Below are 57,257 nucleotides of genomic sequence, written 5' to 3' on the forward strand. Positions count from 1 at the left end.
CGCGGATGTTTCAATTGCCGCATGGGGGCGGTTCAATGTGACAATGGGGTTGAGCGAAACACAGGGAAAGGAGCCGCGGTGGCGGAGAAAAAACGTATGAAGCAGCGCAACGGGACTTCTGGCGACGCAACGCGCCGGGGCGCCGAGCGTTCCGGAGCCACGCGCGGCATGCAGTCTCGCGGGACGATGTCCGCGGGGCGTCAAGCCCATTCCGGTCAGAAGAACCGGGCTGGTCAGCGCGGAGCAGCCGCGAGGCGACAGGGCAATGAGGACCAGGCTCAGAACCGGGGTGGTTCCCGCAGCCATGCCGCTTACGCCCGCGATGCCCAGGCGTCGGCCTCTCCGCGCCGTGATGTCCATGCCGCCGAGGGCAACTATATCGAGGGGCGCCGTGCTGCCTTCGAGGCGCTGCGCACCGGCTTTCCCATCAAGCGCGCCCTCATCGCACAGGGTGTTGAGAACGACCCCGCCGTGCGCGACCTGCTCGCCGGTTTGGGTGAGGCGGGCGTGAGCGTCAAGAGCGTCGCCCGCGCCCAGCTCGATGCCATTTCCAGCCACGGTGCCCATCAGGGCATCGTTCTGGAGGTCGGCAAGTTCCCCTATGCGGACCTGGCGGACATCATCGCCGCTGCCGGTCCCGCCGACCGCCCCGCCCTGGTGGTCGTGCTCGACCACGTGACGGACGCCGGCAACTTCGGTGCCATCGTGCGCTCTGCGGAAGTCGTGGGCGCGGCGGGCGTCGTCATTCCCAACAAGCGCTCCGCCGAGGTCACGGTTGCCACGTACAAGACGTCCGCGGGTGCGGTCATGCACGTGCCCATCGCGCAGGTTCCCAACATCGCCCGTGCGCTCGAGGACCTCAAGTCCGCCGGTTTTTGGGTGGGCGGTGCCACCGAGCATGCCGAGGGCATTTGTTGGGACGCCCCCTTTGAGGGCCGCGTGGCGCTCGTCATGGGCTCTGAGGGGGACGGCATCTCGCGCCTCGTGCTCGACACGTGTGATTTCACCACCAAATTGCCGCAGCGCGGGGCAACCGAGAGCCTCAACGTCGCGCAGGCGGCAACGGCCCTCTGCTTTGAGTGGTTGCGCCGTAACCAGACGGCGCTCGATCGGGTGGGTGAGTAGGCCGTGACCAAGAAGAACCGTGCCAAATCCAAGGCCAAGCGCTTCGGCGAGGGCTCGGCAAAGCCCATGGTCGATGCCAGCACGTACGGCGTCGGCAATGCGTTTGCGGGGCTTACGCCCGCTCCGACGCCCGTTCCGCCGCGCGGCGCCCGCTCGGGGAAAAAGGAGCTGCTGGTAGTGGATGGCTACAACGTGATCCACGCCACGCCCAAATACGAGCACCTCATGTTCGACCGCGGCGACCATCCGTACTCCAGCGACGTGTACGAGCGCGCCCGCATGGCGCTCATCGGTGACGTCGCGGCGTTTGCGGGGCGGCAATACGAGGCGGTGGTCGTGTTCGATGCGGCCGGCAACGTCTCGCCCGATCGGCCGAACCTGCCCCAGGGCGGCGTGCGCGTGGAGTTTTCCCCCACGGGCGTCACGGCAGATACTGTTATTCAAGACCTGTGCACCAAAGCGCGCGAGGAGGGGAGGGCCTGCTCCGTCGTCACGAGCGATGCGATGATCCAGGCCACGGTCATGGGGCATGGCGTCACGCGCATTTCGGCTCGCATGCTGGTCGAGGAGATCGGCGACATGCAGCGCGACTTCGAGCGCGCGCGTGAGGAGAACGTCGATATCAAGCTCACGCTTGGCAGCAGGTTGAGCCCCGAGTCGCTCGCCAAGCTCAAATCCTTGCGTGGGCGCTAGACCTCGGCTATCCTAAACAGGCTTTGCGCGCGTGCGCCCAAAGTGCCAGCGTGGCTCAACGGTAGAGCAGCTGATTTGTAATCAGTGGGTTGCGGGTTCGATTCCTGTCGCTGGCTCCATAGAGCGTGAAGGCCCGGTTTCCTTTGAGGATCCGGGCCTTTTGCTATTGCGCGCTAGGAATCGAACCCGAATACGGGCGCGAAGCTGAGGAAACGCGGATGCGTTTTCCAGCGTAGCGCGCAAGGGGCGGAGCCCCGCAGCGGATGGAGCGAGCGAAAGCTCGCGGCGATTCCTGTCGCTGGCTCCATAGAGCTTGAAGACCCGGTTTCCCTGCGGATCCGGGCCTTTTGCAACTGCACGCCAGGACCCGGGTACGGGCGCGAAGCTGAAGAAACGGATCAGAAGGGCAGTGAGGAACGGCGCTCAAAAAGGACGCCCGAGAAAGGTTCCCCCAGCCGTCCCCAGAGCGATACTGCGGCCTTCTAAAGTGCATCCTCGCCAAATGCAAGGAGGCTGAGAAAATCCACGCTCATCACAGGTCGAACACATCCACAATATAGGGATTGACCAGCAAAGAGATACGCCCGGACGCGTGTATATAAAACCTTTTGTTGACACGATGCGCGGACACGTTTTACTATTCACTCGCTCGAACACGAGACGCCGCGAAATACGAGGCGATTGTGGGCGAGTTTGACAGACTGGGGATGTGGCACAGCGGCAACTGCGGCGGACTGTAAATCCGCTCCCTCTGGGTTCATAGGTTCGAGTCCTATCATCCCCACCAGTCAGGCCTGTATAGCTCAGTCGGTAGAGCACTTCGTTGGTAACGAAGAGGTCACCAGTTCAAGTCTGGTTGCAGGCTCCATCTCTGGCGGTGTAGCTCAGTTGGTCAGAGCGCACGGTTCATACCCGTGTTGTCACTGGTTCGAATCCAGTCACCGCTACCAGGTAACTAGGGCGGCTTCCAAGGAAACGAGGGGGCCGCTTAGGGTTAAGTAGGGCATTGCCCCATCCGGGGGCTACCTAAGAAGGAGGGCTTCATGGCCAAGGAAAAGTTTGAGCGCACTAAGCCGCATGTTAACATCGGCACCATCGGTCACGTCGACCACGGCAAGACGACCCTGACCGCCGCCATCACCAAGGTTCTCTCCGAGACCGATGGCTGCAAGGCCGACTTCACCGCCTTCGAGAACATCGACAAGGCCCCCGAGGAGCGCGAGCGCGGCATTACGATCTCCGTCTCCCACGTCGAGTACGAGACCGCTAAGCGTCACTACGCTCACGTTGACTGCCCCGGCCACGCCGACTACGTCAAGAACATGATCTCCGGTGCTGCCCAGATGGACGGCGCTATCCTCGTTATCGCCGCTACCGACGGCCCGATGGCTCAGACCCGTGAGCACATCCTGCTCGCCCGTCAGGTCGGCGTGCCCTACATCGTCGTGTTCCTGAACAAGTGCGACATGGTCGACGACGAGGAGCTCATTGACCTCGTCGAGATGGAGACCCGTGACCTCCTCTCCGAGTACGAGTTCCCGGGAGACGACCTGCCGATCATTCGCGGCTCCGCCCTTGGCGCTCTCAACGGCGAGGAGAAGTGGATGGACTCCATCCGCGAGCTTATGGCTGCCGTCGACGAGTACATCCCGACGCCTGAGCGCGACAACGAGAAGCCCTTCCTGATGGCCGTTGAGGACGTCATGACCATTTCCGGTCGTGGTACCGTTGCCACCGGTCGTGTCGAGCGCGGCGAGCTCAAGCTCAACGAGCCCGTCGAGATCGTCGGCATCAAGGAGACCAAGAACACTGTCGTTACTGGTATCGAGATGTTCCGTAAGTCCATGGACTTCTGCGAGGCTGGCGACAACGTCGGTCTGCTGCTCCGTGGCATCAAGCGTGAGGACATCGAGCGCGGCCAGGTTCTCTGCAAGCCCGGTTCGGTTACCCCGCACACCAAGTTCACCGGCGAGATCTACGTTCTGACCAAGGAGGAGGGCGGCCGTCATACCCCGTTCTTCGATGGTTATCGTCCTCAGTTCTACTTCCGTACCACCGACGTTACCGGTACCGTGAAGCTCCCCGAGGGCACCGAGATGGCTATGCCTGGTGACCACATCACCATCGAGGGTGACCTCATCCACCCGATCGCCATGGAGGAGGGCCTGCGCTTCGCTATCCGCGAGGGTGGCCACACCGTGGGTTCTGGTATCGTCTCCACCATCATCGAGTAACTTACACTCGCTGATTTAGGCGTACTGAAGGGACCCGGCGCCGCTCTTGGTGCCGGGTCCTTTCTTGTGACATGCTGATGCATGAATCCAGCGTTGCAAACGGCATTCCCGCATCTGCGCTGCTAGAGTTCTGCACAAGTAACAGATATCGGTACTTGAGTGAGATGTGAATCTCCTTTGCAGAACAGATACGGTAATACCGATTGGGATTGACAACAGTACCCACTCGATGGTATTGTTAACGACCGTGCCCGCAATTGGGCAGTACATGGAGGTTTAGATACATGCGTACTATGGTTACCCTTGCTTGCACCGAGTGCAAGCGTCGTAATTACACGACCACCAAGAACAAGGCGAACATGCCTGATCGCATGGAGATCAAGAAGTATTGCCCTTGGTGCAAGAAGCACACGCTGCACAAGGAGACTCGTTAGTCTCTTTCTCATACACGCCAGTAGTTCAATTGGTAGAGCAACGGTCTCCAAAACCGTCTGTTGAGGGTTCGAGTCCTTCCTGGCGTGCCAGTCTTTATTCCGTAAGCCTCTTCGGAGGCTTACGGTTTCTAATGTATAGGCGCATATACGCGCGGAGGTAAGCCATCATGGCCAACAAGAAGAGCACCAAGTCTCCTGAGAAGACGAAGAAGACCACCAAGAAGCCTGGCTTCATCGCTCGCGCTAAGGCGTATATGGCCTCTGTTCGCTCTGAGATGAAGCGCGTTGTGTGGCCAACTAAGAACGAGCTCGTTAACTACACGATTGCCGTATGCGTTTCGCTCGTCGTCGTCGGTGTCGCCATCGCTCTTCTCGATATTGTCATCAGCGAGGGCCTCGTGCTCTTCGCGAGCCTGAGGGGGTAAGTAGATGTCCAAGCGTTGGTACGTCGTTCACACCTACTCTGGGTACGAGAACCGCGTCAAGTCCGATCTCGAGCATCGCATCGAGACCATGGGCATGCAGGATCGTATCTTTGATATCCAGATCCCCACCGAGCGCGTCACCGAGCTCAAAGAGGGCGGCAAGCGCGACGAGAAGGATGTCAAGATCTTCCCCGGCTACGTGCTTGTTCGCATGGAGATGGACGACGACGCCTGGACGTGCGTCCGCAACACTCCCGGCGTAACCGGTTTCCTCGGTGGCAGCGGCAAGCCCGCTCCGCTTTCTCGTGATGAGTACAACAAGATGATGCGCAAGACCGACAAGGGCGGCGCTGCTCCCAAGCGTGCCGTGGTCGACATCGAGGTTGGCACCTCGGTCCGTGTTATCTCAGGTCCGCTCTCCGACTTCGACGGTAAGGTCTCCGAGGTTATGCCCGAGGCTGCCAAGGTCAAGGTCACGCTGATGATCTTCGGCCGCGAGACGCCTGTCGAGCTGAGCTTTGACCAGATTACGGTCATCGCTTAGCGCCCTATTCGTTTGTCCGCGCTTGAGCGCTTCGGTCCCGACCGCTCATCGGTGCCCGTGCTTCTAGCGAACGTGCGCTGACGATATTTGATTTCAGATACTTCACGTACAAGGAAGGTGTGACATGGCAGAGAAGAAGATCGCCACCGTCATCAAGCTTCAGATTCCGGCCGGCCAGGCCAACCCGGCTCCTCCGGTGGGCCCCGCCCTCGGTGCCGCCCAGGTCAACATCATGCAGTTCTGCCAAGCGTTCAACGCTGCCACGCAGGACAAGATGGGCGACGTCATCCCGGTCGTCATCACCGTTTTCGAGGACCGCACGTTCGACTTCGTGTGCAAGACCCCGCCGGCGGCTCACCTCATCAAGAAGGAGCTCAAGCTCAAGAGCGGTTCCGCTGTTCCTCAGCGCGATAAGGTCGGCCAGCTCACCGATGAGCAGCTCACCAAGATCGCCGAGATCAAGATGCCCGACCTCAACGCGAACGACATCGACGCCGCCAAGAAGATCGTTGCCGGCACCGCTCGCTCCATGGGTGTCACCATCGCCGAGTAACTTCTTCGGTTTCTTTTGGTAATTCATGTGCCATCCGGGCGCATGACTGATGTGGGAGGGGGTTCGTCCCCGATTGCACCACAGGAGGTATTGACATGGCTAACAAGCATGGCAAGAAGTTCCGTGAGGCTGCGGCCAAGATTGACCGCGCTGCCCTCTACACCCCGCTTGAGGCTGTGAAGCTCGTCAAGGAGCTCTCCAGCGCCAAGTTCGACGAGACCGTCGAGGCTCACTTCCGTCTGGGCATCGACACTCGTAAGGCCGATCAGAACATCCGCGGCTCCATCTCCCTGCCTCACGGCACCGGCAAGACTGTTCGCGTCGCCGTGTTCGCCGAGGGCGCCCAGGCTGAGCAGGCCGCCGAGGCTGGTGCCGACGTCATCGGTTCCGACGAGCTGATCGCGCAGATCCAGAAGGGCGAGATCAACTTCGACGCCGCCATCGCCACCCCGATGATGATGGCCAAGGTCGGTCGCATCGGTAAGATCCTCGGCCCCCGTGGCCTCATGCCGAACCCCAAGCTCGGCACCGTGACCATGGACGTTGCCAAGATGGTCTCCGAGCTCAAGGCTGGCCGCGTTGAGTATCGTGCCGACCGTTACGGCATCTGCCACGTGCCGCTGGGCAAGGTCTCCTTCGACGAGCAGAAGCTCGTGGAGAACTACGCTGCTCTCTACACCGAGATCCTCCGTGTGAAGCCTGCTTCCGCCAAGGGCAAGTATGTGAAGAGCATCTCCGTGTCCTCCACCATGGGCCCTGGCGTCAAGGTCGACTCCGCCGTCCAGCGCAACTTCATGGAGGCCTAAGCGTTAATTCGCTTACCCCTTTTGACTCGGAAAACCCGGTTCGCATGTGCGGACCGGGTTTTTTATAGCTCGGGTCCGATTTGATAGATCGGTGTAGCACCCTGGAATCGCGTGCGAGCATCGTTACCTGCCTCTCCATGTTTGTCGTCGTCTGACCCTACATATCTGTCGTTGCCAGGCTCTCCATGCATGTCGTTGCAATGCTCTATATATGTCGTTGTCTGGCTCTACATGTTTGTCGTTGTCAGATTCTCCATGCATACCGCTGTCTGGCTTTACATGCATATCATTGCCATGCTTTAAACGGTGGTGCTTCACTTGCGATGCACAATCAGATTCAAAGGGTTACCGTTCACGTCTCATTCGACATCTTTTACCGTATAAACCAAAGTACATCGACAGACATAGTACTCTTGGCTATACTATAGTCATCGAAGCAACCATGATTGCAAGGAGGTGACTTGTATGGCAACGCGTGATGCGGTGAGCGACTTGATACGGGGAAACATCGATGCGATCATCCTGTGCTCGCTTTCGGAAGGCGACAACTACGGGTATGAGATTCTCAAAGGAATCGCTCTGGCGAGTCGGGGCGAGTATGAGATGAAGGAACCCTCGCTCTATACAAGTCTCAAGCGATTGGAATCGCAGGGATTTGTCGAGAGTTATTGGGGCAGTGAGACCCAGGGCGCTCGCCGTAAGTACTATCGCATTACATCGGCTGGTGTTCAGGAGCTGAGTGAGGCGACTGAGCGCTGGATTCGAGTCCGCAAGATTATCGATCGCTTGCTTAACCAGGAAGGGAGCGCACGATGAACGAGCTGCGCATGTACGTGGAGCACTTGTTTGAGGGTAAAGTGCTCACGCCTGAGAACATCGAGCTTAAAGAGGAGATCTTCGGCAACCTCGTGGCGCGTTACGAGGACCTCCTCTCCGAGGGCGTGCCTGAAGCCGAGGCGCTTCGCCGCACCAAGGAGAGCATCACGAGTGTCGATGATGTACTTGAGGGCAGGGATGCGGAGGCAATGGCCGGCAACGCGGGGAACGGTGCTGAGGGGCCCGGAACGAACGTCTCCGAGGCGGAATCGGTCAAGGCGAGTGGTGGTGCATCTGTCCTGCGGGATCCTCATGCCGAGGACGGCTCTACGTGCACCTCAGGCTCGAGCGAGTGCGGTCATCATCAGGATGCCGCCGAGGCGGTGCGTCCCCTTGACGCCGATGAGCAGGTGGCGGGCAGCGTGCAAGATGCGGCCGATGCCGGCAAGGGACCCCATGCGCACCAAACCCCGGGCGTTCCCGTGCCGCCCACCTCGAATGGGGACGGTGCTCAGGATGTTGGCGGCGCGGCGAGAACGCGCAAGCTGTGGCCATGGGGCTGCGTCGGTGCCGTGGCGTTCGTCATCGCATTGGGAATTATCGGGGCGCTCATGTTTGGCGCTACGGGTCTGGTCGACACGTGGGACGATCTGGACGACTCGATTGAGGATGTCGACGTGGTACCAACCCCGGACAGCACCGATGCAAGTAAGGGCGAGTCGCAGTCTTCCAACGTGGATGAAAGTCGCTCGCATGCAAACGATGAGATACGCGTGGACGAGCAGGGGCAGGTTTGGATTGACGGCGAGCTTGGCGACGAGCTGGCCAGGGACGTGGTCAATGCGGGCTATGGCGATGTTGCCCCCTACGCCAACACCGACCTCAGCGATGCGAAGGCGGTGGAGGCGCTTGTCGGCGTGCTTCCCATGGGCGAATATGCGAGTGGGATTGACGTGACGAAGGGCGTCGACGTGCTGAGCTTGGCATATCGCGAGCTGCCAGAGGCGCTCGATGGCGACTCGGTTGACGCTGCCCTGGCCTACGATGTGACCGCGCTGTTCTGCGCCATGCCCTTCGTCAACGAGATTCAGATCACGGTAACGGAGCGCGATGATCCGCTGGACGAGAGCTACTACGTGTTTAGCCGCGACACCGTGCAGAATTGCTATGGGGTGCGCTTGGATGACGCGTTGATCAACGAGACGGGCTGGACGCAGCTCAAGGAGGATAGCCTCTATCGCCGTAAGTTCATCGCCCACATGCTGGATGCGGCTGAGCGTGAGTGGGATTAGGAGTTTGATACTCAAGGCGACGCCTCACGGGGCGCAGGCCGACTAGAGTGCTTTGCGCCCATGCCAAGCGCTCACGTCAAACGGTAAAGTACAGCAGATGCCAAACGGTAAAGTCCGGCAGATGCAAAACAGGGGCTCGCGGAGGGTGATCCGCGAGCCCCTGTTGCTTGTGAGGGAGTGCGTCGCAAGGGGCACGAACGCCAGGATGAGCTGCGCTCTGTTTGGCGGTTACACGAGTGCGGCGATGGCGCGCACGATGGCGTCGGCGGCGGCGCTCGTCTTGGAGGCGTCCTCGACCTGTAAAATGATCTTGCCCTTTATGCCGAGCTCGGAGATCTCGGAGAACAGCACACGAGGGCCATCGATGACGGGGGAGACGGAGGACGCGGCGGTGCGCGCGAGCTGAGTGAGCTCGTCGGCCAGGCCGTCCATGTCGGATGCACGGGCGCTGCCATCCTCACGCAGGCGTGGAACGGCAAAGGGAACACTTACGCGACTAGCAGGCAGCAAGTGCACCAGGGCCGTCTTGGAGATGATCGAATTGGGGATGATGACCGTCTGCCCCATGGCGTCGCGGATGGTCGTGTGGCGCCAGGTCACGTCCTGCACCACGCCCGCCTCGGCTCCCACCTCGATGTTGTCGCCGGGCTTGACGATGCCCATAAAGGTCACCTGCAGTCCGCCGATGAGGTTGGAGAGCGTGTCCTGGAAGCCGAGCGAGACGGCGATGCCGCCGACGCCAAGGGCGGCCACGAGGGCGTTTGCGTTCACGCCAAAGCAGGCATCGAGGATGATGCTCGCGCCGGTGGCCCAAATCACCCCGCGAACGATGTTGACGATGATGCTCGAGCTGGGGAGCGGGTTGTCATCGCGATTGAGGAAATGCTGCAGTGCGCGCGCCGCGATGCTGGAAACCACGTGCGTCGCAAAGGCGAGTGCGATGGCCCACAGAAGGCTCTGGACAAACGGGTGGGCAAAGAACTTGAATAAGCCGTCCAAAACGACCTCCCAAACCACGAGGGGATACGATGCTCCCTATACCCTACCCAAAGACGCCGCGTGGGATTCAGCGCGTGCAAGAGGGGCGGGCCCGCTCACCCGCCTGCGCGTTTTGCGAGCAGGCGGGTGAACCTCAAAAAGAGCTCGTCCGACGCCGCGATCTGCGCATCGTTGTAGTGCACCATGGTCATGTTCTCGAGCATGCGCTCGTAGTCCTTGTCCGGTCTGAGCCAGTTGCCGGGGTCCATGCAGTCGGCGATCTTCTCCAAAAACGCCATGCCCGCGCCGATGGCGTGTTCGCGTTGCGCGGGGCTCGCGTTGCCGGGAAGCGTGTCCATAAGTTTGCTGACGCGCAGGTATTCATCGGTGAGTCCGCGCTCTGGTATGGCGCGAAAGATGCGCTCGATCTCGGCGAGCTCACCGTCGGTGTAGAGGTGCGCGGCGATGCCCATGGCGATGCGGTCGTCCTCGGTGAGGGCGTTGAGCAGAAAGCCGAATTCATGGGTCTGCCGCTCGAAGGCATTGACGGCATCGAGCACGCGCATGGCGCGTTCGGGGTAGTCTGGGTCGGCGTGTCGGGTGCGGATGTGCCGGATGAGCTCACGTTGGTGCTCCAGCTGCGAGATCTGCTCTTCAAGTCGCTGGTCCAGTTCGTCCAGGAGGTCCTGTGCGCCCGGTCCGAGCGAGTCGCCCTGGACGCGCTCGGCGTCGAGCTCATCGAGCATGGGGCCGATCTGCTCGAGGGAAAAGCCGAGCGACGCGAGTTGCCGAATGCGCAGAAGCCGCAGCAGATGGGTGGCCTCGTAGGTGCGGTATCCGGATGAGGTCCGCTCGGGTTCGGGTAGCAGCCCGATGGCGTGATAGTGCCGCAGCGTGCGGACGCTCACGCCTGCCATATGGGCGAGTTCGCTGCTTCTCATGCGGTCTTCGCGTTCCTTTCTGTGCGACTTGATGGGGGCGAGCGCGTTGCTGCGATGTGGGAGGCCGTCCTGACGGCGTTGCCCGCTCGATATCGGTCCGGCAATGGTGGCTGGGCGCGCCGGCCAGGCGATGTTGCCTGGGAGTTGCGTGCTAGACAGCGCCTTCCTGTTCGGCTTGTACCCCGGCTGAGCTCGGATGATCACCAAGGTCGCGCAATGCGGGGGACGCGAGCGCAACAACGGTCACGGCAATCCAAAGCCCGGCGAGCACGAGACCCGTGGCGTCAATCTGAATGCTCGATATGAGCGTGGAGCCAAGGAAGGTCCCCATGGGCCCGATGATGAGGTAGAGCGCGTTGAGCGTTCCCAGGGCGGAGCCGCGGCGCTCCTGCGACACGCAGTTGAACGCGAAAAACCCGAGAAGCGCGGACATGGGCCCTGCGAATAGCCCCAGAATGGCGGCGCTGGCGAACAGCAGGGGCGCATCGGGGAGCAGTCCCATGCCGACGGCGCCAACGCACATGCCGAGGAGGGAGATGACGAACCAGGCGCGTCGAGAGAGCCGGCCCGAAAGCGCGGTGTATGCCAGGGAACCCACGAGCATGCCGACTCCCATGGCGGAGATGAACAGGCCGGTGAGTTGCGGGGTGCCGCTTTGCGTGAAGTACGCGGGAAGCACGATGCCCTGCCAGCTGGTCATGACCATGGAGACGCCAAAGGAGAGAAGCACCGAGGCGCGGAGCAGCGCGCTGCGGCCGAAAAGCTCGGAAAGGCCGTCGGTGAGAACGGAGCGGGCGGTCGTGATGAGGGTCCTCAGAGGAACCGCCCGAGCGGCGTCTGCCGTGGGGGAGATGGTTTTCGGGGCGTCGGCGGCGCTGGCCTCTGGCCGCGGGCTCGTCGCCTTGATGGCACCCACGCCGCGAGGCAGGGTGGCACTTGCGGCCGCTGCGGCGCAGGAGCAGGTGGCGGTGACCCATAGGGCGTCGACGTCGGGCATGATGCCGATAAGGAGCGCCGCCAGCGCCGGTCCGGCTATGGTCACGAGGGAGCCCAGGGACTGGCTGGCGCCCACAAATTGCTGCAAGTCGACGCCCTCGCGCTCGCAGACCTCGGGCAGCAGGGCGTCGCGCGCCGTCATGCCGGGAACATCGCCCACGGCGCCGAGCAGCCCCAGGGCGACGAACCAGCCAAACGACAAGCCCCATATGCCGTCGACAATGGGGATGAGCGCGACGCTCGCGGCCGAGATGAGGTCGGAGGCCACGCACACGACCTTGCGGTTTGCGCGGTCGAGCAGCGCGCCGCCCAAGATGCCGCATATGAATTGGGGAATCGCGCAGATGAGTGCGAGCGAGCCCGCCGCCAGCGCGTCGCCGGTGCGGGCGAGCAGCACGAGCGGCAAGACCACGCCCGCGATCGAGTTGCCAGTCAGCGAGAGCGCGTCGGAGATGAGGTAGCGCAGGACGGCTCCTTTGAGCATGGGTTCTCCTTGCTATGCAGGGCGGTACATCCCGCCGTTGCGAGCATTGAAAACCATGACGCAACGTCGGGGTCAAAGCGGCTCACAAATGCTTCACGTACCGCGTGATGCGCCATTCGGCGAAGCCCTCAGCTTCCTTTCAGGTTGGTCGGGTATCCTCAGCTACGAAGAGAAAGGCGGGACGAGAAGACCCGTTGGGACGCCATGTGGGGAGGCCGGTCATGCGCGTGTTGCTTGTGGAAGATACGCCTCGCCTGGCGGAGGCGGTCGCTGAGATCCTGCGCAAGAGCGGATATGGCGCGGACGTCGCGCAGACGGGGTTCGACGGTCTGGGCATGGCCACGTCCGGGGCGTATGACGTGGTCCTGCTCGACATCATGCTGCCGGATATGAGCGGCATGGACGTGCTGCGCGAACTGCGCGCTGCGGGCGAGACGGTGCCGGTGATCTTGCTCACGGCGCGCCAGGGCGTGGGCGACCGGGTGGCGGGACTCGATGCGGGCGCCGATGACTACCTGTCCAAGCCGTTTCACGCCAGCGAGCTGCTGGCGCGTATTCGCGCGGTCACGCGTCGGCCGGCGACGTATCGCGCGGGGAATGCGATCGAGGCCTGCGGCATGCGGCTCGACGGCGTCGAGCGCACCGTGGCGTGCAAGGGAAGCTCCGAGGCCCTTGAGCTCACCGAAAGGGAGTCGCAGCTGCTTGAGGCGCTTATGCGGCGCGCGGGCAGCGCGGTTGCCAGGAGTGCGCTGATGGCGCGCGTATGGGGCCCGACCGTTTGCGCCGACGAGAACCGGCTCGAGGTGCTAGTCCACGCCCTGCGCGACAAGCTCGAGGCATGCGGTGCCCCGGCGCGTATCGAGACGGTGCGCGGTGTGGGATATCGCCTGGTGGAGCGCTGACGTGACCGAGGTGACGGAGGGAGCATATCTGCGTCAAGAATATGCGACTTCGAGAGTGGCTTCATCGCAAAGGGCTATTGATTCGGCAAATCTGAGACGTTGTAAGGAGGAAGCGGGATGCGTGGGCAAAAGGCGGAGACGGCGGTTGAGTATAAGGACGTGAACCTGCGGCGCCTGCGGGGTCGCTTGTGGCGCCTTTCATCGGTTCTCACATGCGGCGTGCTCGTGATAACCCTTGCTGCTTCGTGGGTGGCGAGCGCTCTAACCGCTCGCGAAGTGAATAACGCGGAGCTTGCGAATATGCGCATGGAGGCACGTCAAGCAGAGGACCTGATCGCCGCCAAACTTGTCGCGGAGGATGAGGTGCTCGGGGCGCTTAAGTCCGCGTATGAACGAGAAGAGGCGGATACAAGTTCCTTTTCCAAGTATCGTTCGAGTGCATCGGCTCCGGATGGCAACGTGGAGATGGGAAGTCCAGTTAACACGTCGTTTTCGGTCATGGTGTTTGAGGATGGCTCGATGACGTTCGCCGTGCCGCCGAGAAACGTGCTCTCGGGGGATGATGGTGGCGATAGCGCGTGGAATGAATGGAATGTCGCAAAGCTCGTAAGGACCGCAATCGCCGATCGCGAGGCTGGATCGGACCGCATGGCTCCACAGCGCGTAGAGCTGGGAAATATGACATGGCGGTGGACTACCTGGATTTTCGTGACAAATCCCAACTACGATCCTGAACAACCTGGCGCACATGACGAAGTGGCGGTGTATCCGAACGGTGATTTGGCGGATTACGAGAAGGACGGATACGTTGCCGCCCGCGTGTTCACCTTCTCGGACATCACTCCCTCGGTGCGGCAACTGGAGCGCTTGGCGGTTGTGCTGGTCGTTGCGGGCGTGGTCGGCTGCGCCCTTCTCGTCATAACGTGTCGCAAGATCATCGACCGTGCGCTGGTGCCGGTGGCGGAGTCGCAGGCTCGCCAGCGCGAGTTCCTTATCAAGGCATCGCATGAGCTCAAGACTCCCATGGCGTCGTTGTCCTCAAATCTCGACGCGCTGGTTGCGAATGGCGACGAGACGGTGGCGAGTCAGGACCGATGGACGGCTAACATGCGCGCCGATATCGACGAGCTCGCCGCACGGACCTGTGCGCTGCTCGAATTGGTGACATCGCCGGACGCTCCATCAGATGTCCCGTCGGATGATTCGGTGGGCGACGCGGAGGGCTTTTGCTTGGAGGGGGCGGAACGTGCTGCAGGTGACTCGCCGGAGGAGTCGAAGTAGGGGGGAACGCGGGCCGGAAAGACGCCATTTGAGAAGGAATAGCTCGAATAACAATGACGGGCGCGACCTGAGAAAAAGGGTCGCGCCCGTCTCGTGCAGACTGAATTACGGTTCGAGATGCCGCTCGCGGAACGCGGTGATTTCGGCCTCCGTGATACCCAGGGTGCCCGTGAGGTAGCCCATAAAGCCCCCACGTGGTTCGAGTGCCTGCTCGACGGCTTCAAAATAGCAGCGTGAGGCGGGGGAGTCCAGCGTGAGCTCGATGGGGGCGTACAGGTTGGTGGCAAGGTAGTCGTTCAGGATGTCATCACGGCTCACGCCGAGCATCGTCTCGACGAGGGCCGAGCCCATCCCGCAGCGGTCGCGTCCCACGTAGCAATGCCACAGCGCGGATCCATCCTTGGCGTCGAGCACCGCGCGGACAAAGGAACGGTAGCCCTCGATACCCGTCTCGTCGATGAGCATGTGGGGGTACAACAGTGTCATGAACTCGATGGGGTCGCCCTCGGCCAGGGCTTCGAGACGGTACTCGAACTCGGTCTTGGTGTGCTCCTGCGTCACGCCCACCTGTTGGTCGGAGAAGATCTCGGCGTGGAGGAAGCGGGCCTGCGGGATGCGGTCCATGGGATCAGGCAACTCGGAGAGCTCGATAAGGTTGCGGAAGTCGACGACGAGCCGCAGGTCGTATTCATCGCGCAAACGCGCGATGTCGGCGTCGGAGCCAAAGCCCAGGGTGCCGGAGCGCAACAGGTGCCCATGCTTGACGCGTCGACCGTCCGCGCCGACCATGCCACCCAGATCGCGCGTGTTGGGCAGCTTTTCAAAGTCGATGCGGCCGTATCCGGGGCGCTCAGCGGGCGCCTCCGGCGGCAGGTCAACGCGAGAGGGGAGCTCGTCGCCCCAAAAGTTATGAGCCATATGAACCTCCGTGTCTCAAATCGGGCGAAAATGTAACGAGAATCTTCATTGTCCGAGTAGACGCCTGATTTGGAGATGGCCAACTGGAGTTTTGCCGTGAAAAAACACGGTCTACTCAGGGTGTCTCGTTATTCGTTACATTTTCGCCCGATTTGAGACACGACAAGCGCTGCCTGGCGTTGGACCATGCTGTGAGGTCGCAAGAAAACGTCCGTGCTCCCATGTTTCCGGGCGCGCGCAAGCTCTCGTCAAACACGCGCAAGCTCCTATCTGTCTTCATCGCGCGCATGGGCAGTCGCCCGTTCGCCACCATCGCCGCTGCGGGCACCCACTTGCGAGGACCGCGGGATCTGTGGGGACCTGCGCGGGTAGCTGTGTCGTCGTTGCCATTGCTGCGGGTGTCCGCTTGAGAGGGCCGCTGGATCCGCGTGGGCTTGCGCGGGTATCCGCGCCGCCACTGCGGGTGTCCACCCGCGCTTTGCTGGTGCCTACGTGTGCCCGGCCCCCATCGCGCTGGACCTACGGGTGCCCGACCTCCATTTCGCTGGTACAATGGTGAGCTGTTGAATCGTTGAACCTACGCGAGGGAGCATGCATGGATCGCACCAAGATCGCCCAGCTCTACGCCGACGCTGAGGCGCTCGGCGGGCAGACCGTGACGGTGGCCGGATGGGTCAAGTCCGTCCGCGACATGAAGAACTTCGGCTTCGTTACCCTGAACGACGGCAGCTGCTTCAAAGACTTGCAGGTCGTTATGAACCGCGAGTCGCTCGCCAACTACGACGAGATCGCGCACCAGAACGTCTCCGCCGCCCTCGTGTGCACCGGCGAGCTCAAGCTCACCCCGGACGCGCCCCAGCCCTTCGAGCTCGCTGCGACCGAGATCGTGGTCGAGGGTGTCTCCGCGCCCGATTACCCGCTGCAGAAGAAGCGCGCCACCGTGGAGTTCCTGCGCACCCAGCAGCACCTGCGCCCGCGCACCAACCTCTTCCGCGCCGTCTTCCGCGTGCGCTCCGTTGCCGCTGCGGCCATCCATCGCTTCTTCCAGGACCGCGGCTTCGTCTACGTGAATACGCCGATCATCACCGCGAGCGACTGCGAGGGCGCCGGCGAGATGTTCCACGTCACCACCATCGATCCGGCCAACCCGCCGCTGGACGATAAGGGCAACGTGGACTTCAGCCAGGATTTCTTCGGCACTGCTGCCTCGCTCACCGTTTCCGGCCAGCTCAACGCCGAGAACTTCGCCATGGCTTTCGGCGACGTGTACACCTTCGGCCCCACGTTCCGCGCCGAGAACTCCAACACCACGCGCCACGCCGCCGAGTTCTGGATGATCGAGCCCGAGATCGCCTTCGCCGACCTCGCCGACGACATGAACCTCGCCGAGGACATGCTCAAGTACGTTATCCGCGACGTCATGGACCGCTGCCCCGACGAGCTCGCCATGCTCAACAAGTTCGTGGACAAAGGCCTCATCGAGCGCCTGACTCACGTGGCGAACTCCGACTTCGCCCGCGTGACCTACACCGAGGCCGTCGAGATCCTGGAGCAGGCCGTTTCCGCAGGCCACACGTTCGACTACCCCGTGAGCTGGGGCATCGACCTGCAGACCGAGCACGAGCGCTTCCTCACCGAGGAGCACTTCAAGTGCCCGACCTTCGTGACCGACTACCCGGCCGAGATCAAGGCGTTCTACATGCGCCTGAACGACGACGGCAAGACCGTCGCCGCCGCGGACTGCCTGGTGCCCGGCATCGGCGAGATCATCGGCGGCTCCCAGCGCGAGGAGCGCCTCGACGTGCTCGAGCGTCGCATCGCCGAGCTGGGCATGGATCCGGAGCAGTACAAGTACTATCTGGACCTGCGTCGCTACGGCACCTGCAAGCACGCGGGCTTTGGCCTGGGCTTCGAGCGTCTGGTGATGTACCTCACGGGCGTGGGCAACATCCGCGACGTCCTGCCGCACCCGCGCACCGTGGGCAGCTGCGAGTTCTAGCGTCCGGCTGATAGGCCTAACACGAAACACAACAAGGGGCTTTGCATTTCACGTGTAAAGTCCCTTGTTTGCGTTTCGCGGCGAACGAATGCTGGACGGAGATGGCCTCGAGGAGATCTCTGCGTGTGGTAGAGGGTATAGAGTATACCCGCGCTTATTCTCCAGTATGTGCGAGCTATCGCATTCTGCCCGGTGCCCCGGTCACGGAACGCCGGGCGGCCGTAGATGAATAGAATTTCTGTCCTCAAACCACGGTGGATTGAGACGCTGCCCGCTTGTTAACACAGCGTTAACGTTGTGGTGGCGGTTGTGTGAGCGCGCTAGTATATCCCTTGCATGCTTTTTCGCGATAAAGTGCTTCGCCGCGAGAGCGAAGCCCGGAACAGAGGAAACGGAGTTGATCGCCATGCTGAGCATCTCGCGCAGGAATTTCATCACCCTTGGAGCGGGCCTGTTTGCCACGGGTGCCTTGGCTGGTTGCGGCGGCGGCTCCTCCGCAGAGGGCTCCTCTTCCAGCGAGGGCGGCTCGTCCGCCGCAAGCGGAACCTACAAGATCGGCGTGCTGCAGCTCACCGAGCACGGCGCGCTCGACCAGACCAACGAGGGCTTCGTGGCTGCCATCGAAAAGTCGGGCATCGACGCCAAGATTGACCAGCAGAACGCCCAGAACGCCCAGTCCGCCTGCCAGACCATCGCGAGCAAGCTCGTGAACGACGGCGACGACCTGATCTTTGCCATCGCCACGCCCGCCGCGCAGGCGGTCGCCGGCGCCACCTCCGACATTCCCGTGGTGGGTTCCGCCATTACCGACTATGCGGAGAGCGGCCTGGTTGACTCCAACGACGCGCCCGGCGGCAACGTCACCGGCACTTCGGACCTCACGCCCGTCGCCGATCAGATCGACCTGCTCCACCAGTTGCTGCCCGACGCCAAGACCGTCGGCATCCTGTTCTGCTCAGCGGAGTCCAACTCCGAGGTTCAGGTCCAGCTCGCCGAAGAGGCGCTAGACGCGGCCGGCATCGCGCACGAGCGGTACGCCGTGTCGTCCTCCAATGAGATCCAGCAGATGGTCGAATCCATGGTCGGCAAGGTCGACGCTATTTACGCTCCTACCGACAACACCATCGCTGCGGGCATGGCAACCGTCTCCATGGTCGCCAATGAGAACAAGCTTCCCGTCATCGTAGGTTGCGACACCATGGTCGAGGATGGAGGGCTGGCGTCGTATAGCATCAACTATTACGACTTGGGCTATAAGGCGGGCGAGATGGCCGTGAAGATCCTCGCCGAGGACGCCGATCCCGCCGATATGCCCATCGAGTACCTGTCGAGCGATGAGTGCCAGCTCATCGTGAACCAGGCGACGGCCGACGCGCTCGGCGTCGACATCTCGGCCCTCGAGGACGCCCGGATCGTCTAACGTTCATATCCGAGTGATATCCGCCTTACGGCACGACTGCGTCCGCGGCACGAGTGCGCCCGCATGCCTGTTCCGCAGGGCTCTACGCCCGCGTGACGCGCCCGGCAGCCCCGTCGCTCATCTTACGATTTTTGCCCCCCCGGGGCGCACAAGGAGAATACCCATGAATGACATGACCTGTTCCCGTCGCTCGCTCGCGAAGGGCGTCGTCGGCGCGGCTGCGCTCGCCGCTGTAGGTGGCCTCGGCCTTGTCGGCTGCGGTGGCGATGGTGCCGCCGATGCCGGTTCGGCTTCTGGCGCACGCGCCTCGTACAAGATCGGTGTTCTACAGCTCACTGAGCACCCGGCGCTCGATGCCGCTAACAAGGGCTTTGTCGAGGCGATCGAAGCTGCCGACATCAACGCCAAGATCAACCAGCAGAATGCGCAGAACGACCAGTCCGCTTGCCAGACCATCGCGAGCACGCTCGTGAATGAGAATTGCGACCTGATCCTCGCTATCGCCACGCCTGCCGCCCAGGCGGTCGCGGGTGCAACCTCCGACATTCCCATCGTCTGCACTGCCATCACCGACTTCGCCGCCTCTGGGCTGGTCGAGGACAACGACGCCCCGGGCGGCAACGTCACCGGTACTTCCGATATGAATCCCGTTGCCGACCAAATCGACCTGCTTCACCAGTTGGTCCCCGACGCCAAGAAGGTCGGCCTGCTCTACTGCACTGCCGAGTCCAACTCCAAGATCCAGATCGACCTGGCCGCTGAGCAACTCGATGAGCTCGGCATGGAAGGCGCCGAGTACACCGCCTCCAGCTCCAACGAGGTCCAGCAGGTGGTCGAGTCCATGATGGGCAAGGTCGACGCGATTTACACGCCCACGGACAACACCATCGCCTCCGCGATGACCGTGATCGCCTCCATCGCCAACGAGAACAAGGTTCCCACGGTGTGCGGAGAGGTGGCGCACGTTGAGGCGGGCGGCCTTGCCAGTATTTCCATCAACTACGAGGAGTTGGGGCGCCGCGCGGGCGAGATGGCGGCGCGCATCCTTTCCGAGGGGGCCGATCCGGCCAACATGCCCATCGAAACCATGACCGTCGACGAGTGCGACCTGGTCTACAACCAGAAGACCGCCGACGAGCTCGGCATCGACGTGAGCTCCCTCGCCGACGCCGGCGGCACCGACGTGAGCGCATAGGGCGCGTGCGCGGCATCTTGGCCGGCGCATCAGTAACTGTCGCATAAGCGATGAGCCCCGGCGAACACCTCCGCCGGGGTTCATTTGGCTCGATTTGAAGGAGGGACAACATGAGTGGTGCTCTACTCGGCGCCGTCTCCCAGGGCATTCTCTGGGGCATCATGGTCCTTGGTGTGTTCATCACCTACAAGTTGCTCGATATCGCGGACCTTACGGTTGACGGCAGCTTCGCGCTCGGCGGAAGCGTCTGCGCGGTGCTCGTCGTCGCGGGGGTCGACCCCCTCGTCGCGATCATCGCCGCGATGCTCGCCGGTATGCTCGCCGGTGCGGTCACGGGCTTTTTGCACACCGTGTTCGAGATTCCCGCAATTCTCGCCGGTATCCTCACGCAGATCGCCCTGTGGTCGGTCAACCTGCGTATTATGGGTAAGTCCAACACGCCCCTGCTGCAGCATGACACGATTTTCTCCCGCATGACGGAGGCGACGGGCCTCTCCACCAACGCCGGCTCCATCATCGTGGGCCTTATTGTGGCGGTGCTCATCATCGCCCTGCTGTACTGGTTCTTCGGCACCGAGATCGGCAGCGCCCTGCGCGCCACGGGCAACAACGAGCACATGATCCGCGCCCTGGGCGTCTCCACCGCCAGGACCAAGATGATCGCCCTCATGCTGTCCAACGCGTTGGTGGGCCTCTCGGGCGGTCTTATCTGCCAAAGCCAAAAGTACGCCGACATCGGCATGGGTACGGGCGCCATCGTCATCGGCCTCGCCGCCATCGTCATCGGCGAGGTGCTCGGCCGCCTCACCCCCGGCAAGCTCACGGGCTTCAAGAGTCGTCTGGTCTCCGCCGTGGCGGGATCCGTGGTCTACTTCCTCATTCGCGCCATCGTTCTCCAGATGGGTATGGACGCCAATGACATGAAGTTGCTCTCCGCCATCATCGTCGCGCTCGCCCTGTGCGTGCCCGTGGTATGGGAGAGGTTCAAGCTGCGCGCGAGCTACTCGAAGGGTGGTGAGGCAGATGCTTAAGCTGTCCCACGTCAAGAAGACCTTCAACCGCGGAACCGTCACCGAGAAGCGCGCCCTCACCGGCGTGGACCTCACGCTTGCCGACGGCGACTTCGTCACGGTGATCGGCGGCAACGGCGCGGGCAAGTCGACCCTGCTCAACATGATCGCCGGCGTGTACCCGCTGGATTCCGGCACCGTGGAGCTCGACGGCGAGGACATCTCCCGCCTGTCCGAGCCCAAGCGCGCCAAGTACCTGGGCCGCGTGTTTCAAGATCCCATGCGCGGTACCGCCGCGGACATGCAGATCGAGGAGAACCTCGCCCTGGCCAAGCGCCGCGGTCAGCGCCGCACCCTGCGCTGGGGCATCACGCGCGCCGAGCGGGATGAGTACGCCGAGCTGCTCAAGAAGCTCGACCTGGGACTCGAGACGCGCATGCAGGCCAAGGTCGGCCTGCTGTCCGGCGGCCAGCGCCAGGCGCTCACGCTGCTCATGGCCACGCTCACCAACCCGCGCGTGCTGCTGCTCGATGAGCACACCGCGGCGCTCGACCCCAAGACCGCCTCGAAGGTGCTCGAGCTCACCGAGCAGATCGTGGACGAGCGCAAGCTCACCACCCTCATGGTGACCCACAACATGAACGATGCCATTCGCCTGGGCAACCGCCTCATCATGATGCATGAGGGCCGCGTGATCTACGACGTCGCCGGGGATGAGAAGCGCGCCCTGACCGTGCCCGACCTGCTGCAGAAGTTCGAGGAGGTCAGCGGCGGCCAGCTCGCCAACGACCGCATGCTGCTGAGCTAGAAACGTCCGGGCTCCTTGCCTGACGGCGTGCATCCGCCCTGGCGTTCCGGCACGGCGCCTCAGCCCGCGCCGACATGGCCTATCTCCGTACGCACATTGCCCATGGTTTCCTTCCGTTTGACCGGGTTGAATTGGAAGGAAGCCATGGGCATTTTTCTTAAGCGGGGATTGTGGGTACAAGGCCGAGAAAGCACAATTCCAATGCGCTGGTATGGAAGGGGTACGCCATGAAGCTGCGGATCAAGGCGAAGCTCTTGAGCGTTCACAGCGAGGTGGAGGTGAGCACGACAGATGAGGAGGTCGTCTATTGTGCGGACACCGACCCGCTCTCCTCGCCGCGCCTCACGCGCCTCAAAGATGCCGAGTACCGCGAGCTTGCCACAATCACGACCGCACGCCTTGACGCCAAGGACCGTGCGCATCACATCGTCATGGCTGATGGGCACACGTTCGATATCAAGCGCAAGTTCCGCACGCCTGCCAGTACGGTCGAGAGCTACCTCACCGTCGAGGGCGCGGATTGGCGGGTCGTGATGACGCGCGGTTGGACGAACCGCTTCGAGGTGCGTGACACGGGCGGCAGGGTCTACGTGGAGGCGAGGCAAGTCCCCATGGAGCGAAATGACACATACGAGCTGAACGTGAAGATCTCAGAGCGCATGGATGAACTGATGGTCATGTGCATCGTCGCGCGCAGCATCATGGCGGCGGATGCACCGACGAACGCGATGTAACTGGTTCTTGTACGGGTGTGTGTGAACCGGGCTAACGTCGCGTAGTGACCGAGTGAGGCTAGAACAAATGAGCGGACACGTTCAAGACGTGCCCGCTCAATGCATGTAAAGACGATGTGATGTCCGCTATTTCCTAGAGCGTGCTGATGAAGCGCTGCAATCCGGCGCGGCCCGTGTCGTTCCACTTGAATACACCGGCGTCTTCAAGTACGCCCGCAAACACTGCGGCGACCTCGTCGCGCAGGATGCGCTGAGCGTTCTCGTGCGTGAGGTCCGGATGACGTCGCGCCACCTCGGTCGCCCATTCGGCATGCGGGGCGGTGCGATCGTTGGCCTCAAGGTGCATGAGGAGCGTCGCTTCATCCTCGTTAGTTGCCCGCGCCGCCAACAACGTGTCCTCGACGCATGCGAGCTCGTCAACCAAGCGCGGAGGCAGAATCGCCAAGCCCATGACCTCGATGAGGCCGATGTTTTCCTTCTTGATGTGATGTTTGTCCGCGTGGGGATGAAACACGCCAAGGGGATGCTCGTCGGTGGCGATGTTGCAACGCAGCGCGAGGTAGAGCGTGTAGTTCCCGTTTTCCCTCGTGGCGACGGGCGTTACCGTGTTGTGAGGCGTCCCATCTGGATCGTGTGGCACGATACCGCATGACGCGTCCGCGTGACCGCGCCACACCTCCAAGACGTGGGCGGCGGCATCGAGCACGCGGTCGCGCGATTCGCATGAGAGCCGCAAGACGCTCATGGGCCACTGGAGCACCTCGCCGCGGACATCATCGAATCCCGGCATGGTGAATGTGCGTTCGACCTGCGCCCGCATCATGGGGAACACGTGGCGCCCGCCTTGGAAGTGATCGTGCGTGAGGATCGATCCGCCCACGATGGGAAGATCGGCGTTGGACCCCACGAAGTAGTGGGGCAGCGTATCGACGAAGTCCAGCAGGCGTGCGATGTTCTCACGGTCCACGTGCATGGGACGGTGCTCTTGGCTCATCGCGATGCAGTGCTCGTTGAAATACGCGTAGGGGCTGTATTGGAGCCCCCACGTCTCATTTCCGAGCTCGATGGGGACAATACGGAGATTTTGACGCGCCGGATGTGCACCCTGTGGGCTTGCCGCCGCCCGTCCTGCGTATCCCTCGTTGGACATGCACAGCTGGCAGGCGGGATAGGGCTCTGCGTCGTCAGCGCGCGTGAGGGCGGCAGCGATGTCGCGCGGGTCCTTCTCGGGCTTGGAAAGGTTGATGGTGATCTCGAGTTCACCCCACCGTGTCGGAGAGGTCCATTCGATATTGCGGGCGATCGCCGAGCGGCGCACGTATCCGACGTCGCAGCACAGGCGGTAGAACCAATCGGTGGCGTCCAACGCCCCCTTTTCCCGGCGAAGGTCTTCGAATGAGCGGGCGATGTCGGAGGGACGCGGAGTGAGCCGCCCCATGATTGCCATCGAAGCGCGGTCTCGCCCGCCCGCACTGTCCTCGAACCTTCCGTTGGCCACGGCGACCTCGGACAGCACGGCGAGCGCGTCATCCAAGTCGAAAGAGTCCTCATCGAACGTTTCGGTTCCCGCTTCCCAGGCCGTGCCCGGCGCAGGTCCTTCGGCTCCCATGGCGTCGAGGAGCTCGTTGTATGCCCAGCGGCGATCCTGTGCATCGATGGTGCCGCAGTCGATCGCGTAAAGAGTCGTCTGCTCGAGCGCACACCTCACCTGGTCGCGCTCGTCGCATGTGGGGGCGTCGGTTACAGCCATGTTGCGGAAGCACCGTCCTCGGTGATGGCGTAGGTGCGGCAGGAGCCCTCTCCCAGCCATGCATCCATGCGCTGGCAGAACTCGGCGGTCAGCTCGACAGGGACGAAGCACTGGATGGAGCCGCCGAACCCGCCGCCGTGAATACGCACTGCGCCGCGTCCGTTCAGGATGTGCTCTGCCAGGCCCAGGGCGAGCATGGCGTGCTGCTCGCGCACGTCAACGCCGGAGGGGGAGACGTTTTGCAGGTACATGGCAGAGCTTGCGCCCGACTGGCGCGTGTAGGCGAGGAAGGCGTCGATGTCCCCGTCCTTCAGGGCTGCCCAGCGTTTGTCAACGAGGTCGTTCTCGTACCAGTAGTGAATGGCGCGCAGCACGGCGCGATCCCCGAGCTTCTCGCGGAGTGCCGGCACGGCGGCATCGAAATCGGCGGGGTCGGTCTCGCACAGGCGCGTATGGCCGAGCTCCGCGGCGACCGCCTGCATCTCAGCGGGGGTGGCGGCGTACTCATGGGTGAGGTCGGTGTGGTCCGCGCCGACTTTCACCAAAACGAGGGAGTAGCCGTAGTCCTCGAAGGTGAGGGCGAGTTTTTCGGTGGCGGGTCGGGCGTTCTCGAAGTCCATGAATGAGAGCCCGCCCAGGCACACGGCTGTCTGGTCCATGAGGCCGCACGGCTTGCCGTAGTAGTTGTTCTCGGTGCGCTGGCTCATTTGTGCCAGCGTGACGGGATCGACCGCGGGCGCATCCCAGAGGGCCTCCATGGCCCGTCCGTATGCCGCCTCGACCGCCGCGGAGCTGGACAGGCCGCCGCCGGAGGGCACGGTGCAGACGAAGGCGAAGTCGAAGCCCACCGGGATGCCACCGTGCGCGGCGATCTCATGGGCCATGCCACGCACGAGACTGGCGGAGGTGCCGACCTCGTCTTCGCGCACGTCAAGGTCGTCGAGCTCGACGCTGAACGTGGGATACCCCTCGTCTGCGATGCGGACCGTATTGGTGCCGTTTGCCACGGCGATGCCGTCCACCGAGACGTCGAGTGCACCGGCGATTACATGCCCGCCCTCGTGGTCGGTGTGATTGCCCGAGATCTCCGAGCGTCCGGGTGCGTGGATGGCGAGCACGCGGGCGTCGGCAGGGATGGGGCCGAACTCTGCCTCGTACAGCTCGCGAGCCTTGCCGAGCGCCTGAGTGTGGGTGATGGTTGTCATGGATTGATCCTCCTATCCGTTTTGCCGCGCGTATCGTGGCGTGTTGCGGTGATTAGCGGGTGGTCGAGAAGCGGTAGACGATGTGCTCCCGATAGGGCGCGTTTGGCGTGCAGACGGGCTGGTCCCATGCGGGATGATGCACCGCGTCGGGATAATACTCGGGCTCGAAGGCGAAGCCGCAGCGCGGCGTGTACGACGCCCCGTCCTTCGCCTGCGCATCGTCGAGCCAGTTGCCGGTGTAGAGATGGGCGCCTGGAGCGGTTATGGCGATGTCGAGCGTCCGTCCACTCGTCGGGTCCTCGGCGTGAAGCGCGTGTCGCGGCGCCGCGCCGCGTCCGAATCCGTCGATGCAGAGGCAGTGATCGTATCCGCGCGCGCGGCGGAGCTGTTCGTCGACTTGGTCCATAAGTTCGCCTAACTGGTGCATCTTGCGGAAATCGAAGGGAGTTCCGGTGACGTCGAGCACCTCGCCGGTAGACACGCTGTCTTCGCGCACGGGCAGGTACGAGTTGGCGTCGATGCGGACGAGCTGGTCGTCGACCTGCCCGCTGTCGTGCCCGGCCAGGTTGAAGTAGCTGTGGTTCGTCATGTTGACGACCGTCTCGGCATCGGTGTCGCATTGATGCGATACCTCGAGGGCGATGGACCCGTCGTCTTCGAGAGAGAGCCGGTAGGTCACGGTGAAGGTGCGATTACCCGGTAGTCCGATCTCGCCGTCGGCGAGGTGGCAGGTGAGTGCCAGGGCGTTGTCGGCATCGAGCGCGCGCGCCTCCCAAAGGCGCTTGTGCAGGCCGGCGTCGAGGTCGGAGTGCAAGTTGTTGGCGTGTTCCGGGCCATCGTTGGCGGGCAGGTGGTACAGGGCTTCACCCAAAGGGACCTCGGCACAGTCGGTGCGGTTCGCGATGGGCCCGATGGTCGCCCCATAACAGGCGGGATTGTCGAGATAGCCGTCTATGGAGCCGAATCCGAGGACAATGTCCGCGATGGACCCCGAGGCATCGGGAACACGGACGGACAAGATGGTCGCTCCGAAATCCATGATCGATACGGAGGCTTCCCCCACTCGTAGCGTGTAGACGTGCACGTCCTCCCCGGTGGGTAGGGTGCCGAACGGTTCGGCTTCGATCATGCCGACCTCCTTGCAAGACGAAAGACGCTGTTTTCGGCGGGTGAGCGCGAAAAAGACGCATGAGTGCGCCGAAAACAATGTTAACGTACTCATAAATAAAAAAACACGCGACATACCCCATTTGGTCGATTTCGCGGCGTGAACGGTCGAACGAATCCACCGAGAACGGGGGTGCACGTTGATGGGAGGATATTTGATGGTCGATCGGGAAGTGGCCCTTGGCGCCACGCAGCGCGCGGGGCGCAACGTCTCCATGTCCGATGTCGCCGCCGCCGCCGGGGTCTCCCAGCAGACCGTATCCCGCGTGGTGAATGGGGCGCCGAACGTGAGCGAGAAGACCCGGGCGATGGTCCTTGAGGCGATGCGAGAGCTGGGGTTCAGGCCCAACTACGCGGGCAGGTCGCTGCGAGGGGGGTGCTATCGCGCGGTGGGCCTGTGCGCATACGATGTCACGCAGGTGGGCAACCTCACCATGCTTGATGGCATCCTGGCGGCGGCATGCGCCCAGGGATGCGCGGTGACGATGGTGGAGATGGATGAGAGGTCTGCCTTCTCGCTGGAGGACGCCTCGCGTCGCATGGCCGCCCTGCCCGTCGACGCGATGATCATCGGCATGAGCCGCATGGCGCCCGATTTCGAGACGTTCGATCCTCAGCCGGGTATGAACACCGTCATCGTGACCATGTGCGCGCACCCGCGCGTGACGACGGTCGATTCCGACCATTACGGTTGCTCCAAGCTCGTGATGGACCATCTATTCGAGTACGGTCACGAGCAGATTCGCTTCGTGGGTGGCCCTGCCTTTTCCATCGACAGCAAATTTCGCGAGGCGGGATGGCGTGATGCGCTCGCGTCTCGCAGGATCGAGCCCGTGGCGCCCCTGCGCGGTGACTGGACGGCCGACAGCGGCTACGAAGTCGGGCGCGCCCTTGCTGCCGATCGCACCATGACCGCCGTGTACGCTGCGAACGACCAGATGGCGGTTGGCGTCATCGCGGCCCTGCGCGAGGCGGGGCGCCGCGTCCCGGAGGATGTGAGCGTGGTGGGCATCGACGATTCGCTTAGGAGCATGATCCCCCATGTGGAGTTGACGACGGTTCGCTTTGATTTGAGGGAACGCGGCCGATTGGTGTTCGAACATGCCATGGGTTCGGTCGATGCGCCCATAGAGGCGGTGCGCATACCCGGTGAGCTGGTGCGTCGTTCGACAGTGGCGCCTCGCCCCTAGGCGCGCCGACGGTTCCGCCTCCGGTATCCAAATACCGTCCACGTAGAAAAACAGACCTTCTGGCGATATGAGACGGGCAAGGGAGGTGCGTATGCCCTTGCGGTGTTAACGTTACCACAAGCACGAGACACGGCGTGTCCAAGAGAAGGGGACGCCGGGTCGCCATGCGCAACCAGCGTATGGCGTGGTTCAATGCGATGTCCCATCGCATGAAAGGAGCGTTTCAATGCAAGTTTCACGTCGTCAGTTCCTGCAGGTCGGCGGTCTGGGCCTCATGGGCGCCATGGGCGCCGGTGCCCTCGTTGGCTGCGGTGGCGGCTCCGAGGCTCCCGCTGGTAGCGAGCCCGCTGCCTCCGGCACCGACAAGCCGGTCATCTTCTACAACCGCCAGCCTTCCAACAGCTCCACCGGTGAGCTGGACATGACCGCGCTCAACTACAACAAGAACACCTACTACGTCGGCTTCGACGCCAACCAGGGCGGCGAGCTCGAGGGCACCATGATCGTCGACTACATCAAGGCCCACATCGACGAGATCGATCGCAACGGCGACGGTATCATCGGTTACGTCCTCGCCATCGGCGACGTGGGTCACAACGACTCCATCGCTCGTACCCGTGGTTGCCGTAAGGCCCTGGGCACCGCGGTCGAGAAGGACGGCGCCATCGTGTCCGACGCCGCCGGCACCAACACCGATGGCTCTGCTACCGTGGTCAAGGACGGCACCCTCGAGGTCGACGGTAAGACCTACACCGTCCGCGAGCTCGCCTCGCAGGAGATGAAGACCACCGCCGGCGCCACGTGGGACGCCCCCACCGCCGGTAACGCGATCTCCACTTGGGCTTCCTCCTTCGGCGATCAGATCGACGTCGTCGTCTCCAACAACGACGGCATGGGCATGGCCATGTTCAACGCCTGGTCCAAGGAGAACAAGGTTCCCACCTTCGGTTATGACGCCAACTCCGACGCCGTCGCCGCAATCGCCGAGGGCTATGCCGGCACGATTTCCCAGAACCCTGCCGTCCAGGCCTACCTCACCCTTCGCCTGATCCGCAACGTGCTCGACGGCGTCGACATCGACACCGGCATTGGCACGGAGGACGAGGCTGGCAACGTGATCGCCGCCGACGACTTCAAGTACAGCGCGGACGAGCGCTCCTACTACGCCATGAACCTTGCCGTAACGGCCGACAACGCCGACAAGTTCGTCGACGCCACCGCTCTGTACGAGACCGCGCAGGAGCAGCTCAGCGAGGATGATAGCCCGTCCAAGAAGATTTGGCTGTCCATCTACAACTCCGCCGACAATTTCCTGTCCTCCACCTATCAGCCCCTGCTCGAGAAGTACAAGGACATCCTCAACCTCGACCTCGAGATCGTTGGCGGTGACGGCCAGTCCGAGTCCTCCATCACCAACAAGCTCGCCGATCCCAGCTCCTTCGACGGCTTCGCCATCAACATGGTCAAGACCGACAATGGCGCTTCGTACACGTCCTTGCTTGGCTAATCGGTTGACCCGCGCTGCAAACACGGTTTCGTAGCGACTCATGGGGGAAGAGGCGGCGCTTCTTCCCCCTGATTTATGAGGGCGCCGGTGCATGTGGCTACTTTTCACGGCGGCGCCCTTCCTCTTTCCTTCGGCACATCCCGTCTTTGGAGAGGCGGGCTTTCGAGAGATACCGGGAGGGATTACATGACAGAATCACAGCAAGATATCGTCCTCTCCATCAAGGGGATGAGCAAGACGTTCGGGCGCAACCGCGTTTTGGATCACATCAACCTCGATCTGCGCCGCGGTAGCATCATGGGCTTGATGGGCGAGAACGGCGCCGGCAAGTCGACCATGATGAAGTGCCTGTTCGGCACCTATCAAAAAGACGAGGGCACCATCACGCTCGACGGTCGCGAGATCAGCTTCTCCGGACCTAAGGACGCGCTGGAAAACGGTATCGCGATGGTGCACCAGGAGCTCAACCAGTGCCTAGAGCGCAACGTCGTGGACAACTTGTTCCTCGGTCGTTATCCCGTCAACAAGATGGGCGTCGTCGACGAGGCGCGTATGCGCAAGGAGGCCAACGACCTGTTCCGCCGCCTGGGCATGACCGTTAACCTCACCCAGCCCATGCGCACCATGTCGGTGTCCCAGCGCCAGATGGTCGAGATCGCCAAAGCTATCTCGTACAACGCCAAGGTCATCGTTCTTGATGAGCCCACTTCGTCGCTTATGGCGCAGGAGGTGGAGAAGCTCTTCCAGATGATGCGCAAGCTTCGCGAGCAGGGCATCTCCCTCATCTACATCTCGCACAAGATGGATGAGATCTTCGAGATCTGCGATGAGGTCTCGGTGCTGCGCGACGGCAACCTCGTGATGACGAAGCCCACCAGCGAGACGAACATGAACGAGCTCATCTCGGCCATGGTCGGCCGTTCGCTCGACAACCGCTTCCCGCCGGTGGACAACGTGCCGGGCGAGCCCATTCTGAAGATTCAGAACCTGTCCACGAAGTTCGACCCGCACCTGCAGGACATCACCTTCGACGTGCGCCGCGGCGAGATCTTCGGTCTGTACGGCCTGGTGGGCGCCGGCCGCACCGAGTTGCTTGAGACCATCTTCGGCATTCGCACCCGCGCTGCCGGCCGTGTGTATTTCCGCGACCACCTCATGAACTTCAGCAACGCCCGCGATGCCATGGATCACGGCTTCGCCCTCATCACCGAGGAGCGCAAGGCCAACGGCCTCTTCCTCAAGGGCGACCTCACGTTCAACACCACGATCGCGAACCTCGAGCAGTACAAGAACGGCCCCGCCCTGTCGAACGATAAGATGGTGCGCGCCACCAACCGCGAGATCAAGACCATGAACACGAAGTGCATGGGGCCCGATGATCTCATTTCCAGCCTGTCCGGCGGCAACCAGCAAAAGGTCATCTTCGGCAAGTGGCTCGAGCGCTATCCGCAGGTCTTCCTTATGGACGAGCCCACGCGCGGCATCGACGTCGGCGCCAAGTACGAGATCTACGAGTTGATCATCGACATGGCGAAGAAGGGCACGACGGTCATCGTCGTCTCCTCCGAGATGCCCGAGATCCTGGGCATCACCAACCGTATCGGCGTTATGTCCAACGGCCGTCTGTCCGGCATCGTTGACACCAAGAGCACGGACCAGGAAGAGCTCCTGCGTCTGAGTGCTAAGTATCTCTAGCGAGGGGGAGCTATGGCAACTACACCTAAGATCCTGACGGTTGAGGGGGAGACAGCCCTCCTGCAACCAATCGATACCTACATGAGCGGTATCCAGAGCAAGATCGATGAGCTTCGCTCGAGCGGCACCACCAAGGTGCTGTCGCTGCAGTCGAGCATCGACGCGATCAAGAGCGACCGCCTGCTCACCAAGCAGGAGCGCGAGCAGCGGATCGCCGCGCTGCAGAAGGAGATGGACGCGGCCAAGCAGGTCGAGAGCTCCCGCAAGCAGCAGGTGGCAACGCTGATCGCCGACGGCGAGGCATACCTCAAGGCCCACTACGACAAGGAATACCTCACGCCGGTCAAGGAGAGCTGCGCGGCCGAGCGCGTCGTGGCGAAGGAGAAGTACCAGAAGCACCTAGCTGAGCTCGAGGCCGAGCACAAGCAGCTGATGGCCAAAACCTCCGACGCCAAGGAGGCCAAGGAGGAGAAGTACGTCTACAAGAACAAGCAGTTCGATGCCAAGGTGACCTACCAGCTTGAGCTGCAGCGCATCAAGGATCGCCAGCACGACGCCGCGGCCTATCGCTATCACCTCATCGACCTGCTCCGTATGAGCCACTTCACGCTCGCCGAGAAGCTCGACCAGCGCTGGGAAGCCTATCGCTACACGTTCAACGCACACGACTTCCTGCTGAACAACGGCCTCTACATCGCCATTCTGCTGGTGTTCGCGGGCCTGTGCGTGGCGGCGCCCATCGTGAAGGGCACCAACCTACTCACGCCGCAGAACCTGCTCAACATTCTGCAGCAGGCATCGCCCCGTATGTTCTTGGCTCTCGGCGTTGCGGGGCTCATCCTGCAGACCGGTACCGACCTGTCCATCGGTCGTATGGTGGGTATGAGCATGGTCGCCTCGACGGTCATCATGCACCAGGGCCCCAACACCGGTACCATCTTCGGCGTGGCATATGACTTCTCCGGCATCCCGGTGGTGGGCCGCATCGTCATGGCGCTCGTCGTCTGCGTGGCGCTGTGCACGTTCTTCTCGGCGATCGCCGGCTTCTTCACCGCGCGGTTCAAGATGCACTGGTTCGTGTCCACCATGGCCAACATGCTGGTCATCTTCGGCTTGGTAACCTACGCTACCAAGGGTGTTTCGTTCGGCGCGATCGATCCTACGATCCCCAGCATGGTGACGCCTAAGATCAACGGCTTCCCCACGATCATCCTGTGGGCTATTGCCGCCATTGCCATCGTCTGGTTTATCTGGAACAAGACCACCTTCGGTAAGAACATGTTCGCCGTCGGTGGTAACCCCGAGGCCGCTGCCGTCTCTGGCATCAACGTCTTCGCGGTCTCCATCGGTGCCTTCCTGCTTGCCGGCGTGCTGTACGGCTTCGGCTCCTGGCTGGAGTGCATCCGCATGGTCGGCTCCGGCTCCGCTGCGTATGGCCAGGGCTGGGAGATGGACGCGATCGCCGCGTGCGTCGTCGGCGGCATCTCCTTCACCGGTGGTATCGGTAAGATCTCCGGCGTCACCGTGGGTGTCCTGATCTTCACTGCACTCACCTATGCGCTCACGATTCTCGGTATCGACACCAACCTGCAGTTCGTGTTCTCCGGCGTCATCATCCTTATCGCCGTCACGCTCGACTGCCTGAAGTACGTTCGCAAGAAGTAGTTGACCGACTACGGGGCCGGTGCCCCATCGATGCGATTCCCATCGCCCCTCGGAGCATCGGCGCTTCATGAGCCTATGGAGAATGTCATGAAGAAGGTATTCATTTGCTGCACGTCTGGTGTCACTACCGGTCTGCTCGTTCAGAAGATCGAGCTCGAGGTCTCGAAGCGCGAGCTTCCGCTCGAGGTGGAGGCCCTTCCAATTAACGTGTTGGTCGAGCGGTTGTCGGAGGCCGACGCGATTCTGCTGAGCCCCCAGGTCGCATTCGCCCAGAGCGGCATTCGCGAGGCTTCCGACGTTCCGTTGGCGAGCATCGACCCAGATGTGTACGCGCGTGCCGATGTCGCGGCAATCGTCGACGCGGCGCTCGAGCTGCTCGCGTCAAACGCATAGGCACTGCCTACGCGCAAACATGAGCTGATGAAAGAGGCGGCGGCCCCGATGTTTGTCGGGACCGCCGTCTTGTCTATATCAGTTGGGGCGCAAAGGGGTGGAGGGCGCAAAGTGCAAGGGGTGCCTTAGCGTGTGCGAAGCGGCCTGTTCCCGTTGCGATACACGAGGAAGCTGTAGAGGTACGTCACGATTCCTGCACCCAGGACCGCGGCCATCACAACCCAGAACGCGATCTCTCCGTGCTGGAGCGAGAGTGCGCCCGCGCCAACGACCGCAATTCCGGCCAATACGCACGCGATGCCGCAGAAGCGGTGCGTGAGGCGCCAGTTGTCATCGTCATCCAGCGCCCATGGGGTCCTTACGCCAAAGGTGTAGCTGCGCTTGATCTTGGGCATGTAATTGCCGAGTAGCATGAGGCCCACTCCCACCGCGATGCTCGTCGCTGGCCCGATGGGGCTGTCCGATTCGGGCAAGATACCGAAGACGGTGAGTTCGGAGCTCCACGTCATGGCGACGATGAAGATCGTGAACAGGATGACGAACCCGGTGTAGAACAACCCCATGCGCTCGTACGCCTGGCCGCGCGGATCCATGCGCGGGATGATGTGGAACATGAAGAGGAATAGCAGAGGCAGCGCATCGAGGGCCACAATCGCGGTGCGCCCCGTCCATCCGTCGACGGTTCCGGCTGCGTCCCAGTGTGTGGGAATCATCTCGGGCATGTGGGGGAGCAGGGCGATATGTCCCAGCAGGCTCACGATGCACAGTGCCGTCAAGGCAATGAGGGTGCGGCGGCCCAGGGGGCTTGTGGAGTGTCCGGGCTTGGTCGCCCTTTTATCGTTCGACATGGTGCTCATTGGAATCTCTCCTATCGGTGAACGTGTAGAACCAACTCATCAGATCCTGCAATACCGTCGTGTCGAGGCTGTAGATGATGTTCTGGCCATCTCTGCGTGCCTCGACCAGGCCTGCTGCCTTGAGTGAGTTCAGGTGGTGGCTGAGGGACGGTTTCGTCATGTCGAAATGGGTGGCGATCTCGCCCGCAGTTAGTTTTCCGCCGCGCAGCAACTCGAGGATGCGCCTACGTGTGGGGTCGGCAAGCGCCTTGAACGCCTCTCCTCCCATCGATCCTCCAATCCTTGGGGTCAATCCACCCGTTAGGTGGACGGCCTTTCACTTGGTTGATATTAGAAGATTAGATATCTATCTAAATAATGTCAAGTGCATTCCTTGGGGTGAGGCGGATGATGGTTACTATCGTGGCAAAACGCCGCCTGGGCCTGCGCCAGCTCGTGCCGATGCGCAGCATGGCGCGCATCGGTGCTTCCGCGCTCCGTTGGGATCAGATGCCGCGGGTTTTGTTTTTGAGGAAGAGGACGGGGCCGAGGTCGGGTTCGTGTGCCGGTGCAACGAGGCGGCAACCGGGACCGAGCGCGCGGGCAAGCGGTTCGAGCAGAAGGTCGCCCGCGGCGAAAGTCCCGCCCACATACGTGACGGGGATGGGCGCGCTCTGTGGCCCGCTGTGATGGAATAGCCCCCGGACGATCGCGTCGACCATGTCGGCCTCTTCTCGAGCGGCGCGTTCGAGGATGGTGAGAGCGGAGATGTCGCCGGCACGGGCGGCATCCGTGACGATCGGCGCGAGCGCGGAAACCGATGAGCGCTCGGCGTAATGACGCTGAGCCCACCCGATTACGTCGAAGTCATCGTCGATACCGAGTCTTTCGCGCACGAGTGTGTACAGGGCACCGCGCGCGTCGCGCCCATCGGCTTGACGGGTGAACGCTCGCAGGGCCTCCTTGCCCAGCCAACCGCCGGACCCCTCGTCACCGAGCTCGTAGTCCCATCCGCCGCAGCGCATGCTCTCGCCTCGACAGACGCCCAGCGCGATGGACCCGGTGCCGGAGATGATGGCGATGCCGTCCGCACAGTCCAGTCCTGCGGCCCAGGCGGCCTCGACGTCGTTGACTAACAGATGGGGCCGTGCGCCGGCGATGCGTTCCACCACCTCGTCCATGCGTCGCGATACATCGGCGCCCTCGCCGTAGCCGCAGAGGGCGAAGCCGATGCCCACGCTGGGAGCAGCGGGCTCGATGCACGTGTGGGAGGCTCGATCGAGTCCCCAGCAGACGCCTTCGGAAAGGACGCGCTCCATGCCCTCGAAGCCCACTTGCGAGTAATGGCAGGTGCCCAGCACCAGCCGATCGACGAAGGTGATGTCATCGTCATACAGGGAGAAGGCGGTTTTAGTTCCGCCTCCGTCGACGCCGAGCCACATCATGGGCAATGCCTTTCGTAGAAGTTGGTCGCTAAAGGGTAGAGGGGTGCGGGGAGGGGGCATGGGGCGAGCAGGATGCCCGAGGCGGGTCCATCGATCATGTCGTTCACGGCACGGCGTGAGCGGATGGCGGCGATTAGCTGGTCGATGCGCTCGGAGCGTGCGCGGCGCATACGGCCCATACGAGGACCGCGTGCACACGGCTCGATGAGGGAGCCGCCGCCGCACGCAAGTCCGCCGCCCCAGGGGACGCCGGCCTCGCGACAAGACGCCGTGAGGCGCATGAGCGCGTGTTCGGCGGGAGTGCAGGCATAGGCGTCGGTTGCGGCGAGCGCGTATAGGGGGCGCACGTGGCCGGGAAACGCCCCGGCGATGCGCGCAGCCTCTTCTGGACCTGTCGATTCGGCCGCGCTTGGGATGGGCGGCACGATGCGTTGGACGCGGATATCCCGCGCTTGGGCGATGCCGTCTGGCTGTTGGGGGGCGAACGTGCGCTCGTAGACGCCGAGGGCCTCCTCGAGGTCGTCCGCGAGGTGGAGCAATGCGGCTCCGAGCTTCCCTGTGCTCGCGTCGAGCAGTGCGAGGCCGATGGTGAACCCGCAAGCGGGATCGGCATCCTCGGAGTGTGGGAATTGAGCGGCCATCACGGGTCCTTGCGGGGTGGAGGGCAAACGAGATTGAGGATTACTCTAGCGCGTCCGCGCCGCAACGGAAAGGGCGAAGTTCTCGGTGAAGCTCGATGAGGATGTCGCCTGATGTGAGGGCGTAGCGATGGTAGAGGGGCCGTATAATGCCGTACCGTAACGATACCCATTCCACGAGTGAAAGGTCTGGCTCGTGTCCCGCATGATCTACCTCGTCCGCCATGGTCAGACGGTATTCAACACACGCCTGCTGATCCAAGGCCGCTGCGACTCGCCGCTTACCGACCTCGGCCGCGAGCAGGCCCGCGCCGCGGCCGTCTGGCTGCACGGGCGCGGCGTCCAATTCGATGCGGCGTTCTCCTCGCCCGCCGAGCGCGCCTGCTCGACGGCGGAGATACTGTGGGGTGGGCCGTATGCGCGCCTCATGGGCCTGAGCGAGCGCTCTTTCGGTGCGCTCGAGGGGACCGACGTGCTTGCGCTTCCCAAGCCGATGGGCGATTATCCGGTGGCGTTCGGGGGAGAATCCGAACGGGATCTGACCGGGCGCATGAACGGGGCCATGCACGCGATCGCATGTGGGGACCTGGAGCGGGACGCGGCTACCGAGCACACTTCCGCGTCCGCAGCGCTACCCATTCCGGGCCGCAGCGACGCTCCCATCGAGGCGTGCGCGATCGAGCCCCTTCCGACGGGTGCTCCGCGCACTGGAAACGTCCTCGTCGTGAGCCACGGGGCCGCGTGCAAGACGTTTGCACGAGCCTGGAGCGAGTTCGCCCAGGACGAACTCCCCGATCCCTTCCCCAACTGTTGCGTGCTCGTGTATCGATACGACCATGGCCGCTTCACCTTACTCGAGGCTGCCGACCCCGCGTCGCACCTCGGTGGCGAGGGGCTCCCCATATAACGCGTCTGCTGGGATGGAGCGCCCCTGCGGCTCGCGCGCGGCTCCCCGCGCCTCCAGGTGCTCTGCGCGAATTTCTGCTGTGCCCATCGGTTCGCTCGTTTCGCGACCGAAATTGAGATTGCGGAAATCTGGCTGCATGGCTCCTGTCGTTGCCGGTCGCGTTATCATCATCACGAATGACAACCATGGGTAACATGTGCCGCGCCCTCGTGAGACTGGATTGGGCGCGATGGGAGGGCAGAATGGAACACGCGATCGACACATCATCAGAGCCGACGGGCGCGGAGCCCGAAGCTTGCGCATGGCCCCTGCGTCTCGATCATCTGGAGATCGGCAAGGACGCTGTCGTCGCGTCGGTTGATGCGGACGACCAGGCGCTTCGTCAGCATATTCTCGACATGGGCCTCACCCCGGGCACCGAGGTGACCATGATGAAGTACGCGCCCATGGGCGATCCGATCGAGATTCGTTTGCGCGGCTATGAGCTTACGCTGCGCCGTGCGGATGCGGCCCGTATCGTGTTGGCGAATATCCACGACGCGCACAAGCTTCAGCGCGAGAACGCCGCGGTCGGTTCGACCGAGCATCCGGCTCTGGGGGAGAAAACCTATCGCCCCCGTCCCGGCGCCCATCCGATTCCCGCGGGGAATTCCATCGCCTTTGCCCTCGCCGGCAATCAGAACTGCGGCAAGACCACCTTGTTCAACCAGCTCACCGGATCGAACCAGCACGTGGGCAACTTTCCCGGCGTGACGGTCGACCGCAAGGACGGCCAAATCAAGGGCCATCCCGAGGCGACCATCACCGACCTGCCGGGCATATACTCGCTTTCACCCTATACAAGTGAGGAGGTCGTGAGTCGCAACTACATCCTGCAGACGAAGCCCGATGCCCTCATCGACATCGTCGACGCCACCAACATCGAGCGTAACCTCTACCTTACGATGCAGCTCATGGAGCTCGATCGCCCCATGGTGCTCGCCCTCAACATGATGGACGAGGTCGCCGCGAACGGCGGAACGATCGACGTTAACCTGCTCGAAAGCATGCTGGGTATTCCGGTCGTGCCCATCTCCGCCGCCAAAAACGAGGGGACGGGAGAGCTCGTGGAACACGCGATGCATGTCGCGCGCTACCGCGAGCGTCCGGGCCGCCTCGACTTCTGCGCGCCTGACGGGCCCGACGGCGGCGCCCTGCATCGCTGCATCCACAGCGTCGCGCATCTGATCGAGGACCACGCGAAGGCCGCGGAGATCCCTGTGCGCTTCGCGGCGACCAAGCTCGTCGAGGGTGATGCCCTGGTGCGGGAGGCCCTCGGTCTGGATCAAAACGAGCTCGATGCGCTTGAGCACATCATCTGCCAGATGGAGGGGGAGTCTGGGAAGGACCGGCTCTCGGCCTTGGCGGACATGCGCTTCGCGTTCATCGGCGAGGTGTGCCGTGCCTGCGTGGTGAAGCCACGTGAGAGCCGCGAGCACAAGCGCTCGGTGGCGATCGACCGCATCCTCACCGGCAGGTTCACGGCGTTTCCCGCGTTCCTGCTCATTATGGCGTTCGTGTTCTGGGTCTCGTTCGGCTCCCTCGGCGCGTGGCTGCAGGGCCTGATGGAGGAGGGGGTCTCGTGGCTGACCGGCCTCGCGGCCGGCGCGTTGGCTGCCGCCGGCGTGAACCCCGTGGTTCAGTCGCTCGTTATCGACGGCGTGTTCGCGGGTGTTGGCAGCATGTTGTCGTTCCTGCCGCTCATCGTCGTGCTCTTCCTGCTGCTCTCGATGCTCGAGGACTCCGGCTACATGGCGCGCGTCGCGTTCGTGATGGACAAGGTCCTGCGCCGCTTCGGCCTGTCGGGGCGCAGCTTCGTGCCCATGCTCGTGGGCTTCGGCTGCAGCGTTCCGGCGATCATGGCGACGCGCACTCTGCCCTCCGAACACGACCGCAAGATGACCGTCATGCTCACCCCGTTCATGAGCTGCTCTGCTAAGTTGCCCGTGTACGGCCTGCTCACCGCAGCCTTTTTCGCTCGCAACAGCGTGTTGGCAATGGTGTCGCTCTACTTGCTGGGCGTCGCCGTCGCCGCCGTGGTGGCGCTCGTGCTCAAACGCACGGCGTTTAAGGGCGAGCCGGTGCCGTTCATCATGGAGCTGCCGAATTACCGCCTGCCCTCCGCCAAAACGACGGTGATGCTCGCGTGGGACAAGGCGAAGGACTTCATCCAGCGCGCCTTCACCATCATCTTCGCGGCGAGTATCGTCGTGTGGTTCCTGCAGACTTTTGACGGCCAGCTCAACGTGGTGGCCGATCAGTCACAGAGCCTCCTTGCGGGTTTCGGCGGCATCATCGCGCCCGTGCTCGCGCCGCTCGGCTTTGGCGATTGGCGCGCCTCGACGGCGCTCGTGACCGGGCTGCTCGCCAAGGAGAGCGTGATCTCCACGCTCGCGGTGCTGCTGGGAACGGAGTCAGCCTCGGCGCTCGCCTCGCTGTTCACGCCGCTTACCGCCTACACCTTCCTGGTGTTCACGCTGCTGTATCCGCCGTGCGTGGCGGCGATCGGTGCGGTGAAGAACGAGCTGGGCCCGCGTTGGGCGGTCGCGGTCTTTGCCTTGCAATGCGGTGTGGCGTGGATCGCTGCGTTCGTCGTGCGCATAGTCGGCACCGCCTTGGGCTTTGCCTAGCGGCACTGCGTGTGATTTGGGAGCGGCTGTGCCTTTGACCCGTGCCCTTTGCGCAGCCTTGCCCGGGTCCTGGCGCCCCATGCCCGGGACCCCAGTTCCGCCTGGCCCGGGGCCCTAGCGCCCCCCTGCCCGGGTCTCAAATTCCGCCTAGCCCGGGACCCTGGTGCCCCCCCTGCCCGGGACCTTTGTGAGGAATCCTATGTTTGAAATAGCCGTTTCGTTTCAAACCCATGATTCCTCACAGAAAAGGGCCTGATAATGTGATTTATCATGGGTTTGAAAAGGACGAGGATAGTAGCGTCAATGTGTGCAGCTTGTGCGCGATTAGCGTCGCCACCGTTGCCACTTGACGCCCACTTCCTTACTTGCGATACTACCTAACAGCACACGCACGATTCGCTGCCAGAGACAGCTGGTTCCCGCGTGCCCGCTTAGACGGGTGCAACGGAGTAAAGGGGCAACCCGCCAGCCGAGGTGGTTGAGTAGATATGTCTTCTCACCCCCGTCGCTCTTGCAGCGCGGGGGTTTTCTTTTTCGAGACACACCCCCGCCACTCTTAAGGCGGGTCGTGCCCGGGAAAGAACAAAGAGGAGGTGTACTACCACATGCCACAGCAGTACAAGATCGATGCCGTTGCCGAGATCGAGTCCAAGATCCAGAACAACGCAGGCGTGTTCGTCGTGAACTACAGCGGTCTCACCGTGCTTCAGGCTCAGGAGCTGCGTCACCAGCTTCGCGAGTCCGGCGCCGAGATGAAGGTTTACAAGAACAACCTGGTGCGTCTGGCCCTCAAGAACCAGGAGCAGCCCGAGATCGACGAGCTTCTCGTCGGCCCGTGCGCTTACGTGTTCTACGAGACCGAGCCCGTGGAGGCCGCTAAGGCCCTCAAGACCTTCGCTGAGAAGTCCAAGGGCGTGCTCGAGATCAAGGGCGGCATCTCCGACGGCGCTGCCGTCAGCGCTGACGAGGTCAAGGCCATCGCCGAGCTTCCCACCAAGGATCAGCTCCTCGGTCAGATCGCCGGTCTCATCAATGGTTTCGCACGCGATATCGCCGTCTGCACCAACGGTGTTGCCAGCGGTCTCGCTCGTACGATCCAGCAGATCTCCGAGCAGAAGGCGGCCTAGCAGCCGGCTTCACGCGCGGTTTGCGCCGCGCACCTCGACGCTCAACGCGTCACACCCACTACATAGATCTCCCTGCCGCGCGGTAGGGAAACCGAAAGGACTTAGAAATGGCTAAGCTTACCAACGAAGAGATCATCGAGGCTCTGAAGGAAATGACCCTGCTCGAGGCTTCCGAGCTCGTCAAGGCTATCGAGGACACCTTCGGCGTGTCCGCCGCTGCTCCGGCTGCCGTCGTGGCCGGCCCGGCTGCCGCTGCTCCCGCCGAGGAGGAGAAGACCGAGTTTGACGTCGTGCTCGAGGGCTTCGGCGACAACAAGATCCAGGTCATCAAGGTCGTCCGTGAGCTCACCTCCCTCGGCCTCAAGGAGGCCAAGGAGGTCGTCGAGAACGCTCCTAAGGCCGTCATCGAGGGTGCCAAGAAGGAGGACGCCGAGGCCGCCAAGGAGAAGCTCGAGGCTGCCGGCGCTGCTGTCACCCTTAAGTAGTTTCTCGCAGGCGCATCGCCTGCAGGCTGCTTGAGCGCATATGCTCTTCATGGGCGGGATCCACGCGAGTGGGTCCCGCCTTTTTGCTTTGCATGGGTGAGCTGCCGTCAGGTGGCGCTCGTTGGGGCAGGTGCGTCCGCGCTGGGGCTCGTCCCCGCTTTCTGTGGGCAGGGCTCACCGAGTTGGCCCACGTTCCTTGTCTCTCGGGGCTGGCCCACTAGGTTAGGTCTTTGCTCCCTTCCTGTTTTACTGGGACGCCTTTTGTCATTGCGAGAAAACCCGCTAAGTTGGGTCTTCGTTCCCTCATTGTTTTCCACAGACAGAGCCCGTAGATGTATATGCACTGTCGATGTGCGAAAGTAGCCGTTTGAAAACATGCCGTTTATTTCAAACCATTGGTAAAGCACATTACCAGGCCCATTTCTGTGCGTAAGTAGCCGTTTGAAACGTAGCGGAGAGTTTCAAACGGCTACTTACGCACATCAAAAGGCGGCAGGATGCCGCGTGTCGGTTTGCCGTGGCGCCGTGTGCCGGCTGCCCGCGGTGCCGAGCAGCGGTTTGCCGTGGCGCCGAATGTGCGCATAACCAACGTTTGAATGGGTTCAAACGTTGGTTTTGCGCACACTCGGCGATCGGCTGGGCATGCAGCCTCGCCCTCCCTGCGGCTGCACGCCCCTGTCTCAAAGGCGTAGAGGCTACAGCACGGCCGAGGCCACGATGTAGACGACGTACAGGAACACGAAGAACACGCCCTCGCGGCGGGTCATGGTGTGCTTGGTACCCACGAACGCGAACCCAACGAGCACGACGGAGAACAGCGCGAGCAGCGCGAAGTCGAGGTTGTAGCTCGTTGCATAGCCAATGGGCGAGAACAGCGCGGGTACGCCCATGACCAGCAGGACGTTGGTGATGTTTGAGCCCACCACGTTGCCGACGGCGATGTCGGTGTTGCCCTTGAACGCCGCCACCACGCTTGTGACGAGCTCGGGCAGGCACGTGCCCAGCGCGATGACGGTGAGCCCGATGATGCGCTCGCTGATGCCGAGCGCCATGGCGATCTCCACCGAGTTGTCCACAACGTGATCGGCCCCGAACTTGAGCAGAACGATGCCGATGAGCACGAGCGCGATCGAGACGTGCATGCCACGGGGTTCGTCCTCCTCGGCGTCCTCGTCCTCGAGCTCATGAGGGTGGATTTGCGTTTCGGGGTCGAGCTCGTCGTGGCCGCTGTCGCCCTCGCGCAGGCCCAGGAACACCGTGTAGCCCATAAAGGCGGCAAACACGACGAGCAGAATGACGCCTTCGAGGGCGGTGAGCGTACCGCCGGTGTTTGACAGCAGCATGAGCAGCAGCACCGAGGCGACGCTCACGGGGATCTCGAATCGCTGCGTATGGCGGGCGAGGGGCAGTCGCGTGATAACGGCGCTCATGCCCAAAATAAGCAGGAGGTTTGCCATGCAGCTGCCCGCGACGTTGCCAAATGCCATGTCCGCATGGCCGTCAACGGCGGAAACGACAGAGACCACGAGCTCGGGCATGGCGGTTCCCACGGCCACGACCGTGAGGCCGATGACGCGGTCGGGCAGGCCAACACGCGCGGCTATCTGGCTCGATCCGTTGACGAGCAGGTCGGCACCCCAAATAAGAAGCGCAAATCCAATGATGATAAAGACGAGTTGCAGGAGCATGGCGTCCTTTCTGATAAGGCATGCAGTCGATGCCGGACCGGTAACAAAGAGGGCGCGGAACGTGTACGCTCCGTGCCCTCGTCGTCGTTTATATGACAGGTTTATCCAGAATATCCGTAAACATATATGCCATGCAAGGATGCGCGCCGCGTTTTTGAAGGAAATCCGGGGAGCACCCATAGGGCCTGCGTGAACAGGGCCCAAACGGCTCGACTGCCGGTCGGGTGAAGTGCGCGCCCAATCACGCGTCCGATCGCTTGCCCCGTCAAGCCTGCACCGTGTATTCGCTGCGGGGCGCGCGGGGCAAGCGGGTCGTGCAGGTCGTACGGGACGTTCGGGACATGCAGAACATGCGAGCCACGCGGGGCAAGCGGGCCGCGCGAGGCGTGCGGGGCGCGCGGTGCAAACAGCTAGTTCGCCTCGACGCCCTCGGTCCATGCGTCCATGTCCTCAATGCGGATCAAGCTCGCCACCTGCACGGCGCCGCCCTGCTCCGCAAGCTGGGCACAGGCCGCGGTGACGTCATGCTCCTGGGCGCGGTTCGTGAGGAGCACCACGCTGCGCTTCCCGTTGTCTCCGCAGCGCACATCGCGGACGCTCGATAGGGACACCCCCGCCTGCTCAAAGGCGGAGATGGCGGGCGCGAGGGCGCCTGCGCGATCCTCCAAGGCGAGGCGGATGTAATAGCGCGTGCTCAGATTGTCGATGGGACGAATGGGGAGAACCTTGGCGTACGGTTCGCTTTCGGCCGCAAGATCGTCGCCCTGGCACAGCGGGCGGGCGAGCTCGAGTATGTCGCCCACCACGGCGCTCGCGGTGGGGAAGGCGCCCGCGCCGGCACCGTAGAACATGGTTTCGCCCACGGCATCGCCCACCATGTACACCGCGTTCATGGCCCCGTTGACGGCGGCGAGCTGGTGATCGGCGGGAATCATGGTGGGGTGCACGCGCACGTCGACGCCGGCGGGCGTGTTGCGCCCAACCGCGAGCAGCTTTACCTTCATGCCCAGCTCGCGGGCCTGCTCGATATCGATCGCCGAGACGTTGCGGATGCCCTGCATGTACACATCGTCGGTGGTCACGCGCGTGTGGAAGGCGATGGAGGAGAGGATGGCGAGCTTGGAGGCGGCGTCAAAGCCGTCGACGTCCGCCGTGGGGTCGGCCTCGGCGTACCCCAGGCGCTGGGCATCGGCGAGCACGTCGGCAAAATCGAGCCCCTCCGCATCCATGCGCGAAAGGATGTAGTTGGTGGTGCCGTTCACGATACCGGCGATGGTGAGGGCCTTGTTGCCGACGAGTGCGTGCTCGAGCGCGTTGACGATGGGGATGCCGCCGCCGCACGCGGCCTCGCAGCGAATTTGGACGCCCGCCGCGCGCGCATGCGCCGCGAGCGTGCCCACCTGCTTTCCAAGCAGCGCCTTGTTGGCGGAGACGACATGCTTGCCGTGGGCGAACGCGTCCTCAAAGATCTCGGTGGCGGGGTGCTCGCCGCCGATGAGCTCCACCACGATGTCGATATCGGGGTCGCTGGTGATGTCGCGCCAGTCACTCGTGAAGGCGTCGCCGGTCAGGCCGAGCTCCGCCGCGCGGTCGGCGTCGAGCGCGCAGCCGCGCGTGACCTCGATATCGATGCCGTACGCATCGATGTAGCTGTCCCGATGCTTTTGGATGAGGCGTACGGTGCCCCCGCCCACGGTGCCGAGTCCGATGACGCCGACATGTACGGTGCGAATTGCCTGCTGCATGGCGCGCTCCTTTGTGTCCGTCGCCCGCCGTCGGCGCGCGATTCCCGCTTGTATGCATAGCCTGCATTCTACCCGCAGGTAGCGTCCACGGCCTCTCCGGCAGCGTAACAACTGTGTAACAAGCTCGGGAGGCCCTGCACGCAGCGTGTCTACGATGGGCTATTTGCATATACGAGGGCGATCGGCGCATCAACGCGCCCGCGATTGTTTCGCCGATATTTCGCATGCGCGTCATTACACTTTTGTGCGGTAAAGCGTGTAAGCTAAAGCAACCTCATCGAAAGACGTCGACGGGGCCAAGATCTCGCCGCGCCTTAGGGCCGGCCGCACGTGAAAGGAGAGCCGCATGTCGTGCCTCACCGGTAAGTCATTCAACCCTGTCATGAATCGCAGAAGCGTTATCGCGGGCGTAGCAGGTTTGGGGGCTGTGGGTATTCTAGCCGGCTGCTCCGGCAACGAGTCCGAGGGCGGCTCCACCGCTGCCGCTGATGATAGCTCCGCGTTCAAGATCGGTGCCATCGGCCCGCTGACGGGCTCCGCCGCGTCGTACGGTACTTCCGTGTGCAACGGCGTTGAGCTCGCCTGTAAGGATTTCTCCACCGACGACCTCAAGTTCGTCAGCAAGTCCGAGGACGACGTCGCCGATGGCGAGAAGTCCGTCAACGCCTTCAATAGCCTCGCCGACTGGGGTATGCAGGCACTCGTTGGCCCCACCACCACCGGCGCTTCGCTTGCCGTGGCCGAGGTCGCCAATCAGGACCCGCAGATGTTCATGATCACCCCGTCCGCCTCGAGCCCCGATGTCACTGCCGACAAGACCTGCGTTTTCCAGGCCTGCTTCAACGACCCCAACCAGGGTGTCAACGCCGCCACGAAGCTTGCCGAGATGTTCCCCGACGAGAAGTTCGTCGTGTTCTACAACTCCGGTGACACCTACTCCTCCGGCATCCGCGACGCCTTCGTGGCAAAGGCCGAGGAGCTCAAGCTTAACATCGTGGATGAGGAGACTTTCAAGGACGATTCCGCCACGAGCTTTACCAACCAGCTCACCAAGGCCAAAGACGCCGGCGCCACGATGATCTTCGCTCCCATCTACTACACCCCCGCCTCCGTCCTGCTGGCTAACGCCAACAAGATGGGCTATGACGTGAAGATGATGGGCTGCGACGGCATGGATGGTATCTTGGGTGTTGAGGGCTTTGACACCGCGCTGGCCGAGGGCCTCTACCTCATGACCCCGTTCTCCGCCGACGACGAGAAGAACGCCGATTTCGTCGCCGCCTACAAGGACGCTTACGACGAGGTGCCCGATCAGTTCGCCGCCGACGCCTACGACGCGGTTCACGCGGTCTCCCTCGCACTCGCCGAGGCCGGTCTGGGTGCCGACGCCGATCCGGCCGACGTCGCCGCCAAGCTGCCCGAGGCAATGACCAAGATCACCGTCGAGGGCCTCACCGGCACCCTCACCTGGAACGACAAGGGTGAGGTCGAGAAGGACCCGATGGTCTACGTAATCAAGGACGGAAAGTACGTAGCGGCCTAAGCGCCGTCCGTCCTGTGCCGCCGCGCGGCGCATCAAGCTACGATGGAGGGGACGGGCCTTTTACCGAGGGTCCGTCCCTTTGCTGTTGCGCCATGTGGCGCGTGAAAGAAGAAAGGGGGAAAGCTATGACGGTCTTTTTGCAGTACCTCGTCAACGGCCTGTCGATGGGAAGCGTCTACGCCATCATCGCCCTGGGCTACACCATGGTGTACGGTATCGCCAAGATGCTCAACTTCGCCCACGGAGACGTCATCATGATCGGCGCCTACATCTCGTTCGTGGTGACCTCGTACATGGGGCTGCCGGCGATCGTGTCGGTCATTGCCGCCGTTGCCGTCTGCACGGCGCTCGGCATTCTCATTGAGGGGCTTGCGTACAAGCCCTTGCGCCAGGCCGGCCCGCTTGCCGTGCTGATCACCGCCATCGGTGTGTCCTATTTTCTGCAGAACGCAGCGCAGCTCATCTGGGGTGCCACGCCCAAGAACTTCACGTCCATCGTGAGCTTCCCGGTGCCGGCGTTCCTCAAGGCTTATAACGTCTCGGCGGTCTCGCTCGTCACGGTGATCGCCTGCCTGCTTATCATGGCGGGCCTCATGTGGTTTACCGGAAAGACCAAGATGGGCAAGGCCATGCGTGCGGTCTCCGAGGACAAGGCGGCCGCCCAACTCATGGGCATCAACGTCAACCGCACCATCTCCATGACATTCGCCATCGGCAGCGCGCTTGCCGCCATCGCTGGCGTGCTGCTGTGCTCCTACAGCCCGGTACTCCAGCCCACCACGGGCTCCATGCCCGGCATCAAGGCCTTCACCGCCGCCGTTTTCGGCGGCATCGGCTCAATCCCCGGTGCGTTCGTGGGTGGCATCCTGCTCGGCATCATCGAGGCCATGGCTCAGGCATACATCTCCACGAGCCTCGCCAACTCCATCGTATTCGGCGTGCTCATCGTGGTGCTGCTCGTCAAGCCCGCCGGACTGTTCGGTAAGTACGTCCCCGAGAAGGTGTAGCGCCATGTTGAAGTTCCTCCAGAACAAGAAGACGCGCAGTGACTTTTTGACGTACGCCCTGGTCATCCTCGCGTTCATTGTCGCGTCCTTCCTCAAGGACGCCGGTATGATCCCGCGCATGATCGCGGGCCAGCTCGTGCCCATCTGCGCCTATATTGTCATGGCCATCTCCCTCAACCTCGTCGTTGGCGTCGCGGGCGACCTGTCGCTCGGCCACGCTGGCTTCATGAGCGTGGGCGCCTACAGCGGCATCGTTGCCGCGATGAGCCTTGCCGAGGCGATTCCCAATGACACGGTCCGTCTCGTGATCGCGCTCATCGTGGGTGCCGCCTGCGCCGCCCTTGCCGGATTCCTCATCGGCATCCCGGTTTTGCGCCTGTCCGGCGATTACCTCGCCATTGTGACACTCGCGTTTGGCGAGATCATCAAAGAGGTCGTCACCTGTCTGATCGTGGGCGTAGACGAGCGCGGACTCCACGTGCTGTTCAATCTCACGGGCAAGCTCACGGTCGATAACCTCGGCCTTTCCGAGACCGGTGTCGCCATTATCAAGGGCGCGCAGGGAGCTTCGGGCACGGACATGATCTCGACGTTCTTTGCCGGCTTCGTGCTGGTCATGGTCGCACTCGTGATCGTGCTCAACCTCGTGCGCAGCCGTACCGGCCGCGCCATCCTAGCCGTGCGCGACAACCGCATCGCCGCGGAGTCCGTGGGCATTTCCACTACCAAGTACCGCATGATCGCCTTTGTGGTCTCCGCCGCCCTCGCTGGTGCCGCGGGTGCGCTGTTCGGCAACAGCTTCTCACAGTTATCCGCCACCAAGTTCGATTTCAACATGTCCATTCTCATTTTGGTCTTCGTCGTCCTGGGTGGCCTGGGCAACATGCGCGGCTCGATCATCGCCGCGACGATCCTCACCATCTTGCCCGAAGCGCTGCGCCAGTTCTCCGACTACCGCATGCTCGTCTACGCCATCGTGCTGATCCTCGTGATGATCGGTACCAACAACGACTCGCTCAAGAACCTGGTGGCGCGCGTTTTCCCCAAGCGCAAGACGTCCGAAGAGGAGGTGTCGGCAGATGCCTAAGTTCGAATTCGAGCGCGGCAAGATGGTGCCGGTCCCCAGCCACTCCATCGTGCCTGAGCGCGACGTCGATTCCGCTCCCGTTCTCGAGGCCTTGCACCTGGGCATCGATTTCGGCGGCCTCAAGGCGGTCGACGACTTCAACCTCACCATTGGCAAGACCGAGATTGCCGGACTCATCGGTCCCAACGGAGCGGGTAAGACCACGGTGTTCAATCTGCTCACTAAGGTGTACGCTCCCACCCGCGGCACCATTCTGCTCAATGGCAACGATACGAGCGGCAAGTCCGTCTACCAGGTCAACCGCATGGGCATCGCCCGCACGTTCCAGAACATCCGCCTGTTCAACACCATGACGGTGGAGGAGAACGTCAAGGTCGGACTGCATAACACCAAGGCCTACTCCACGCTCTCGGGCATCCTGCGCACGCCGGCGTACTGGCGTCGCGAGGCCGAGGCGCACGAGCGCGCCCTCGAGCTGCTGTCAATCTTCGACATGCAGGATCTCGCCAATCATCAGGCGGGGAGCCTCCCTTACGGTGCCCAGCGCCGCCTGGAGATCGTGCGCGCACTCGCCACGAACCCGAGCCTGCTGCTGCTCGACGAGCCCGCCGCCGGCATGAACCCCTCCGAGACCGCCGAGCTCATGGAGAATATCGTCAAGATCCGTGATACCTTCAACATCGCGATCATGCTCATCGAGCACGACATGAGCCTCGTCATGAACATCTGCGAGGGCATCTGCGTGCTGAACTTTGGCAAGGTCATCGCCAAGGGCACGCCCGAGGAGATCCAGAGCAACGAGGCGGTCATCGAGGCGTACCTCGGCAAGCAGAAGGAGGCGTAAGCGCTATGGGAGATATGCATACCGATTCTGTTGCCGTCATGGACGGCGCCGGCGAGCCGGGCGCGGCGGCGGTCGCGGGAGCTGCTGGAGCCGCAGGGGCTGCCGGGGCCGCGGCGGTCGCGGGAGCTGCTGGGGCCGCGGCAAGTGAGGCGAGGTCGGCCACGGGAGCGACGGCGGGAGCTGCGATGAGAGTCGAGAGGGCTGCGGCAAGTGACGCGGGATCGGCCACGGGAGCAGCCGCGGCGGGCGCCCATCAGCTGCTCAAGGTTGAGGGCATCAACGTGTACTACGGCGCGATCCATGCAATCAAGGACGTGTCCTTCTGCGTGAACGACGGCGAGATCGTCGCGCTCATCGGTGCGAACGGCGCCGGCAAGTCGACCACGCTCAAGACCCTTTCGGGGCTGCTGCGCTCGTCCACGGGCTCCATCGAGTTCGCGGGCGAGGACATCATGCGCGTGGCGGCCGACAAGCTGGTGGCGCGGGGGCTGGCGCATGTCCCCGAGGGCCGACGCGTGTTCCAGCAGATGAGCGTCGAGGAGAATCTCGAGATGGGAGCGTACACGCGCCCCGGCTCCGAGGTCGCCCCCGGTCTCGAGCGCGTCTACGCGCATTTTCCGCGTCTCAAGGAGCGCCGTCGCCAGGTGGCGGGCACTCTTTCGGGCGGCGAGCAGCAGATGCTTGCCATGGGGCGCGCGCTCATGAGCTCGCCCAAGCTTCTCATGCTCGATGAGCCCTCCATGGGTCTGGCGCCGATTCTCATCGAGCAGATCTTCCAGATCGTACAGGAGCTGCACGCGGCGGGCACCACGATTTTGCTCGTCGAGCAGAACGCGCAGATGGCGCTCTCGATCGCCAGCCGCGCCTACGTTATGGAAACGGGCAGGATCACCTTGTCCGGCACGGGCGACGAGCTTTTGCACAACGACGACGTGCGCCGCGCCTACCTCGGCGGCTGATGCGTAGCGGGCGGCGGGATCTGAGTTGCCGCCGCCCTTGGGCGGTTGCGGCATATGGAGGCTGCAGTGTGCGAGCGGATACGGCATATGAGTGTTTGCCTTGCCCGGGCCATCGCAGGACACGAGCGACTGCGGCGCCGGGGTTGCCGCAGGGCACGGACAGTTGCGACGCCCGGGCCGCGGTGGGATGCGAGCGATTGCGGTACCCGGGCCGCGGTGGGATGCGAACGATTTCGGCTCTCGATTTGTCGCAGGGTATGGACACTCGCGGCGCCCGGGTTGCCGTAGGATATGAACGATTGCAGGATATGAACGAATCATTCATATCCTGCAGAAAACTCTACCGTTCTGACCAGCTAATTTGTTGAGTCGCCACAAAGCTCCCGTTCATATCCTCAGTGAATGACAGGCAAATCGTTCATATCTTCAAATCATTCATATCCTCGAGGCACGAAAATCGTTCATATCCTCGTAACAAGAAAATCGTTCACAACTTCCAAACGCTCGCATCCGCAACCATCGCGGCTCGATACAATGACGACGGCATTTTCAATGAATGAGGCTGCATGTGTCCGCACGTATGAACGAGGTCGTTTGTGCCCGCAAGCATGAACGGGGCACCCGTGCCCGCAAGTATGAACGAGTCTGCTTACATCCTCAGACATCAACGGGGGCGCCCGCGCTCGCAAGCAGGAACGAAGCCGCCTGCACTCTCGGGCATGAATGAGGCCCGCTCGCTCAAACACGAACGGGGCCTGCACCCTCAAACATGAACGAGGCCGCATGCGAACGCAAGCATGAACGAGGTCGCCCGCGCGCTAAGATGGGTGAGCGTGCCTGCGCCAACGAGCAAGAGTGAACGCGCCTGCATCCGCAGGCGTGCGCAAGGGCACGGGCACCCACCAACGCCTGGATGCTTGATGAGCACGCGCGCTCCGTTTTGCAGAGCGCGCTTGATGAGAAAAGGGAGTATGTATGCTGTACGAGTTTTGCGCCGAGAACCTCACTAACGTGGAGTCGGCCCTCAAGGCCGGGGCGCGTCGCATCGAGCTGTGCGACAACCTCGCGGTGGGCGGCACCACGCCGTCGGCAGGCGTGATCGAGCAGGCGGTCGCCCTCATCCACAAGCACGAAGGCGCAACAGTGCGTGCGATCATCCGTCCACGTGGGGGAGATTTCGTCTACAGCAAGGCGGAGTTCAAGGCCATGGAGACCGATATCCGCTATGCGGGGGCCAACGGCGTCGACGGCGTGGTGATCGGCTGCCTCAAGCGCAACGGCTCGGGTGACGGCTTCGAGCTCGACCGCGAGGGGACGGAGCGCCTCGTCAAGGTTGCGCAAAGTGTGGGCGAGATGCGCGGGAGGGAGCTCGGCATCACGTTCCACATGGCCTTCGATGCGCTGGACCCTCAGACCGAGCTTGACGCCATCGACGTCCTTGTGGAGCTTGGCGTCGACCGTATTCTCACGCACGGCGGCGCGGCGGGAACGCCCATTGAGGACAACCTCGACCGGCTCAAGGCCTGCATCGATCGAGCCGGCAGTCGCCTGGTCATCTTGCCCGGAGGCGGTATCACGTACGAGAACGCGCCCGCCGTGGCGAGTGCTCTTGGAGTGACGGAGCTGCACGGCACCAAGATCGTGCGGCTGTAGAGGCCCTTCGACATCGTTGAGTACGAGCACAGGGAGCTGCACGGCACTAAGATCGTCGCCTGTAGAGGCGCCTTGTGGTCGGGTGTCCTTGGGCGCCCTCACCGTCTCTCGAAAACTCAGCGCTTCCCGTGGCGCTTCATCGTCGCTCGCCCGCGTTCCACGAGTTTGGCTTCCGCGGCGCGCTCCCGCTCGGTGAGTCGGCTCATCACGCGACCAAAGGTCGCCGCAAGCAACTGCTGAAAGATGGTTCCGCACATCACGGGAAACACGACCTCGCCGGGAAAATACTGCGCCGCAATGACGGCGCCCGACGAGATGTTGCGCAGCCCGCAGTCGAATCCCATGGTCACCAGTGTCGAAAACGGCTGGTGCAAGAGGCGCGCGGCGATCATGCCCCACAAAAACCCCGAGCTCGCAAACACGAGGATGAACAGCGCGACGCCGGCTCGTTCCCACGTCATGCTCAGGATGTACTCGCTCATCTGCGTCGAGTTGGCTGTGATGATGACGAGCAACAGCATCTTGCACAGCGGATCGATGCTGGGCGAGAGGACATCGTGGCCCCAGCCGCGCGTGAGGTCGTTCACCGCCATGCCGGCCAGGGCGGGCAGGGCGATCATAAAGACCATGTTGATCATCATGCCCAGGGCGTCCATGTGAATGGTGGCGCCCATGAGCAGCTTGAGTGTGAGCGGAATCGAGAACGGCGCGAGCACGGTCGAGACGAGGATGGCGCTCAGGCCCAGGGCGGTATTGCCGGAGAACATGCCGACCCACATAAAGCTCACGATGCCGATGGGCACGCTGTATTCCAGCAGGATGCCCGTGATGATATTCACGTTGCCGGCAAACAGCAGGGACGCGAGCGCAAACGCAAGGATGGGCATTGCCACCAGCGTGATCGCCAGAATGACGATGAGCGGCAGGGGGTGCCGAACGGTCTCTGCAAGCTGGCGAAACGTGTTGTTGAGCGATCCCTGAAACGTCATGAAGGCGAACAGCGCGGGGACGATTGGCTCGAAGGTGCCGAACACGCGCGGAAAGAGAACGCCCGCCGCCACGCAGAACAGGACGATGAGGGGCATGTGCGCCCCGATCGCCTTGCCCATCCGCCGCCAAGCCTCCATGTGGTCCTCCTTGCATGCCTGCATGGCCAAAATCGCGTTCCAGCATAGTCCGCGCGGGTTACGGTCTTGTTTCGCGCATGTGGGCTCTCGCGTGTTTCTCACACAGGTTGCCGGCTCGCGCGTTGCCGCTCCTTGTGCGGGGCGAGCTACCAGAGGCGTGTCGACCGCGCCGAGTGAGCGCTTTTCCAACGTTTGGCCGCCTCAAACGTTGGAAAAGCGCTCACTCGGCACAATTCCAAGGACCGTGAGCTGCCCACGCCGTCTGCCGGGGCGGCGCGGTTTTGTCCGCCCACGCGTGTATACTGAACTCGTTCAACACGCATGCCCGCCGCAGTGGGCAATCATTTAGGATTTGATCTTTATGCCGAGCAGATCTCGCTTTGGCCGTGCGGCAACCACGGCCCCTTCGGTTTTCCCCCTCCCTTCAATGCTGGAGAAGGGGGCACGCCATGGCATCGCTTAAGACGACGCACCGGTGGTGTCTGGCAAAAAACGACCCGTCGCTTGAGGACGAGCTCGCCGCGGGCCTGGACGTGGCTCCGCTCGTCGCGCGGATCATGGTCGCCCACGGCATCAAGTCGGTGGATGAGGGAAGGCTCTTCCTCACGCCCTCGCTTGAGCGCGATTGGGCCGATCCGCTCCTCATTCCGGGGATGGCCGAGGTCGCGGATCGCGTGGAGCGCGCGGTGCGCACCGGCGAGCCCATCGCGGTGTTCGGTGACTTCGACGTTGACGGCATCACCTCGACGTGCCTGCTCACGGAGGCCCTACGTACCCTCGGTGCGCGCGTGCGCCCCTTTATCCCGCATCGATTCGACGAGGGCTACGGGCTGACCTGCCAGGCGCTCGACCGCGTGATCGAGGCATGCTCGCCCTCGCTGGTCATCACGGTGGACAACGGCATAGCCGCCCGCGACGAGGTTGGCCACCTCATCGAGCGGGGCATCGATATCGTGGTGACCGACCATCATGAGCCCGCGGACCTCGTTCCCGTGGGCATCCCCGTCACCGATCCCAAGATGGCCGCGCACGGCCCCAGTCGCGAGCTGGCGGGTGTGGGCGTTGCCCTCAAGCTCGTGCAGGTGCTGGGGGAGCGTTTGGGCAACCCCAACTTGTGGCGGGCTTTCACCGAGGTGGCGGCGCTGGGAACGGTGAGCGACATGATGACGCTCACCCCCGAAAACCGCGCTCTCGTGGCGGACGGCATCGCGCATATGCGCACCACCACGCGGCCGGGCTATGTGGCCCTCGCCGCCGTCACCCGCACGGACCTTGCGACCATAACCGCCGACGCGCTCTCGTTCTCCCTCATCCCGCGTCTCAACGCCGCGGGCCGCATGGCCGACCCCGCGCTCGCGCTCAACCTGCTGATGGCCCGCGACGCCCAGGAGGCGGCGCGCCTCGCGGCCTCCCTCGAGGAGATCAACCAGGAGCGCCGCTCCATCGAGGCGGAGCTGACCGAGCAGGCGGAGGCGATTGCCGAGCGGACCTACGACGGCGGCCGCGTGATCGTCGTGGGCGGCGAGGGCTGGCACGAGGGAGTCAAGGGTATCGTCGCCAGTCGCCTGGTCAATCGCTACCACGTTCCCACGCTCCTGTTCTCCATCGAGGACGGCGTCGCGCGTGGATCGGGTCGCTCGGTGGGCGCCGTGAACCTCTTCGAGGCGGTCGAGAAGTGCTCGGACTTGCTCATCCGATTCGGCGGGCATGCCGGGGCGGTGGGCGTGACCTGCGCGGCCGAGAACCTCGATGCGCTGCGCGAGCGTTTGGGTGCCGTCCTCGCGGAGCTCCCGGCGGAGGACTTCGAGGACCGCGGCGAGGTCGCCGCCACCGTGCGTCTCTCCGAGCTCGACATCGATACCATCCGCCAGATCGGCATGCTCGAGCCGTTTGGCCAGGGCAACAAGGTGCCGTTGCTCGCCGCCTGCGGCGTCACGATGTGCGATCGCGCCGTTGTGGGCAAGACGGGCGACCACATGCGCTTTGTGGCAACCGATGGGGCGTCGAGCGTGCCCGCCATCATGTTCCGCGTGCCCGAGGTGGAAGAGCTGGTCAATTGCGACACCGTGGTCGATCTGGTCTTCGAGGCGGTCGCCGAGTGCTGGCAGGGACGGGTCAAGCCCAAGCTCATGATCAAGGACATTCTGCGCCGTTGCGATGACGACGCTCGTTGCTCCGCGGTGGGCGTGGCTTCCGCGGACCAGGGCGCCTCCGCGGTCCAGGCGCTTGCGGACGCCCTGCCCGCCGATCCCGCCACGTGCGCCCTCTCTTCCTCAGCGCGCGGTCGCGACCTACCCGTTCCGGCCGATGCCGAGCGCCGCGCCGCCTTGGCGCAGCTCCCCTACGACCAGCTCACGCGCTCGCTCGTGCATGCCCTCATTGGGTCCGCGACTCCCCATCGGGCGCAAGTCGAGGCCCTCGATGCGCTCAAGTGCGGCCGCAACACGCTCGCCGTCATGGGCACGGGGCGCGGCAAATCGCTCGTCTTCCACGTCCACGCGGTCCGCGAAGCGATCCTCAACGGTCGGGCGAGCGTGTTCGTCTACCCGCTGCGCGCGCTCGTCGCCGATCAGTCGTTTCATCTGGCGGCATCGCTCGCCAAGCTCGGCACCCGGGTGGGCGTGCTGACCGGCGAGACGCCCTCGGACGCGCGCGATCGCCTATTTGGCCAGCTCGCCGTCGGCAAGCTCGATATCGTGCTCACCACCCCCGAGTTCCTCTCCATCCACCGCGAGCGCTTCGCCGCGTCCCGGCGCATCGGGTTCGTCGTGGTGGACGAGGCGCACCATATGGCGGGCGCCAAGGGCGGGGACCGGACCGCGTATCTCGAGATGCCCGCGATCCTCGACCTCTTGGGCTCGCCGCGCGTGCTGGCGGCCACCGCCACGGCGTCGACGGACGTCGCGGATGAGATCTGCCGCCTGGCGCGCATCGACAAGGTCGTGGTGGACGCCGCCGTGCGCGACAACCTTGGGCTGGACGACGAGCGCGACCTCGCCAACCGCGAAAACCGCCTGGTGTCGATCGTGGCGAACGGGGAGAAGTGCGTTGTGTACGTCAACTCCCGCGATCAGTCCGTCGCTCTGTGCCGCACCCTGCGCCGCCGCGTGCCTGAGCTGGGCACACGCATCGCGTTCTACAACGCCGGCCTCTCCCGCGCCGACCGCACCGCCGTCGAGGCGGCGTTCCGGTCGGGCGAGCTGACCTGCATCGTGTCGACGTCTGCCTTCGGAGAGGGCGTGAACCTGCCGGACATCCGCCATGTGGTGCTCTATCACATGCCGTTCGGGTCCATCGAGTTCAACCAGATGAGCGGCCGCGCGGGCCGCGATGGCGCGCCGGCTCGCATCCACCTGCTGTACTCGCGCCGCGATGCCCGCATCAACGAGCGCCTGCTCGACGCCGCTGCGCCCGAGCGCAGCGTGCTCGTCACGCTGTACCGTGCGCTGCAGACCATGTGGCGCCACGGTCGCAGCGAAACGGGGGACGATGCGTTTTGCGCGAGCGATCTGGACATCGCGCAGATGTGCCTGGCCATCGACGCGCGGACGCCGGTCGACGAGCGCGCCGTCCCCAGCGGCCTGGCGATCTTTGAGGAGCTGGGGTTTGCGCGCGTGTGGGCCGACGGGCAGACGCGGCGCATCGCCATGATCGAGCACCCCGGGCACGTGGATCTGGATCGCTCGATTCGTTATCTCGAGGGCATCCACGCCCGCATGGAGTTCTCGGCGTTCAGGGATTGGGCCCTCTCCGCCCCCGCCCGTGATATGCTGGCACGCATCAACCGTCCCATTACCCCGCAGATGAGCGAGGGAGGTACCATCGATGGATAAGGCAAGCGCCGAGTCGAAGCGTCCCAAGGCCATGGAGTGGAAACAGGGCTCAGAGCCCCTGTTGCCGAGTGACGAGATGGTGCATTACGCACATGCCGACGACCTCCCCACCGAGTTCATGGCCGACAACTTCGATCGCTTGGACAACCTGGTCCGCAAGTACATGAGCGAGCAGGATCGCGACCTCGTCGAGCTCGCCTACTGCTTTGCCGCCGAGAAGCACTGCGCGCAGAAGCGCCGCAGCGGCGAGGCCTACATCAACCACCCCGTTGAGGTCGCCATCATCTTGGCGGAGCTCAAGATGGACTGCGATGTGGTGTGCGCCGCGCTGCTGCACGATACGGTCGAGGACACCACCACCTCGCTTGACGACGTGACCACGTACTTTGGCGAGACGGTCGCCGAGTTGGTGGACGGCGTTACCAAGCTCACGAACATCGACGTCGACACCATGGACGAGAAGCAGGCCCTCAACCTGCGCAAGATGTTCTTGGCCATGAGCCG

The 57,257-nt window shown here is 63.1% G+C and carries 49 protein-coding genes and 5 tRNA genes (1 of these 54 cut by a window edge); 40 read left to right on the forward strand and 14 right to left on the reverse strand.

Translation table 11 applies throughout. The annotated features are described in order from the left end of the window. Positions 1-96 precede the first annotated feature (96 nt). The 15 genes from rlmB to LK434_RS00555 all read left to right on the forward strand — a co-directional run bounded on the left by rlmB (position 97) and on the right by LK434_RS00555 (position 8,922). Entirely contained in the window at positions 97-1,125 is a 1,029-nt protein-coding gene (gene rlmB, locus LK434_RS00485; protein WP_006720936.1) for a 23S rRNA (guanosine(2251)-2'-O)-methyltransferase RlmB, read from the forward strand. Between the two features lie 3 nt (positions 1,126-1,128). Beyond that, positions 1,129-1,818: an NYN domain-containing protein gene (locus LK434_RS00490; RefSeq protein WP_006720937.1), complete on the forward strand. Its 690-nt coding sequence runs from the start codon at positions 1,129-1,131 to the stop codon at positions 1,816-1,818. A 44-nt stretch (positions 1,819-1,862) separates the two neighbouring features. Continuing rightward, a tRNA-Thr gene (locus LK434_RS00495) sits at positions 1,863-1,937 on the forward strand. Positions 1,938-2,521: 584 nt separating this feature from the next. Then, a tRNA-Tyr gene (locus LK434_RS00500) sits at positions 2,522-2,605 on the forward strand. A gap of 5 nt (positions 2,606-2,610) precedes the next feature. Then, positions 2,611-2,686, forward strand: a tRNA-Thr gene (locus tag LK434_RS00505). A 5-nt stretch (positions 2,687-2,691) separates the two neighbouring features. Continuing rightward, a tRNA-Met gene (locus LK434_RS00510) sits at positions 2,692-2,768 on the forward strand. A gap of 93 nt (positions 2,769-2,861) precedes the next feature. Beyond that, the gene (gene tuf, locus LK434_RS00515) at positions 2,862-4,052 is read left to right on the forward strand and encodes an elongation factor Tu (protein WP_006720938.1); all 1,191 of its coding nucleotides are present in this window, start codon (positions 2,862-2,864) and stop codon (positions 4,050-4,052) included. A gap of 284 nt (positions 4,053-4,336) precedes the next feature. Further along, a complete protein-coding gene (gene rpmG, locus LK434_RS00520) occupies positions 4,337-4,486 on the forward strand; it encodes a 50S ribosomal protein L33 (RefSeq protein ID WP_006720939.1) in 150 nt (49 codons plus the stop codon). A 14-nt stretch (positions 4,487-4,500) separates the two neighbouring features. Continuing rightward, a tRNA-Trp gene (locus tag LK434_RS00525) sits at positions 4,501-4,576 on the forward strand. A 77-nt stretch (positions 4,577-4,653) separates the two neighbouring features. After that, positions 4,654-4,911 carry a preprotein translocase subunit SecE gene (gene secE, locus LK434_RS00530; protein WP_006720940.1) on the forward strand — a complete coding sequence of 86 codons (258 nt, stop codon included), beginning with the start codon at positions 4,654-4,656 and terminating at the stop codon, positions 4,909-4,911. A gap of 4 nt (positions 4,912-4,915) precedes the next feature. Next, complete coding sequence (nusG, locus tag LK434_RS00535) at positions 4,916-5,455, forward strand: transcription termination/antitermination protein NusG (RefSeq protein WP_006720941.1); 540 nt, start codon at positions 4,916-4,918, stop codon at positions 5,453-5,455. Between the two features lie 124 nt (positions 5,456-5,579). Next, entirely contained in the window at positions 5,580-6,008 is a 429-nt protein-coding gene (gene rplK, locus LK434_RS00540) for a 50S ribosomal protein L11 (RefSeq protein ID WP_006720942.1), read from the forward strand. Between the two features lie 95 nt (positions 6,009-6,103). Continuing rightward, positions 6,104-6,814 carry a 50S ribosomal protein L1 gene (gene rplA, locus LK434_RS00545; protein ID WP_006720943.1) on the forward strand — a complete coding sequence of 237 codons (711 nt, stop codon included), beginning with the start codon at positions 6,104-6,106 and terminating at the stop codon, positions 6,812-6,814. A 465-nt stretch (positions 6,815-7,279) separates the two neighbouring features. Continuing rightward, positions 7,280-7,630, forward strand: a complete 351-nt coding sequence (locus LK434_RS00550; RefSeq protein ID WP_006720945.1) for a PadR family transcriptional regulator — start codon at positions 7,280-7,282, stop codon at positions 7,628-7,630. Beyond that, positions 7,627-8,922 carry a hypothetical protein gene (locus LK434_RS00555; protein WP_006720946.1) on the forward strand — a complete coding sequence of 432 codons (1,296 nt, stop codon included), beginning with the start codon at positions 7,627-7,629 and terminating at the stop codon, positions 8,920-8,922. Before LK434_RS00550 ends, LK434_RS00555 begins: the two co-directional genes overlap by 4 nt. Before the next feature lie 228 nt (positions 8,923-9,150). On the opposite strand, the gene LK434_RS00560 is transcribed toward LK434_RS00555, so the two are convergent. The 3 genes from LK434_RS00560 to LK434_RS00570 all read right to left on the reverse strand — a co-directional run bounded on the left by LK434_RS00560 (position 9,151) and on the right by LK434_RS00570 (position 12,321). After that, positions 9,151-9,921, reverse strand: a complete 771-nt coding sequence (locus LK434_RS00560; protein ID WP_040361155.1) for a mechanosensitive ion channel family protein — start codon at positions 9,919-9,921, stop codon at positions 9,151-9,153. A 95-nt stretch (positions 9,922-10,016) separates the two neighbouring features. After that, complete coding sequence (locus tag LK434_RS00565; RefSeq protein WP_006720948.1) at positions 10,017-10,841, reverse strand: MerR family transcriptional regulator; 825 nt, start codon at positions 10,839-10,841, stop codon at positions 10,017-10,019. Positions 10,842-10,992: 151 nt separating this feature from the next. Continuing rightward, complete coding sequence (locus LK434_RS00570) at positions 10,993-12,321, reverse strand: MFS transporter (protein WP_006720949.1); 1,329 nt, start codon at positions 12,319-12,321, stop codon at positions 10,993-10,995. A 221-nt stretch (positions 12,322-12,542) separates the two neighbouring features. On the opposite strand from LK434_RS00570, the gene LK434_RS00575 reads away from it, so the two are divergent. Next, positions 12,543-13,223, forward strand: a complete 681-nt coding sequence (locus LK434_RS00575) for a response regulator transcription factor (protein WP_006720950.1) — start codon at positions 12,543-12,545, stop codon at positions 13,221-13,223. Positions 13,224-13,340: 117 nt separating this feature from the next. After that, positions 13,341-14,504: an ATP-binding protein gene (locus LK434_RS00580; protein WP_006720951.1), complete on the forward strand. Its 1,164-nt coding sequence runs from the start codon at positions 13,341-13,343 to the stop codon at positions 14,502-14,504. A 105-nt stretch (positions 14,505-14,609) separates the two neighbouring features. Here the strand turns inward: LK434_RS00580 and LK434_RS00585 are convergent, their stop codons facing one another. Then, complete coding sequence (locus LK434_RS00585) at positions 14,610-15,422, reverse strand: tyrosine-protein phosphatase (protein WP_006720952.1); 813 nt, start codon at positions 15,420-15,422, stop codon at positions 14,610-14,612. A gap of 595 nt (positions 15,423-16,017) precedes the next feature. Between LK434_RS00585 and asnS the strand changes: the two genes are divergently transcribed. The 6 genes from asnS to LK434_RS00615 all read left to right on the forward strand — a co-directional run bounded on the left by asnS (position 16,018) and on the right by LK434_RS00615 (position 22,588). Continuing rightward, positions 16,018-17,421: an asparagine--tRNA ligase gene (gene asnS / locus LK434_RS00590; RefSeq protein ID WP_006720953.1), complete on the forward strand. Its 1,404-nt coding sequence runs from the start codon at positions 16,018-16,020 to the stop codon at positions 17,419-17,421. 406 nt (positions 17,422-17,827) lie between these two features. Further along, a complete protein-coding gene (locus tag LK434_RS00595) occupies positions 17,828-18,841 on the forward strand; it encodes an ABC transporter substrate-binding protein (protein ID WP_040361156.1) in 1,014 nt (337 codons plus the stop codon). Positions 18,842-19,004: 163 nt separating this feature from the next. Then, positions 19,005-20,036 (forward strand): ABC transporter substrate-binding protein, encoded by a 1,032-nt coding sequence (locus tag LK434_RS00600; RefSeq protein WP_006720955.1) that lies wholly within the window; start codon positions 19,005-19,007, stop codon positions 20,034-20,036. Between the two features lie 110 nt (positions 20,037-20,146). Beyond that, on the forward strand, positions 20,147-21,067 hold the full coding sequence (locus LK434_RS00605) for an ABC transporter permease (RefSeq protein ID WP_006720956.1): 921 nt from the start codon (positions 20,147-20,149) through the stop codon (positions 21,065-21,067). After that, positions 21,060-21,854, forward strand: coding sequence for an ABC transporter ATP-binding protein (locus tag LK434_RS00610; protein WP_006720957.1), 795 nt, complete (start codon positions 21,060-21,062; stop codon positions 21,852-21,854). Before LK434_RS00605 ends, LK434_RS00610 begins: the two co-directional genes overlap by 8 nt. Before the next feature lie 227 nt (positions 21,855-22,081). Beyond that, the gene (locus LK434_RS00615; protein WP_006720959.1) at positions 22,082-22,588 is read left to right on the forward strand and encodes an LURP-one-related/scramblase family protein; all 507 of its coding nucleotides are present in this window, start codon (positions 22,082-22,084) and stop codon (positions 22,586-22,588) included. Positions 22,589-22,721: 133 nt separating this feature from the next. Here the strand turns inward: LK434_RS00615 and LK434_RS00620 are convergent, their stop codons facing one another. The 3 genes from LK434_RS00620 to LK434_RS00630 are packed head-to-tail and all read right to left on the reverse strand — an operon-like array spanning position 22,722 to position 26,672. After that, positions 22,722-24,338 (reverse strand): UDP-glucose--hexose-1-phosphate uridylyltransferase, encoded by a 1,617-nt coding sequence (locus LK434_RS00620; RefSeq protein WP_006720960.1) that lies wholly within the window; start codon positions 24,336-24,338, stop codon positions 22,722-22,724. Then, positions 24,329-25,543 carry a galactokinase gene (locus tag LK434_RS00625; protein WP_006720961.1) on the reverse strand — a complete coding sequence of 405 codons (1,215 nt, stop codon included), beginning with the start codon at positions 25,541-25,543 and terminating at the stop codon, positions 24,329-24,331. The genes LK434_RS00620 and LK434_RS00625 overlap by 10 nt, the downstream gene beginning before the upstream one ends. Before the next feature lie 52 nt (positions 25,544-25,595). Further along, positions 25,596-26,672 carry an aldose epimerase family protein gene (locus tag LK434_RS00630; RefSeq protein ID WP_006720962.1) on the reverse strand — a complete coding sequence of 359 codons (1,077 nt, stop codon included), beginning with the start codon at positions 26,670-26,672 and terminating at the stop codon, positions 25,596-25,598. A gap of 196 nt (positions 26,673-26,868) precedes the next feature. On the opposite strand from LK434_RS00630, the gene LK434_RS00635 reads away from it, so the two are divergent. From LK434_RS00635 to LK434_RS00655, 5 genes are all read left to right on the forward strand, one after another. Then, positions 26,869-27,900: a LacI family DNA-binding transcriptional regulator gene (locus LK434_RS00635; RefSeq protein WP_006720963.1), complete on the forward strand. Its 1,032-nt coding sequence runs from the start codon at positions 26,869-26,871 to the stop codon at positions 27,898-27,900. 226 nt (positions 27,901-28,126) lie between these two features. After that, positions 28,127-29,407 (forward strand): substrate-binding domain-containing protein, encoded by a 1,281-nt coding sequence (locus LK434_RS00640; RefSeq protein WP_006720964.1) that lies wholly within the window; start codon positions 28,127-28,129, stop codon positions 29,405-29,407. 186 nt (positions 29,408-29,593) lie between these two features. Further along, entirely contained in the window at positions 29,594-31,102 is a 1,509-nt protein-coding gene (locus tag LK434_RS00645; RefSeq protein ID WP_006720965.1) for a sugar ABC transporter ATP-binding protein, read from the forward strand. 12 nt (positions 31,103-31,114) lie between these two features. Then, positions 31,115-32,767, forward strand: coding sequence for a galactose/methyl galactoside ABC transporter permease MglC (locus LK434_RS00650; protein ID WP_006720966.1), 1,653 nt, complete (start codon positions 31,115-31,117; stop codon positions 32,765-32,767). A gap of 87 nt (positions 32,768-32,854) precedes the next feature. Next, entirely contained in the window at positions 32,855-33,160 is a 306-nt protein-coding gene (locus tag LK434_RS00655) for a PTS sugar transporter subunit IIB (RefSeq protein ID WP_050754969.1), read from the forward strand. A 125-nt stretch (positions 33,161-33,285) separates the two neighbouring features. Here the strand turns inward: LK434_RS00655 and LK434_RS00660 are convergent, their stop codons facing one another. The 4 genes from LK434_RS00660 to LK434_RS00675 form a co-directional block, all read right to left on the reverse strand. Then, on the reverse strand, positions 33,286-34,017 hold the full coding sequence (locus LK434_RS00660; protein WP_227917768.1) for an SdpI family protein: 732 nt from the start codon (positions 34,015-34,017) through the stop codon (positions 33,286-33,288). Continuing rightward, positions 33,995-34,285: an autorepressor SdpR family transcription factor gene (locus LK434_RS00665; protein WP_006720969.1), complete on the reverse strand. Its 291-nt coding sequence runs from the start codon at positions 34,283-34,285 to the stop codon at positions 33,995-33,997. The genes LK434_RS00660 and LK434_RS00665 overlap by 23 nt, the downstream gene beginning before the upstream one ends. Positions 34,286-34,502: 217 nt before the next feature. Further along, complete coding sequence (locus tag LK434_RS00670; RefSeq protein WP_006720970.1) at positions 34,503-35,441, reverse strand: N-acetylglucosamine kinase; 939 nt, start codon at positions 35,439-35,441, stop codon at positions 34,503-34,505. Further along, positions 35,438-36,082 carry a hypothetical protein gene (locus tag LK434_RS00675; RefSeq protein WP_006720971.1) on the reverse strand — a complete coding sequence of 215 codons (645 nt, stop codon included), beginning with the start codon at positions 36,080-36,082 and terminating at the stop codon, positions 35,438-35,440. Before LK434_RS00675 ends, LK434_RS00670 begins: the two co-directional genes overlap by 4 nt. A 202-nt stretch (positions 36,083-36,284) precedes the next feature. On the opposite strand from LK434_RS00675, the gene LK434_RS00680 reads away from it, so the two are divergent. The 4 genes from LK434_RS00680 (at position 36,285) to rplL (ending at position 41,267) form a co-directional block, all read left to right on the forward strand. Then, positions 36,285-36,986 (forward strand): histidine phosphatase family protein, encoded by a 702-nt coding sequence (locus tag LK434_RS00680; protein ID WP_006720973.1) that lies wholly within the window; start codon positions 36,285-36,287, stop codon positions 36,984-36,986. Positions 36,987-37,228: 242 nt separating this feature from the next. Further along, positions 37,229-39,655: a ferrous iron transport protein B gene (gene feoB / locus LK434_RS00685; protein WP_148334548.1), complete on the forward strand. Its 2,427-nt coding sequence runs from the start codon at positions 37,229-37,231 to the stop codon at positions 39,653-39,655. Positions 39,656-40,260: 605 nt separating this feature from the next. Next, positions 40,261-40,782 carry a 50S ribosomal protein L10 gene (gene rplJ / locus LK434_RS00690; RefSeq protein ID WP_006720975.1) on the forward strand — a complete coding sequence of 174 codons (522 nt, stop codon included), beginning with the start codon at positions 40,261-40,263 and terminating at the stop codon, positions 40,780-40,782. A 107-nt stretch (positions 40,783-40,889) separates the two neighbouring features. Then, positions 40,890-41,267, forward strand: coding sequence for a 50S ribosomal protein L7/L12 (gene rplL / locus LK434_RS00695; RefSeq protein WP_006720976.1), 378 nt, complete (start codon positions 40,890-40,892; stop codon positions 41,265-41,267). Between the two features lie 695 nt (positions 41,268-41,962). On the opposite strand, the gene LK434_RS00700 is transcribed toward rplL, so the two are convergent. Further along, the gene (locus LK434_RS00700; RefSeq protein ID WP_006720978.1) at positions 41,963-42,955 is read right to left on the reverse strand and encodes a calcium/sodium antiporter; all 993 of its coding nucleotides are present in this window, start codon (positions 42,953-42,955) and stop codon (positions 41,963-41,965) included. A 410-nt stretch (positions 42,956-43,365) separates the two neighbouring features. Then, positions 43,366-44,700, reverse strand: coding sequence for a homoserine dehydrogenase (locus LK434_RS00705; RefSeq protein WP_006720979.1), 1,335 nt, complete (start codon positions 44,698-44,700; stop codon positions 43,366-43,368). Between the two features lie 346 nt (positions 44,701-45,046). Between LK434_RS00705 and LK434_RS00710 the strand changes: the two genes are divergently transcribed. From LK434_RS00710 to LK434_RS00735, 6 genes are all read left to right on the forward strand, one after another. After that, positions 45,047-46,243, forward strand: a complete 1,197-nt coding sequence (locus LK434_RS00710; RefSeq protein WP_006720980.1) for an ABC transporter substrate-binding protein — start codon at positions 45,047-45,049, stop codon at positions 46,241-46,243. 125 nt (positions 46,244-46,368) lie between these two features. After that, complete coding sequence (locus tag LK434_RS00715; protein ID WP_040360995.1) at positions 46,369-47,250, forward strand: branched-chain amino acid ABC transporter permease; 882 nt, start codon at positions 46,369-46,371, stop codon at positions 47,248-47,250. A 4-nt stretch (positions 47,251-47,254) separates the two neighbouring features. After that, positions 47,255-48,337 carry a branched-chain amino acid ABC transporter permease gene (locus LK434_RS00720; RefSeq protein WP_006720982.1) on the forward strand — a complete coding sequence of 361 codons (1,083 nt, stop codon included), beginning with the start codon at positions 47,255-47,257 and terminating at the stop codon, positions 48,335-48,337. Further along, on the forward strand, positions 48,330-49,181 hold the full coding sequence (locus tag LK434_RS00725; protein WP_006720983.1) for an ABC transporter ATP-binding protein: 852 nt from the start codon (positions 48,330-48,332) through the stop codon (positions 49,179-49,181). Before LK434_RS00720 ends, LK434_RS00725 begins: the two co-directional genes overlap by 8 nt. 257 nt (positions 49,182-49,438) lie before the next feature. Next, positions 49,439-50,140, forward strand: a complete 702-nt coding sequence (locus tag LK434_RS00730; RefSeq protein WP_040361167.1) for an ABC transporter ATP-binding protein — start codon at positions 49,439-49,441, stop codon at positions 50,138-50,140. Positions 50,141-51,115: 975 nt separating this feature from the next. Beyond that, entirely contained in the window at positions 51,116-51,793 is a 678-nt protein-coding gene (locus LK434_RS00735; protein ID WP_006720988.1) for a copper homeostasis protein CutC, read from the forward strand. Positions 51,794-51,909: 116 nt separating this feature from the next. On the opposite strand, the gene LK434_RS00740 is transcribed toward LK434_RS00735, so the two are convergent. Further along, positions 51,910-52,920 (reverse strand): bile acid:sodium symporter family protein, encoded by a 1,011-nt coding sequence (locus LK434_RS00740; RefSeq protein ID WP_040360997.1) that lies wholly within the window; start codon positions 52,918-52,920, stop codon positions 51,910-51,912. Between the two features lie 449 nt (positions 52,921-53,369). On the opposite strand from LK434_RS00740, the gene recJ reads away from it, so the two are divergent. Further along, entirely contained in the window at positions 53,370-56,753 is a 3,384-nt protein-coding gene (gene recJ, locus LK434_RS00745) for a single-stranded-DNA-specific exonuclease RecJ (protein WP_006720991.1), read from the forward strand. Positions 56,754-56,784: 31 nt separating this feature from the next. Then, a protein-coding gene (locus LK434_RS00750) for a RelA/SpoT family protein (RefSeq protein ID WP_040361168.1) crosses the window boundary here: on the forward strand, positions 56,785-57,257 show its 5' end (the start). The gene runs 1,879 nt beyond the window's last position; 473 of the gene's 2,352 nt are visible here — the first part of the coding sequence; its start codon is at positions 56,785-56,787; the stop codon falls past the right edge of the window.

This window comes from Collinsella stercoris DSM 13279 (assembly GCF_020735465.1).
GTDB lineage: Bacteria > Actinomycetota > Coriobacteriia > Coriobacteriales > Coriobacteriaceae > Collinsella > Collinsella stercoris.

What these genes read in the sequence shown, in the direction of transcription:
- LK434_RS00735 (WP_006720988.1), top strand. Translation starts at nt 51,116, where the DNA reads ATGCTGTACGAGTTTTGCGCCGAGAACCTCACTAACGTGGAGTCGGCC.
- LK434_RS00700 (WP_006720978.1), bottom strand. Translation starts at nt 42,955, where the DNA reads ATGCTCCTGCAACTCGTCTTTATCATCATTGGATTTGCGCTTCTTATT.
- asnS (WP_006720953.1), top strand. Translation starts at nt 16,018, where the DNA reads ATGGATCGCACCAAGATCGCCCAGCTCTACGCCGACGCTGAGGCGCTC.
- tuf (WP_006720938.1), top strand. Translation starts at nt 2,862, where the DNA reads ATGGCCAAGGAAAAGTTTGAGCGCACTAAGCCGCATGTTAACATCGGC.
- LK434_RS00675 (WP_006720971.1), bottom strand. Translation starts at nt 36,082, where the DNA reads ATGGCCGCTCAATTCCCACACTCCGAGGATGCCGATCCCGCTTGCGGG.
- LK434_RS00620 (WP_006720960.1), bottom strand. Translation starts at nt 24,338, where the DNA reads ATGGCTGTAACCGACGCCCCCACATGCGACGAGCGCGACCAGGTGAGG.
- rpmG (WP_006720939.1), top strand. Translation starts at nt 4,337, where the DNA reads ATGCGTACTATGGTTACCCTTGCTTGCACCGAGTGCAAGCGTCGTAAT.
- LK434_RS00615 (WP_006720959.1), top strand. Translation starts at nt 22,082, where the DNA reads ATGAAGCTGCGGATCAAGGCGAAGCTCTTGAGCGTTCACAGCGAGGTG.
- LK434_RS00655 (WP_050754969.1), top strand. Translation starts at nt 32,855, where the DNA reads ATGAAGAAGGTATTCATTTGCTGCACGTCTGGTGTCACTACCGGTCTG.
- LK434_RS00665 (WP_006720969.1), bottom strand. Translation starts at nt 34,285, where the DNA reads ATGGGAGGAGAGGCGTTCAAGGCGCTTGCCGACCCCACACGTAGGCGC.
- LK434_RS00580 (WP_006720951.1), top strand. Translation starts at nt 13,341, where the DNA reads ATGCGTGGGCAAAAGGCGGAGACGGCGGTTGAGTATAAGGACGTGAAC.
- LK434_RS00570 (WP_006720949.1), bottom strand. Translation starts at nt 12,321, where the DNA reads ATGCTCAAAGGAGCCGTCCTGCGCTACCTCATCTCCGACGCGCTCTCG.
- LK434_RS00715 (WP_040360995.1), top strand. Translation starts at nt 46,369, where the DNA reads ATGACGGTCTTTTTGCAGTACCTCGTCAACGGCCTGTCGATGGGAAGC.
- LK434_RS00600 (WP_006720955.1), top strand. Translation starts at nt 19,005, where the DNA reads ATGAATGACATGACCTGTTCCCGTCGCTCGCTCGCGAAGGGCGTCGTC.
- LK434_RS00650 (WP_006720966.1), top strand. Translation starts at nt 31,115, where the DNA reads ATGGCAACTACACCTAAGATCCTGACGGTTGAGGGGGAGACAGCCCTC.
- rplK (WP_006720942.1), top strand. Translation starts at nt 5,580, where the DNA reads ATGGCAGAGAAGAAGATCGCCACCGTCATCAAGCTTCAGATTCCGGCC.
- LK434_RS00595 (WP_040361156.1), top strand. Translation starts at nt 17,828, where the DNA reads ATGCTGAGCATCTCGCGCAGGAATTTCATCACCCTTGGAGCGGGCCTG.
- LK434_RS00625 (WP_006720961.1), bottom strand. Translation starts at nt 25,543, where the DNA reads ATGACAACCATCACCCACACTCAGGCGCTCGGCAAGGCTCGCGAGCTG.
- rplA (WP_006720943.1), top strand. Translation starts at nt 6,104, where the DNA reads ATGGCTAACAAGCATGGCAAGAAGTTCCGTGAGGCTGCGGCCAAGATT.
- rplL (WP_006720976.1), top strand. Translation starts at nt 40,890, where the DNA reads ATGGCTAAGCTTACCAACGAAGAGATCATCGAGGCTCTGAAGGAAATG.
- LK434_RS00550 (WP_006720945.1), top strand. Translation starts at nt 7,280, where the DNA reads ATGGCAACGCGTGATGCGGTGAGCGACTTGATACGGGGAAACATCGAT.
- LK434_RS00660 (WP_227917768.1), bottom strand. Translation starts at nt 34,017, where the DNA reads ATGAGCACCATGTCGAACGATAAAAGGGCGACCAAGCCCGGACACTCC.
- LK434_RS00740 (WP_040360997.1), bottom strand. Translation starts at nt 52,920, where the DNA reads ATGGAGGCTTGGCGGCGGATGGGCAAGGCGATCGGGGCGCACATGCCC.
- LK434_RS00565 (WP_006720948.1), bottom strand. Translation starts at nt 10,841, where the DNA reads ATGAGAAGCAGCGAACTCGCCCATATGGCAGGCGTGAGCGTCCGCACG.
- LK434_RS00555 (WP_006720946.1), top strand. Translation starts at nt 7,627, where the DNA reads ATGAACGAGCTGCGCATGTACGTGGAGCACTTGTTTGAGGGTAAAGTG.
- LK434_RS00725 (WP_006720983.1), top strand. Translation starts at nt 48,330, where the DNA reads ATGCCTAAGTTCGAATTCGAGCGCGGCAAGATGGTGCCGGTCCCCAGC.
- secE (WP_006720940.1), top strand. Translation starts at nt 4,654, where the DNA reads ATGGCCAACAAGAAGAGCACCAAGTCTCCTGAGAAGACGAAGAAGACC.
- LK434_RS00640 (WP_006720964.1), top strand. Translation starts at nt 28,127, where the DNA reads ATGCAAGTTTCACGTCGTCAGTTCCTGCAGGTCGGCGGTCTGGGCCTC.
- nusG (WP_006720941.1), top strand. Translation starts at nt 4,916, where the DNA reads ATGTCCAAGCGTTGGTACGTCGTTCACACCTACTCTGGGTACGAGAAC.
- LK434_RS00610 (WP_006720957.1), top strand. Translation starts at nt 21,060, where the DNA reads ATGCTTAAGCTGTCCCACGTCAAGAAGACCTTCAACCGCGGAACCGTC.
- LK434_RS00635 (WP_006720963.1), top strand. Translation starts at nt 26,869, where the DNA reads ATGGTCGATCGGGAAGTGGCCCTTGGCGCCACGCAGCGCGCGGGGCGC.
- LK434_RS00645 (WP_006720965.1), top strand. Translation starts at nt 29,594, where the DNA reads ATGACAGAATCACAGCAAGATATCGTCCTCTCCATCAAGGGGATGAGC.
- LK434_RS00585 (WP_006720952.1), bottom strand. Translation starts at nt 15,422, where the DNA reads ATGGCTCATAACTTTTGGGGCGACGAGCTCCCCTCTCGCGTTGACCTG.
- LK434_RS00705 (WP_006720979.1), bottom strand. Translation starts at nt 44,700, where the DNA reads ATGCAGCAGGCAATTCGCACCGTACATGTCGGCGTCATCGGACTCGGC.
- LK434_RS00605 (WP_006720956.1), top strand. Translation starts at nt 20,147, where the DNA reads ATGAGTGGTGCTCTACTCGGCGCCGTCTCCCAGGGCATTCTCTGGGGC.
- rplJ (WP_006720975.1), top strand. Translation starts at nt 40,261, where the DNA reads ATGCCACAGCAGTACAAGATCGATGCCGTTGCCGAGATCGAGTCCAAG.
- LK434_RS00575 (WP_006720950.1), top strand. Translation starts at nt 12,543, where the DNA reads ATGCGCGTGTTGCTTGTGGAAGATACGCCTCGCCTGGCGGAGGCGGTC.
- rlmB (WP_006720936.1), top strand. Translation starts at nt 97, where the DNA reads ATGAAGCAGCGCAACGGGACTTCTGGCGACGCAACGCGCCGGGGCGCC.
- recJ (WP_006720991.1), top strand. Translation starts at nt 53,370, where the DNA reads ATGGCATCGCTTAAGACGACGCACCGGTGGTGTCTGGCAAAAAACGAC.
- LK434_RS00720 (WP_006720982.1), top strand. Translation starts at nt 47,255, where the DNA reads ATGTTGAAGTTCCTCCAGAACAAGAAGACGCGCAGTGACTTTTTGACG.
- LK434_RS00680 (WP_006720973.1), top strand. Translation starts at nt 36,285, where the DNA reads ATGATCTACCTCGTCCGCCATGGTCAGACGGTATTCAACACACGCCTG.
- LK434_RS00710 (WP_006720980.1), top strand. Translation starts at nt 45,047, where the DNA reads ATGTCGTGCCTCACCGGTAAGTCATTCAACCCTGTCATGAATCGCAGA.
- LK434_RS00670 (WP_006720970.1), bottom strand. Translation starts at nt 35,441, where the DNA reads ATGATGTGGCTCGGCGTCGACGGAGGCGGAACTAAAACCGCCTTCTCC.
- LK434_RS00630 (WP_006720962.1), bottom strand. Translation starts at nt 26,672, where the DNA reads ATGATCGAAGCCGAACCGTTCGGCACCCTACCCACCGGGGAGGACGTG.
- feoB (WP_148334548.1), top strand. Translation starts at nt 37,229, where the DNA reads ATGGAACACGCGATCGACACATCATCAGAGCCGACGGGCGCGGAGCCC.